The 55,431-nt window shown below is 44.9% G+C and carries 37 protein-coding genes and 2 pseudogenes; 20 read left to right on the top strand and 19 right to left on the bottom strand.

Annotated elements, in window-relative coordinates; all coding sequences use genetic code 11:
- Window positions 1-266: 266 nt before the first annotated feature.
- Together ACTQ16_RS13155 and ACTQ16_RS13150 are read left to right on the top strand one after the other, a co-directional pair.
- The gene (locus tag ACTQ16_RS13155; protein WP_441937804.1) at window positions 267-1,604 is read left to right on the top strand and encodes an ATP-binding protein; all 1,338 of its coding nucleotides are present in this window, start codon (window positions 267-269) and stop codon (window positions 1,602-1,604) included.
- A 392-nt stretch (window positions 1,605-1,996) separates the two neighbouring features.
- A pseudogene (locus ACTQ16_RS13150) lies at window positions 1,997-2,158 on the top strand (ATPase); the annotation flags it as partial.
- Between the two features lie 112 nt (window positions 2,159-2,270).
- Here ACTQ16_RS13150 and sprA read toward each other — a convergent pair.
- Window positions 2,271-9,884 carry a cell surface protein SprA gene (gene sprA, locus ACTQ16_RS13145; RefSeq protein ID WP_441937802.1) on the bottom strand — a complete coding sequence of 2,538 codons (7,614 nt, stop codon included), beginning with the start codon at window positions 9,882-9,884 and terminating at the stop codon, window positions 2,271-2,273.
- A 52-nt stretch (window positions 9,885-9,936) separates the two neighbouring features.
- Window positions 9,937-10,551 carry a Holliday junction branch migration protein RuvA gene (ruvA, locus tag ACTQ16_RS13140; RefSeq protein WP_294968874.1) on the bottom strand — a complete coding sequence of 205 codons (615 nt, stop codon included), beginning with the start codon at window positions 10,549-10,551 and terminating at the stop codon, window positions 9,937-9,939.
- A gap of 657 nt (window positions 10,552-11,208) precedes the next feature.
- On the opposite strand from ruvA, the gene ACTQ16_RS13135 reads away from it, so the two are divergent.
- Window positions 11,209-12,108, top strand: coding sequence for a diaminopimelate dehydrogenase (locus tag ACTQ16_RS13135; RefSeq protein WP_117728532.1), 900 nt, complete (start codon window positions 11,209-11,211; stop codon window positions 12,106-12,108).
- A gap of 100 nt (window positions 12,109-12,208) precedes the next feature.
- Here ACTQ16_RS13135 and ACTQ16_RS13130 read toward each other — a convergent pair whose 3' ends face one another.
- From ACTQ16_RS13130 to ACTQ16_RS13090, 9 genes are all read right to left on the bottom strand, one after another.
- Window positions 12,209-14,218 (bottom strand): RagB/SusD family nutrient uptake outer membrane protein, encoded by a 2,010-nt coding sequence (locus ACTQ16_RS13130; protein ID WP_441937800.1) that lies wholly within the window; start codon window positions 14,216-14,218, stop codon window positions 12,209-12,211.
- Between the two features lie 28 nt (window positions 14,219-14,246).
- Complete coding sequence (locus ACTQ16_RS13125; RefSeq protein WP_441937799.1) at window positions 14,247-17,420, bottom strand: SusC/RagA family TonB-linked outer membrane protein; 3,174 nt, start codon at window positions 17,418-17,420, stop codon at window positions 14,247-14,249.
- A 236-nt stretch (window positions 17,421-17,656) separates the two neighbouring features.
- Entirely contained in the window at window positions 17,657-18,940 is a 1,284-nt protein-coding gene (locus ACTQ16_RS13120) for an L-cysteine desulfidase family protein (RefSeq protein WP_441933614.1), read from the bottom strand.
- A gap of 151 nt (window positions 18,941-19,091) precedes the next feature.
- Complete coding sequence (locus tag ACTQ16_RS13115) at window positions 19,092-20,279, bottom strand: TlpA family protein disulfide reductase (protein ID WP_441937797.1); 1,188 nt, start codon at window positions 20,277-20,279, stop codon at window positions 19,092-19,094.
- Window positions 20,280-20,317: 38 nt separating this feature from the next.
- Complete coding sequence (locus ACTQ16_RS13110) at window positions 20,318-21,739, bottom strand: RagB/SusD family nutrient uptake outer membrane protein (protein WP_427865636.1); 1,422 nt, start codon at window positions 21,737-21,739, stop codon at window positions 20,318-20,320.
- A gap of 3 nt (window positions 21,740-21,742) precedes the next feature.
- Window positions 21,743-25,267 carry a SusC/RagA family TonB-linked outer membrane protein gene (locus ACTQ16_RS13105; protein ID WP_441937795.1) on the bottom strand — a complete coding sequence of 1,175 codons (3,525 nt, stop codon included), beginning with the start codon at window positions 25,265-25,267 and terminating at the stop codon, window positions 21,743-21,745.
- Window positions 25,268-25,455: 188 nt separating this feature from the next.
- Entirely contained in the window at window positions 25,456-26,424 is a 969-nt protein-coding gene (locus ACTQ16_RS13100) for a FecR family protein (protein WP_349226358.1), read from the bottom strand.
- An 80-nt stretch (window positions 26,425-26,504) separates the two neighbouring features.
- Window positions 26,505-26,999: an RNA polymerase sigma-70 factor gene (locus ACTQ16_RS13095; protein ID WP_441937794.1), complete on the bottom strand. Its 495-nt coding sequence runs from the start codon at window positions 26,997-26,999 to the stop codon at window positions 26,505-26,507.
- A gap of 87 nt (window positions 27,000-27,086) precedes the next feature.
- The gene (locus ACTQ16_RS13090) at window positions 27,087-28,490 is read right to left on the bottom strand and encodes a C1 family peptidase (RefSeq protein ID WP_297157215.1); all 1,404 of its coding nucleotides are present in this window, start codon (window positions 28,488-28,490) and stop codon (window positions 27,087-27,089) included.
- Window positions 28,491-28,667: 177 nt separating this feature from the next.
- On the opposite strand from ACTQ16_RS13090, the gene dxs reads away from it, so the two are divergent.
- The 4 genes from dxs (at window position 28,668) to ACTQ16_RS13070 (ending at window position 34,435) form a co-directional block, all read left to right on the top strand.
- A complete protein-coding gene (dxs, locus tag ACTQ16_RS13085; protein ID WP_294970935.1) occupies window positions 28,668-30,560 on the top strand; it encodes a 1-deoxy-D-xylulose-5-phosphate synthase in 1,893 nt (630 codons plus the stop codon).
- Complete coding sequence (gene trkA, locus ACTQ16_RS13080; protein ID WP_294970933.1) at window positions 30,557-31,900, top strand: Trk system potassium transporter TrkA; 1,344 nt, start codon at window positions 30,557-30,559, stop codon at window positions 31,898-31,900. Before dxs ends, trkA begins: the two co-directional genes overlap by 4 nt.
- A gap of 42 nt (window positions 31,901-31,942) precedes the next feature.
- The gene (locus ACTQ16_RS13075; protein ID WP_441937792.1) at window positions 31,943-33,400 is read left to right on the top strand and encodes a TrkH family potassium uptake protein; all 1,458 of its coding nucleotides are present in this window, start codon (window positions 31,943-31,945) and stop codon (window positions 33,398-33,400) included.
- A gap of 72 nt (window positions 33,401-33,472) precedes the next feature.
- Window positions 33,473-34,435 carry a type I phosphomannose isomerase catalytic subunit gene (locus tag ACTQ16_RS13070; RefSeq protein ID WP_153121921.1) on the top strand — a complete coding sequence of 321 codons (963 nt, stop codon included), beginning with the start codon at window positions 33,473-33,475 and terminating at the stop codon, window positions 34,433-34,435.
- Window positions 34,436-34,548: 113 nt separating this feature from the next.
- On the opposite strand, the gene ACTQ16_RS13065 is transcribed toward ACTQ16_RS13070, so the two are convergent.
- Window positions 34,549-35,547, bottom strand: coding sequence for a DUF4435 domain-containing protein (locus ACTQ16_RS13065; protein ID WP_295348364.1), 999 nt, complete (start codon window positions 35,545-35,547; stop codon window positions 34,549-34,551).
- Between the two features lie 103 nt (window positions 35,548-35,650).
- A complete protein-coding gene (locus ACTQ16_RS13060) occupies window positions 35,651-36,469 on the bottom strand; it encodes an AAA family ATPase (RefSeq protein ID WP_153121923.1) in 819 nt (272 codons plus the stop codon).
- 175 nt (window positions 36,470-36,644) lie between these two features.
- Here ACTQ16_RS13060 and ACTQ16_RS13055 point away from each other — a divergent pair, with 175 nt between their 5' ends.
- Window positions 36,645-37,589, top strand: a complete 945-nt coding sequence (locus tag ACTQ16_RS13055; RefSeq protein WP_441937790.1) for a DMT family transporter — start codon at window positions 36,645-36,647, stop codon at window positions 37,587-37,589.
- Window positions 37,590-37,923: 334 nt separating this feature from the next.
- On the opposite strand, the gene ACTQ16_RS13050 is transcribed toward ACTQ16_RS13055, so the two are convergent.
- A complete protein-coding gene (locus ACTQ16_RS13050) occupies window positions 37,924-39,504 on the bottom strand; it encodes an L-lactate permease (protein ID WP_441937789.1) in 1,581 nt (526 codons plus the stop codon).
- Between the two features lie 156 nt (window positions 39,505-39,660).
- Between ACTQ16_RS13050 and ACTQ16_RS13045 the strand changes: the two genes are divergently transcribed.
- Together ACTQ16_RS13045 and ACTQ16_RS13040 are read left to right on the top strand one after the other, a co-directional pair.
- On the top strand, window positions 39,661-40,176 hold the full coding sequence (locus ACTQ16_RS13045; protein WP_295348371.1) for an RNA polymerase sigma factor: 516 nt from the start codon (window positions 39,661-39,663) through the stop codon (window positions 40,174-40,176).
- Window positions 40,173-40,343 carry a hypothetical protein gene (locus ACTQ16_RS13040; RefSeq protein WP_441937787.1) on the top strand — a complete coding sequence of 57 codons (171 nt, stop codon included), beginning with the start codon at window positions 40,173-40,175 and terminating at the stop codon, window positions 40,341-40,343. The genes ACTQ16_RS13045 and ACTQ16_RS13040 overlap by 4 nt, the downstream gene beginning before the upstream one ends.
- Before the next feature lie 6 nt (window positions 40,344-40,349).
- On the opposite strand, the gene ACTQ16_RS13035 is transcribed toward ACTQ16_RS13040, so the two are convergent.
- The gene (locus ACTQ16_RS13035) at window positions 40,350-41,522 is read right to left on the bottom strand and encodes an IS4 family transposase (RefSeq protein WP_441937785.1); all 1,173 of its coding nucleotides are present in this window, start codon (window positions 41,520-41,522) and stop codon (window positions 40,350-40,352) included.
- A 151-nt stretch (window positions 41,523-41,673) separates the two neighbouring features.
- On the opposite strand from ACTQ16_RS13035, the gene ACTQ16_RS13030 reads away from it, so the two are divergent.
- The 5 genes from ACTQ16_RS13030 to cysK all read left to right on the top strand — a co-directional run bounded on the left by ACTQ16_RS13030 (window position 41,674) and on the right by cysK (window position 45,999).
- Window positions 41,674-42,006 carry a hypothetical protein gene (locus ACTQ16_RS13030; RefSeq protein WP_441937783.1) on the top strand — a complete coding sequence of 111 codons (333 nt, stop codon included), beginning with the start codon at window positions 41,674-41,676 and terminating at the stop codon, window positions 42,004-42,006.
- Between the two features lie 62 nt (window positions 42,007-42,068).
- Window positions 42,069-42,515 (top strand): DUF6108 family protein, encoded by a 447-nt coding sequence (locus ACTQ16_RS13025; protein ID WP_295023335.1) that lies wholly within the window; start codon window positions 42,069-42,071, stop codon window positions 42,513-42,515.
- 63 nt (window positions 42,516-42,578) lie between these two features.
- On the top strand, window positions 42,579-43,472 hold the full coding sequence (locus ACTQ16_RS13020) for a hypothetical protein (protein WP_441937781.1): 894 nt from the start codon (window positions 42,579-42,581) through the stop codon (window positions 43,470-43,472).
- A gap of 252 nt (window positions 43,473-43,724) precedes the next feature.
- The gene (locus tag ACTQ16_RS13015) at window positions 43,725-45,020 is read left to right on the top strand and encodes an O-acetylhomoserine aminocarboxypropyltransferase/cysteine synthase family protein (RefSeq protein ID WP_441203048.1); all 1,296 of its coding nucleotides are present in this window, start codon (window positions 43,725-43,727) and stop codon (window positions 45,018-45,020) included.
- 31 nt (window positions 45,021-45,051) lie between these two features.
- Entirely contained in the window at window positions 45,052-45,999 is a 948-nt protein-coding gene (gene cysK / locus ACTQ16_RS13010) for a cysteine synthase A (RefSeq protein WP_441937779.1), read from the top strand.
- On the opposite strand, the gene ACTQ16_RS13005 is transcribed toward cysK, so the two are convergent.
- From ACTQ16_RS13005 to ACTQ16_RS12995, 3 genes are all read right to left on the bottom strand, one after another.
- Window positions 45,972-46,109 carry a hypothetical protein gene (locus ACTQ16_RS13005; RefSeq protein ID WP_441937777.1) on the bottom strand — a complete coding sequence of 46 codons (138 nt, stop codon included), beginning with the start codon at window positions 46,107-46,109 and terminating at the stop codon, window positions 45,972-45,974. The genes cysK and ACTQ16_RS13005 overlap by 28 nt on opposite strands.
- A 122-nt stretch (window positions 46,110-46,231) precedes the next feature.
- Window positions 46,232-46,381: a hypothetical protein gene (locus ACTQ16_RS13000; protein WP_441937776.1), complete on the bottom strand. Its 150-nt coding sequence runs from the start codon at window positions 46,379-46,381 to the stop codon at window positions 46,232-46,234.
- Between the two features lie 44 nt (window positions 46,382-46,425).
- The gene (locus ACTQ16_RS12995) at window positions 46,426-46,581 is read right to left on the bottom strand and encodes a hypothetical protein (protein ID WP_006848196.1); all 156 of its coding nucleotides are present in this window, start codon (window positions 46,579-46,581) and stop codon (window positions 46,426-46,428) included.
- 605 nt (window positions 46,582-47,186) lie between these two features.
- On the opposite strand from ACTQ16_RS12995, the gene ACTQ16_RS12990 reads away from it, so the two are divergent.
- Both ACTQ16_RS12990 and ACTQ16_RS12985 read left to right on the top strand, forming a co-directional pair.
- Window positions 47,187-48,482, top strand: coding sequence for an ATP-binding protein (locus ACTQ16_RS12990; RefSeq protein ID WP_441937775.1), 1,296 nt, complete (start codon window positions 47,187-47,189; stop codon window positions 48,480-48,482).
- Between the two features lie 543 nt (window positions 48,483-49,025).
- Window positions 49,026-50,585 carry an ATP-binding protein gene (locus ACTQ16_RS12985; RefSeq protein WP_441937774.1) on the top strand — a complete coding sequence of 520 codons (1,560 nt, stop codon included), beginning with the start codon at window positions 49,026-49,028 and terminating at the stop codon, window positions 50,583-50,585.
- Between the two features lie 164 nt (window positions 50,586-50,749).
- Here ACTQ16_RS12985 and ACTQ16_RS12980 read toward each other — a convergent pair whose 3' ends face one another.
- The gene (locus ACTQ16_RS12980; RefSeq protein ID WP_441937772.1) at window positions 50,750-52,042 is read right to left on the bottom strand and encodes an ATP-binding protein; all 1,293 of its coding nucleotides are present in this window, start codon (window positions 52,040-52,042) and stop codon (window positions 50,750-50,752) included.
- 193 nt (window positions 52,043-52,235) lie between these two features.
- Between ACTQ16_RS12980 and ACTQ16_RS12975 the strand changes: the two genes are divergently transcribed.
- From ACTQ16_RS12975 to ACTQ16_RS12965, 3 genes and pseudogenes are all read left to right on the top strand, one after another.
- The gene (locus ACTQ16_RS12975) at window positions 52,236-53,261 is read left to right on the top strand and encodes a hypothetical protein (RefSeq protein ID WP_441937770.1); all 1,026 of its coding nucleotides are present in this window, start codon (window positions 52,236-52,238) and stop codon (window positions 53,259-53,261) included.
- Between the two features lie 11 nt (window positions 53,262-53,272).
- A complete protein-coding gene (locus ACTQ16_RS12970; RefSeq protein WP_441937769.1) occupies window positions 53,273-54,277 on the top strand; it encodes a hypothetical protein in 1,005 nt (334 codons plus the stop codon).
- Window positions 54,278-55,213: 936 nt separating this feature from the next.
- Window positions 55,214-55,431 (top strand): annotated as a pseudogene (locus tag ACTQ16_RS12965) (hypothetical protein); the annotation flags it as partial.

Genomic DNA, 55,431 nt, shown 5'->3' with positions numbered 1-55,431 from the left:
GATTGTCTACTTTTGCAAATGAAAAGGAACGAAATTTGATAGATATGTGTACTTTTAAAAATATAAATAATTAATAATCATTTTTTGTGTCCACTTTGGGGAACTGCTACATAAACATACATAGAAAGCCAAAAGATTTTGAGAATATCGGGGATTTTGACCAAAAAGATTTTGAGAATATCGGGGATTTGGGTCAAAAAGATTTTGAGGAAACATTTTTTTTGCGTATATTTGCACCCAAATTAAGACATTAACAAGAAAAGATTATGAGGATATTCAAAAGAAAACTATATGATAAGTTGCTCGATTGGAAGACCAATCGAAAAGGCAAAACTGCTGTCATGATAGAAGGTGCTAGACGTGTCGGCAAATCGACTCTTGCCAAGCAATTTGCCGAGAACGAATACGAATCGTATGTTCTCATAGACTTCTCCATCGCCTCAAAAGATATCATAAAACTCTTTGATTACATCAATGACCTAGAATATTTCTTCATGCAGTTGCAGTTCAGATTGGGCGTATCTCTCATTGAGCACAAATCACTAATCATCTTTGATGAAGTTCAGAAATGCCCCAAAGCTCGCCAGGCCATCAAACATTTAGTGGCAGATGGACGATATGACTACATCCAAACTGGCTCTTTGATATCCATCCACAAGAACGTGAAGGATATCGTGATTCCGAGCGAAGAAGAAAAGATGATTCTGAATCCGATGGATTATGAAGAATTCAAATGGGCACAAGACGATACCGTCTCCTATCCACAACTCAAAATACTCTTCGATAAGAAAATCGCGATAGGAGATGCCGTAACTCGCAAACTGATGCGAGATTTCCGTATCTATATGGTAGTAGGAGGAATGCCACAAGCTGTAAGCGAATATATAGATAGCCACAACCTCCAAGAAGTGGATAGAGTGAAAAGATCCATCATTCAACTATACGAAGATGATTTCTATAAGATTGACCCATCTGGAAGAATTTCCTCGCTTTTTGATGCCATCCCAGCTCAGCTCAACAGCAATGCCTCTCGCTATCAAACAGCAAGTGTCATAGGCGACAATGCAGGCACAGAAAAGGTGCTCCAGCTGATCTCTGAGCTTAGAGAATCTCGCACCATCAACATGGCTTACCACGCCAATGACCCAGGAGTCGGCATGTCACTATCCATGGATGTGTCTAAATACAAGATGTACGTAGCCGACACGGGCCTCTTCATCACCTTGGCATTCAAGGACAAAGATTTCACAGAGAACATTATCTATCAAAAGTTGATGAGTGACAAGCTGGATGCCAATCTTGGCTATGTATATGAGAACATGGTGGCGCAAATGCTAACAGCAGCTGGCAACAGGCTCTTCTATTATACTTTCCCTACAGAGACTGGCAAACACAACTATGAGATTGACTTCCTCCTCTCTCGTGGCAACAAGATTTGCCCGATAGAGGTAAAATCGTCTGGTTACAAGCGTCATGCCTCGCTAGATGCCTTCTGCCAAAAATTCTCCAACAGAGTGCTCCAGCGATACTTGATTTATACCAAGGATTTGCAGAAGGATGAGCAGACACTCTTCCTTCCGGTATATCTCACGCAGTTCTTGTAAAACAAGCACGAAATATCGGATGAAGCGAGAGATGGTTCATCAAATGAGTAGTGACATCCTGGTACTGATTGAAGCTTCATGCCATCAACATACCTGTTATCATTATGTCCTCACATATTCAGATGGATTAAATGATAAAAGCCGCTAGGATATTCTCACGCGATATCCTAGCGTTTTTTTCTTTACCTACAGGAAAGATTTTGGTAAAACGACATATTTTCGCTAAAAAGATTTTGGTAAAACGACATAAATTACGAAAATAAATTTTGGTAAAACGACATATTTTCGCAAAAAAGATTTTGGTAAAACATATTTTTCATGTAACTTATGCCCATAAAACATTGAAAATATGGAGAATATGGTATTCAAGAGAAAAATTATATAGCCAATCAATAGAGGTCAAGTCGTCTGGATACAAAACGCATGCCTCGCTTGATGCTTTCTGTCAAAAATTCTCCGACAGGATAGTAAATCCGTACTTGGTTTACACCAAAGATCTGCAGAAAGATGGGCAAACACTCCTGATTCCGATTTACATGACCCCATTCTTATAAAGCAAGAATGCGCTGGGAGCGCAGGTTTGTTACCTGCCATCCCAGCGACAACCTTGCAAAACACAATGTCTTTTTTATTGTACCTTTGCACCGCAGTTGGGCGATAAAAACATCATCTCGTCAGCGAGAACTTGATGCTCAAGCCGAAATCCTGTGTGGTGGTAGGATAACTGCTGCTCGACAGGAGCGGTGTGTTGGTCTGACGATCGTAATAGAAACTCATGGTAAGGAGCTTGCTGAACGTATAATCGGCAGAGAAGCTCAACTTCAAGGCATTATTTCCACTGCTGGCACTACTTGTCATGGTGGCAATATCACGAACAATAGCAGCCTGCTTGCGGAAACTGAAGTCAAGACGAAGGTTGAGATCATGATTGGCTCCACGCATCTGCTGACTGTTAGCAGTTGCATTTCTGTTGTCCTTCCTATTGCCAGCCCCCATCTTGGCTTTCAGCTTGCGGGCACCACCCTCAAACAAACTGAAGTTGTTGATGCGATAACCCATACCGATGACCCAGTCTTTACTGAGTGCCTCATTGAGCTGCACACTCGTCATACTGAGATTCAGCACACGCGTCTGGCGATACTCACCCTTGAGAGTCATGTTATTATTAAATGTAACGTCCATACCCAGCAATGGAGAGAAAGCCTCATTGATGCTCACCTGCGAAATGTTAAACATACTGCTAGGCGAAGGATTCTCCGTAGAAGCATCATTGATGAAGCCCAGACCGTTCATATACTCCTGATAGGTGCTGTAACTGTTATAACTGCCTACTGCAAAGATGCTCTTATAAGAATGGTTGATGTTAACACTCTTAAAGTGATCACGGAACCAAGGCAACTTACCCAAACCGCTATAACGAACCGTCCAGTTAGGCAACAGTCTGCTCAAAGCAGGGAACAGCGAGAGAGAATTGCCACCCATCGAAGTATAAGCATTGAGGAAAGCCGGAATCATCACGTCACCACTATACTGATTAACAGGAGTACGGGATGCGTCAAACTTACCTCCACCCAATGCAGAACCCGCCGGATAAACAGTTCCTGCATATTGAGCTTCTACCCTATCACGATAGCCCGCCAAGGAATTGACAAACTTCTCGAAAGTCTTGCTTCGATAACCGCTATTGGCATCACCCATTCCCTCAAAGGCAGTACTCAGCGAGATGGTACTCATCTGGAAAGAACCACTCTGCGTAGTAGGAGTTCCCTCATACATATACTGAATACTCTTCTGGGTAGTCTGGGTGCGGACAGCAGAAAGATCTATCTTCAAGTCCTTCACCGGCTCCAGCGTCATACGCAACTGCAAGTTGTCCGTCTTACTCGTAGTGGCAGGTGTTGCAACAGAGTCATTACGGAGCAGCCAGTCATTCTCCCTAGCCTTACCGATATAGTCATCATCCACCAAGCCAAAGGCAAAATCGAGACCAGGCGCCATAGAACCCACTTTTTTCTGTCCGAAGGCATCACCGACACTTGGGGTGAAGCCTGGCAGCGTGAGCTGATAGCTGCTGCGATAATTGAAGCTGACATTACGGACCATCATCGCCAACCGAGCCACCGTCTGCCAGGTCTTATACCAACTCTTTTCTTCCAGCGGTTCCTTAGCCAATACCGAGATCTTGATTTTCTGGGCACTATCCACCTTGGAGATGAGTTTAATCTGATTATTGTCCACCTTTTTATATTTAATAGGGAACAGCTTGCCATCAGCAGTCTTGGCAGACACGATAAGACGCTTGCTATTCTTGCCATGACGGATGTTGAAAGAGGTATCAGGCAAGAGCGTGATTTCCTTCTCGAATGCCTTCCTGTTCTTAGGCAATGCCTTCTTAGGATCGGCAGCCAGTTCTCTGGCATCTTTCTTTTTCTTCTCCTTCTCCTGCTTCTTGCGCTCATACTGGCTTCTGGACATCGTGCGATTGAACTTTTCATTTACCTTCTTGAGGAAAGGCACATGATTGTAGAGCTTGACCAGATTGAACGAACCGTTGAGGGTCACCTCGCGATGCGTATTAACGGTATTGCCATAGGAGTTGCCATTCTCATCTTCCATACCCCGCTCCCAAGAATAGTTGGAACTATAAGAAGCATCGGTGTTCACCCAGTCGAAAACAGGCAACAGGTTGAGCGGCACCTTATAGGAAGCCGTAAAACTCTGACTATAATCGAGCGGTGTACCCCAGGTTCTGACACTATTGAGCACGGCACTTCTATATACAGAATCCTTCCAGGCATGATACTGCTCAGCATAAAGATCCGTATCCACATCAGGATATGGCACATCTACCTGTGCATGGGTTGCACTCTGGAAGTTCATGTGAAGATTCCTGGTCAAGTCCCAACGCAGAGCAAATTCACGGTTCCAAAGGAACTGATCGCTGAAAGTGATAGGCAACTGCGACTTGGTAAGACTTTCCATATCACGCTCCTGCAATTCATAGGTTTCATGAGTCATCTCGGTATTGAAAGCGAGATTTTGCGGCAACCAGTTCAAACCGAAACGCTTCAGGATGTCGAGCCACTTACTCTTGTTCTTGATTTTCTTGAAAGGTTCCCACGACTTATATACCGGAGTCCATGAATAATCCAATGCACCCCGCCAATTGTCTCTCTGCTCACGAACCGTAGTTTCACCGGTAGTATGCTGATGAGCATGACTATAGGTAAAGGAGAAGTTGGCTGGGTCGTAAGGCATCGGATGGCGCTTGGTGGCAATACCCACACGGGCATTAGATACCGAGAAGTTGGTTTGTGTAACCTTGGTCACGGCAATATTCTCGATAGAATCGCGCTCCGCCTTCGAGCCTGCAGCATCGAGAGCATCCTTCAGTTCCATATCCGTATCCATCGGATTATACTTTGGCGAAGTCTTCTCCTTGGTGACACTATAATATAAAGGTATGCTCACCTTCGCCTTGTCCGGGAAGAACTTACCCATTTCCAGCGAGGTGGTCACACTATAGGTACCATAGTTGTCGGTACTGCGGCTAGCCACGCCGTCTTCCAGACCTCCAAATCCTTCGCTGACATATCTTCCCGTAGCATTGACACTACCGAAATCAGACAGCTGCACATTGAGATTGGCATTGGCAGCCCATCCACCCTTGTTGTTATGTTCCTTCAGGCGGAGTTCATTTACCCAGACTTCACCACTCTTGATATCGCCCGAGTGATTGCGCACACCAATCATCATGGTCTTCACCTCGCCAAGGCTAGGATTACCCACAATGGTCAACTTATTGTTAGGGTGCTCGCTATCGTATGCCGAGTAAGGTGCCATATAAGAAGCCATGCCTTGAGCCTTAGCCTTATTACGCTCCTTCTTGAGATTGGTAAAGATGCTGAGAGCCACATCCAGCATATTCTCCTCAGGCCAAACCAACCTGCGGTCGGCAGGCACATTACGGTTGTAATTGCTGCGTGGAGCCGTAAGGGTGAGCGGAATCTCATATTCATAATAGTTATTCTTATAGTCACTACCCAGACGGATGAAGACAGCAAGCTCCCTATCCTTCAGATTTGTGGTATTCTGCTCCAAGGCATTGGCATGGGTAAACATCTGGATACGCTTATACTGACGGAGGTCGAGAGTTGTATTCTTGTATACCGCCTTGGCTTCTCCACTGGTCAGATTCCTGACAACAAGACTCAAAGCCTGCTCGTTGGATTCTACCAGCTGTGGCTGACTAGGATCCTGCTCACGACTGATGCCTGGAGGCAAGACGTAATTGACCGGAGTCTTCTCGGCATTTTCCTCAAGATTCACGGCACTAGCCTCCAAGGTTCCACCAGAAGCTGCACTCAACTGCTGATCATAAGTACGCCATTCACCACGTACCAGGTCGAGCGTTCCAAAGCGCAGAACGATAGGCTTCTTGAAACCAGTAAGGAACATACGCATGAAACGGATGCTGGAGAAATCATTGATATTACCCTGCCGGCTCTCGAACTCATCTACAGGAATACGGAACTGATACCAGGTAACAGACGACTTGGTATTGTCTCGCCATGTCTGTGAATATTCTCGCTTGTCCACAATATGGTTGGTACCCACAACCAAATCTTCCGGACGAATACTTACCCTATACTGGAAGTACTTCTCATATTCATTCAGCGTATAATCCTGATTGATATCTTCCACGTCAGGGGTAGACTTATAAGATGTATCATAACTCTCAGAACGGCTATCACTGTCAGGCGAGTTGCCCTGAGGGTTGTTGATATACTTATAACGCTGCAAGATAGGAGCACGCATCTCATCCCAGTCACTGCCACGGAAATAGTGATAGTTATCACGTGCAGGGTCGGCAAAGATGCTGTCGAATACAGCCTGGTTCACCTTTCCCTGTATCTGGTCGAGATAAGCACTCTTATAGAATTCCTGTTCCTCGGCATCGGTCAGACCGTTGAAACCCACATCCTGCAAGGCCCGACTGCCACTGGTTGTTGCAAAGGCATAGGTTACCGTACTCTGAGTAGGAATCTTACCCCACTGAGTATAAGTAAAGCTCTTGCTGCCATCTACAGGCATTCCGCTCTCATAGAACTTCTTACCATCCCGCAAGATATCTTCACTAACCTCGCCCAGATTGATATAGAAATCTCCACCATATTCATTGGCATCCGGCTGTTCACGGGTATAGAGGAACGGATCCAGCAACCAGAACTCGATGTATTCAATGTTGGCTTGCTCGAAATCATTGGTATCGAGCTTACGCATCATACCACCCCAGTTGAGCTGTGGATTCTTCAATTTACCATCTGCTTGCAGGTCTTCCACATTAAAGTTATAAGGACCCGGCTCTGACGGATAGTAAGCCAGGTTGAGCACACTCAGGGTATTGGTAGCACCCTGATAACTGTTCTGCTGGCGCAATGGGAACAGCTCCTTCACATATACTTCGCGAACATAGTGATTACTGAGCTGCTTGAGGTCGCTCTTGATATGTCCAGGCGTCAAGGAACTGCCTCGACGGGTAAAGAGAGGGTCGATGCAATACCAAGCCAGACGGGAACGGTGGAAACCGCTCGTCAGTCCTGTCTTATCATTATAATCTTCCTTGAAATTGAGCGATGGCACGCTGGAGATAAACCAGGAAGTAGGTGTCATCACATCAATGCCGTTCTTGGTGTTTTCGAAGTCATCAATATAGGAAGCATTGTCCTGCGTACCACCAGCCTCTCCAGCCAACAACTGTGCAAACTCACTGGTAAAAGAGATTTGCGATGGTTGGGTAAGATGCAGGAAAGGAATCTTGTCAAGTACATTGGTAAGCCACTGGCTCTCCTTCTTCCAATTGAGATTAACACCCCAGAGAGTATTCTTCAATGGCTCAGAACCCATGGAAACCTTCGTGGTAAGGGCCTGTTCGGAAAGATGCTGCAGGGTACCACTCATCTGGAAGTTCTTGGAGAAATCATACTCCCAGTTCACACCAAACATGGTCTTGCGTGTCTGACCATAATCCGTATTACTTTCCAGGGAAACATTGACCGAAGTACCCGCATCGATGATGCTCTGGTTGAGGATGGTAACCTCACCCGCATTGTAATCTACCGAATAGTCAGTACCCTCTGTCAGGGTAACACCACCTGCGGTTACTACGACCGACCCCTGTGGAACGTTATAGGCATCCAGGGAAATGACATTAGCTGATGAACCTTTGAACTGACCCACCATCTGATACTTATTCTTTTCTGCAATCTGCCTGGCAACGGTCTTGGTACTGTCATACAGTTCGGTAAAGGCATATTTCTCAGCCGCATCCGCAGCCACTCCGTTCTTGACCAGATAATCACGCATATAACTTCCGAAAGGTTCTACTTTCGGAATAAACACGCGACCATTAGAAACGGTATAGCCTTCTACATAATCGTAGTATCCATTGCTATGTGCCTTGTTGTTGTTATCAAGTCGGTCGGCACCCAACACACGAATGATAGGCGTATTCTTGACTCTCTGTTCCGGAATATAAGACAGATAAACGCCCGTCGTATCGCTCTGGTATTTCACGTCAAGACGGAATTTCTCCTTCTCGATATTAGAGGCAAGATAATACACGTTCTTCATCATCAGGTCCCAGTTGCCCTGCTGAGGATTACAACTGGTATTCTTGAGCGACTTGACGAAAAGAGCCTGTTTGGTATCGGTGATATCAGAAGCAAACTCACCCACCTGATAAGTTACGCCACCCGATGTATATTCATAAGCCACAGCCAATACCTGGTCGGTCTGAATACCCGTCTTCAAGGAAACATAACCCAAGGCAGTATTGACGGTATACTCAGAAGAACTCAAAAGACGGGCACTCTCCAGTTTCTCAAAGTCTGCACCACCTACCAGACCAGCCCCCTCCAGAGTAGCAGCAGCCTGGTCGATATCCCTGGCAGCCACATACTGGGTAGTCATAGCCTGATACTCGGTATTGGCACGGTTGGAAGGCACCTGTCCGGTTGCCGTCCACATCGGGTTACTGATTTTAGAAGCTTCGCCAAGATCGGTCAGTGCCACGATATTTCGGGTATTGGCAGTAGTTCCCGACTTATTGGTTACCCAAATCTCCACACGGTTAATCGTAATGCCGGTAATGAGATTAGGCAACTTCTGCATCCATTCGTCATAATGATTTCTGAAATATCGGGAAAGGAAGAAGTGACGATTCTCCTCATAATCGGCAACATTGATTTCAAATGGAGTCAACTGTACGCCGCCCCTGCTGGAAACACTCTTGGATGCACTCTTCTTCTGCGAAGCCACCATCTGCAATTTCAACTTTCCAAACTGCATATCGGTTCTGACACCGAAAAGGCTGCTGGCTCCCTTGATAAGCGAAGAATTGCTGGGGAAAGACACATTACCTGCCTCCACAAGCTTGATAATCTCGTCTTCCTTACCATCATACTTCAGTTTCATGTTCTGGGCATCGTAGTCGAAGGTGGCATCGGTGTTGTAATTCAGGTTGAGGTTCATCTTATCGCCCACCTTTCCATTCACGTTGAGATTGATCTTCTCATCGAAGTTCATCATCGTGGTTTTCCGGTTGCGGATAGGCAAAGATGGATTATCGATACTCTTCTTGTTCATACCCAGTTTCAGCTCGGCAGAACCCTGTGTCCTGACACGGATACCGCCAGGACCGAATATCTTCTCGGCTGGTCCCAGGTCGAAATGCATATCAGAGAAGTCGAACTTCTCCTTACCCTTCGCCTGATAAATCTCATCGTTCTTCTTACGGAAGAAAGCACTTCTTTCATTCATCTCAGTCCAGGAGTTATACTCTTCTGGAGTGAGCATGATAGGGGCCGAGAGCCAGGTATTGCCCATACGATTGCCGATAACGAAACGGTTGAGCGTATCGTTATAGACCACATCATATTTCATGTTGTCCGGGCGCTGCAAGTCGAGCGGACTCTGATAGAGGTCGCTGAGTGAATAAGGCTGGGTAAGCTGAATCTTCCAGCGGGGATTCAGCAAAGAATCAGGAATGGTATCATCCTCCACCTTGAAGGGTTGGGCAGAAACAGAAATTTTGCTGCTCTTTCCTTTATCCTGTTCCCCATTCTTTGCTTGCTTATCCAGCTGTTTCTGCTGGGTATTAACCGGATTTTGAGTTCTTTTACGGGTACGGTTATCCTGCAAATAAGGCATGACGAGAGCATAGCTGAAAGTAGAAACCATCAGCCAGAACAGCAACAAATATATTTTTCCCTGCCTCATTTACAGATGCTAAATTCTTTTTCCTGACATTTAATTTTCTCTCTTACCGCAACTACTTGATTTGCTTCAGAGCCAACTTCACAACCTGCTCAACCGGCAAATCTGGCTGAGCCTTCAAGATGTCGACAACCACCTTGGCAGAAGGAGCCGGAGAGAAACCTAGCATGGTAAGGGCACTCACAGCCTCATCCTTCACATCATTGTTCACCATCACAACATTGCCTCCGTTGGCAGGGAGCTCATCCGCGATGCCCAGACTCACAATCTTATCCCGCAAATCGAGAATGATACGCTGGGCTGTCTTGAGTCCGATTCCCTTTACACCCTTCAACATCTTGTCATTGCCCGATGAAATCACGTTGCACAGTTCGCTTGGCGACATCGACGAGAGAATCATTCTCGCCGTATTGCCTCCCACACCCGATACGGTGATGAGCTGGCGATAGAGTTCGCGCTCCTGCTTGGAGGCAAAACCGAAAAGGGTGAAAGAGTCATCTCTTCCACCTGCCACCAAAACCTCATGCACGTAGAGTTTTACTTCCTGCTTGCCCTGAATGGCAGTATAGGTATTGAGCGAAATATTGAGTCCGTAACCCACTCCTGCAGTCTCTACTACTGCCATTGCCGGGGTCAGTTCGGTCAGATCGCCATGAATATATTCTATCATTTTAATTTTCTCCTTACTATTTAAACACTTGGTTATACCTCTTTCATAAATTAATTATAATAATATGAACGCACGAAATAGGAATTTATTGTATCTGGCATTGGATTATATTGCCGACACCCCTATAAGAAAAAGCCTTTATCCCCTATGGAAATTGTTTTTAGAACTAGAAGAAATCTCCGTTCATAAGTTTTGAACCGACATTCAATACTTATGAACGTACATTCAAAACTTTTGAACCTAGATTCAAAACTTATGAACGAAGAATTCTATTAGGTACAGGAACAATTTCCTTTAAGAGTAGAAACAATTTCCCTTAAGAGTAGGAACTAATTCCATAAAGGATAGAAGCTAATTTCATCAGGAGCGAAAAGAAATCACTCATTATCCATCGACAAACAGAATAGGAAGAACTAAGGCATTCTCTTAAATCCCTGAAATCACGAAACTGTAAGGAATCTGTTCTAGAACCCTTACAATTCCCCCGTCATTCTACCTAGAAACTATGATTTTATTACCTTTTGCAAGTTTTATGAGTTAAAAATCTATTAAAACGTCACGTATTTCAAGAAAAAGCTATACTTTTGCAACCGGAAATAGATATCTAGAAGGAATTATTCAAAATAAACAACAATATAAAAGAAATAAATACATCAAATGAAAAAGTTTAGAGCAGCCGTAGTAGGTTACGGCAATATCGGTAAGTTTACAGTAGAAGCTCTCGAAGCCGCTCCAGATTTCGAGATTGCAGGTATCGTTCGTCGCCAGGGTGCTAAGGACAAACCAGCTGAGTTGGCTAACTATGAGGTAGTAGATGACATCACCAAGTTGAAGGATGTAGATGTTGCTATCCTCGCTACTCCTACCCGCTCTTGCCCTGAGTATGCAGAGAAGATCGTTGCACTCGGCATCAACACCGTAGATAGTTTCGATATCCACACCAGCATCCTCGACTACCGCACCAAGCAGATGGAGAACTGCAAGAAGGCTGGCAAGGTGAGCGTTATCTCTGCCGGTTGGGACCCAGGTTCAGACTCTATCGTACGTGTATTGATGGAAAGTCTGGCTCCAAAGGGATTGACTTATACCAACTTCGGTCCTGGTATGAGCATGGGACACTCAGTTTGCGTTCGTAGCAAGAAGGGTGTAAAGGAAGCGCTCTCTGTAACCATCCCATTGGGCGAGGGTATCCACCGCCGTATGGTATATGTAGAACTTGAGGAAGGCGCCAAGCTTGAGGATGTGACTGCAGAGATCAAGGCTGACCCTTACTTCGCTCACGATGAGACTCACGTATTCGCCGTAGCATCAGTAGATGATGTAAAGGATATGGGTCACGGTGTGAACCTCGTTCGCAAGGGTGTATCTGGCAAGACCCAGAACCAGCGCTTCGAGTTCAACATGAGCATCAACAACCCTGCCCTCACTGCTCAGGTATTGGTTAACGTGGCTCGCGCTTCATTCCGTCTCCAGCCAGGTTGCTACACCATGCCAGAGATTCCTGTCATCGATATGTTGCCAGGTACCCGTGAGGAAATCGTTGCAACACTCGTATAAAGACATAATAAAGGCTCGCAAAAAACAAAAACTTCTTGCGAGCCTTTTTAGTATCTTATGTCTTGAGTTCAAGACATAAGCTAGAATACGTTTTCACGCTTTACTTAACGTCAGTTGCGCCCTGACCGGCAATCAATGGCCAACCTGGGTTCTGGTAAACAACAGATGTAGTAAGATCGGTCTGGTCACCCGCTGCTGTCTGACGGAATACGCTCTGTGCGATAGGAGACAGATAGTGAGCAGGAGTAAAGTGATAACCATCAAATACCTGATTGTTAATCTTAGAAATCTGGTATGGACGGATGTAGTCACCACTAACGTCCTTACTACTGATATTACCCTTACCACCTTCAACATCAACCTTAGCGAGGTCGGTATCACCATCGCGCCATGTGCCCTCGTAAACAGTACCCCAGTACTTCATACCTTCAATCTGGTAACCGTTTACCTGGTCGCAAGCACGCCAGCGGATTAAGTCCTCCCAACGGGAAGCCTCCCCGATGAACTCATCACGACGCTCACGACGGATGTTGTAAGTAGTAGCATCAACCAACTGACCATGAGAGTAAGCACCGAAGTCCCACTTAGCCTCCTCCTGCATGTTGGTAGCTGCGATAGTCTTGTTGTAATCAGGATCTACCTTGGCACGGGTGCGGAGAGCACGCCAGTACTTATCAGCTGTGGCGTCGATAGTATTGTTCTTCAACCAGGAAGCCTCCATGTAGTTGAGGAGAGCCTCTGTGCCACGGAATACAATGCTACCACTCTGACCATAGTCGTGGTTGAGCTGCTGCAGAACATCATAGTTCTTACCCTTCTTCACAGCATAACCGGTAACGATACGAGTCTCATTGTTACCCTTTACTGTCCAAGAGAGATCAACGGTATTAGCACCATCACTTGTATAGTTCTCTACAGAACCATCCATCTTGGTGAATATCTGGATACGAGAGTCACGATCCTGGAGAGTAGCCTTGATGCCCTGGTTCTCCCACTCAGGGTTGTAACCTGAACCTGCTGCATAGATAGGAAGGCCGTTGCGCATAAGGAATGAGTTAACCAATCCACGTGTCCAACCAGTACCACCACCATTACGCTGGAGCTGCATCTGGATGTTGTGAGTTACGTTAGCCTTGTCCTTATCGAAAGCACGGTACATCAAAACCTCGCTATAGCCACTCATATCCTTGTCACAGAACATGGTGTAGTAAGGATTGATACTTGCCAAACTAGCATTCTGTCCCTCTGGAGTATCCGTATTCTCTACAAGGTTATCAACGAGCTTATCACCCAATTCCTTAGAAGACTTCATAGCCTCATCGAGGAAGTGGTTGATGGAAGAATCGATGTCAAATCCCTGGATATCCTCAGCCTTGCCTGGCCAACCTGGACCACCTGGCACAAACGCTGTCCCCTTGTGATACTTCTCCCATGTAGCCTCGAAGAGAGCTGCACGAGAACGGAGCAGAAGGGCTGCATCGCGAGAGATGCGGTTCTTGCCACCAGGGGCAGACTCCATCAGCAGGCCGAGTGCCTTATCAAGGTCGTCGAGAATCTGCTGAGCTACCTTATAACGTGGCTGGCGCTTTGAAGCCTCAACAAGAGTCTCCTTGTCATCAGGAAGAGCTGTGAGCACGATAGGGAAATCGCCAAGAGACTGCAACTTGTCCAAATAAAGGTAAGCACGGAGGAAGTATGCCTCACCAATGTAGTGGCGTACATGACTCTCATTACCGCCAATCTGCTTAGCCTCGAACTTTGGCACTACCTGGTCTAAGAAATAGTTCACCGAACGGATGTTGCCGAAATCCCAGGCACCACCACTCTGACCTACTTTCCAGTTTCCAGGAACCCAACGGTTAGAATAACCGGTTCCCGCCTGGTTATCTGTATCATTATCGTAAGCAAAGGTACTCATACCATAGCTACCCGGATTGATACTTGTCAATACACCATAGAGATTCACGGTGTAGGCAGCCAGGTCGTCTGCGCTTGTGAAATAAGACGCAGGTGTCACGTTGCTTTCAGGCTCCTTGTCAAGATAGTCATCGCAACTTGTCAGACCGAGCGTCGCGCCCAATAAGAGCATTGAAATATATTTAATTTTCATAAATTGTTTCCTTTCTATAAATGATAAGTTAGAATGTTACACTAAGACCAAATGAGAATGTCTTTGACAATGGATATGTCTTACCAATCTCACCGCCATAACCTGCTCCAATCAGCTCTGGATCACCTGCCTCTGTGAAGTTAGTGATGGTGAAGAGGTTCTCTCCAGATACGAAGAAGCGAAGATTCTCAATATAAGCCTTGCTTGTGATTGACTTTGGCAAGGTATAACCGATGGTGAGGTTCTTCAAACGGCCATAAGCTGCATTCTGCAAATAGCGGGTCTGAGTCTTGATGTTGCGGCCACCACCCCAGTCAGCACGTGGGTAGTATGCACCCTTGTTGTCCTCACGCCAGTAATCCTCGTGGAACTTAAAGCCGGTAGCCTGCCACTTACCCTGACCGATAGCACCCCAGAATACGGCACCACCTGCTGCGTAGTCACGCTTGAGGGTTCCCTGGAAGAATACCTTAATATCAAAGCCCTTCCAAGCTGCATCGAGGTTCAAGCCGAAGTTATAGCGAGGAGTAGAGTTACCGATGATGCGTCTGTCACCTGGCTTATCAGCTGTATTCTCGCCAGTATTAACATAACCATCACCATCGAGGTCGGCATACATGATATCACCTGCAGTCCAGCCGCTTCCGAGTGCGCTCTGGTTAACCTTTGCGAGGTGTGCATCCATATCTTCCTGGCTCTGTGCGATACCGATTGTGGTATAACCCCAGATGTCACCGAGCTTAGCACCAGCATAGTATGAGCCGAGGTTCTTGGATGGATTAGGATACTTATCGATGACCACCTGGTTATCACTCAATACGAGAGATGCACCATAGCTTACCTCACCGATTACGTCACGCCAGCCAATCTGGAGATCCCAACCCTTAGATGTCATATCAAGGTTGTTCACCTTTGGAGGATTGGCACCGAGGATAACAGGCAACTCAGGAGCAGGACCTACCATGTCGAATGTCTTGCGCTGATAGTAGCCGAACGATCCCGTCAAGCGGTTATTGAAAGCACCCCAGTCGAGACCAACTTCCCATGTACGGCTCTTCTCCCATGTAAGAGTAGAAGACACGAGACCTGGCTGTGAAGCAGTATTTGGCTTAGCGCCATTAATCAACCAGTTGCCACCCTGAGAAGAGAAGCCGATGGTTGGATAGAAAGGATACCAGTTGTCTGTATTCTGGTTACCCAACTGACCCCAAGAAGCACGGAGCTTCAATGTGTTTACGTAATCAGTCAATGGCTCCCAGAACTTCTCACGGGCAATGTTCCAACCTGCAGAGAATGATGGGAAGAAGTTCCAACGGTTCTCGCGGAGGAAACGTGAAGATCCATCATAACGGAGGTTAGCCTCGAAGAGGTAACGGCCTGCATAATCGTAGTTGATACGACCGAAGAAACCGGCTGTAGTCCATGAGTTATATGCACCACCTACACTTGGCTTGGTGGTTGTTGTATCGAGAGTAGGAAGACCAGACATGATACCGTTCTGACGCGCTGTGATATTGCGCTGACGGAACCACTCACTCTGGAAACCACCCATTACCTTCATATTGTGATCGCCAAACGAATGGCTGTACTCTGCAAAGAGGTTAGGGTTGAAATAGTTTGACTTAAATGAATACTCATACACGCTTGATGTGGCGTTGCTATCTACGTATGGATTATTATCGCAGTCGTAGCCGTATGTGGTCTGCCAGTCACGGTGATTGAACTGTGTAACAATACGATAGTTTAACTCAGCATTGAGAGTCAGGCCCTTTACAGGTGTTGCAACAAAAGAAAGCTGCTGTGCGAGACGGTCTGCCTGGTTCTTGGCACGGCCACCATTCTGAAGACGTCCGATATAAGACTCTGGCAACCAGTTACCATTAGGATCGGTAGTTGGCAAAATAGGCCAATAACGGCACATATTGTGGAAGAACACATCTGTACCATTGATCAAATCACCAGGAGAATCGAAGTCCTGACGTGAGAAACGGGTATTGTAGGTCATGCGCAACCATTTGGTTATCTGTGCATTGATCTTACCTGTCATAGTATAGCGCTGCATACTATCATCACCATGACGGAGGAGACCACCACGGTTGAGATAGTTGCCAGATACATAGTACTGCAAACGATCATCACCACCATTGATACTCAAGGTATGCTCCTGAGAGAAGCTGGTACCAAACTGCTCCTTGAGCCAGTCGGTATTACCAATAGGCAAGAGTGGCGTATTGTCCCAAACCTCCCAACGGTTGTTGCTGTTCTTGAACATCTTCTGCATGGTAGGATCGCTCTGAGCCTTCTTGATTTGCTCGAGTTTTTCATCTGTAAACCAGATACCTGCACCACTAGCAACAGAAGCATCATTCATGTACTTAGCCCATGTGTAAGAGTCCATCATCTCCGGCATGTTGAGTGGAGAATCAAAACGGAAAGAGTTGTTGTAGTTAATAGAAGCCTTACCCTTCTTACCACTCTTGGTAGTAATAAGGATTACACCACCGGCAGCACGTGAACCGTAGATTGAAGAAGCAGAAGCATCCTTCAATACAGAAATGTTCTCGATGTCCTGTGGGTTGAGTGCGTTCATATCGCCCTCCATGCCGTCGATGAGCACGAGTGGAGATACAGAAGAACCGGCACCGATAGTACCTGTACCACGGATATTAAAAGACTTGGTTGAATTAAGAGTACCACCGCTGCTTGGTGTAGAGAAGTTCATACCGGCTACTGCACCCTGAAGAGCATCAACAACAGAGTTGACTGGGCGAGCGCCGAGAGTCTTGGAATCAACGGTAGAAACGGCACCAGTGAGGTTTACCTTCTTCTGAGTACCGAAACCGACAACAACGACCTCATTCAGAGTCTTGCTGTCTTCCTTCATGGTCAAATTGATTTCACCACCCTTCCATACCATCTCCACTGGTTCGAAGCCAATGTAGCTGATACAGATAGTTGCACCACGATTTACATCAGAAAGAGCAAACTTACCATCAAAATCGGTAATGGTTCCACCTTGCTTTCCCTTAACTGTGACTGTAGCACCAATTACAGGCTCCCCTGTAGGGTCGATAATGGTACCAGTGCATTGTCCATCTTTGGACTGATTAGTTTCCTGGATACGAGTTCCCCCATAAGCCTGGGCTGGAGCCATTCCAAGAGCCATAATCATAGTACTTACTGTGAATAGTTGTCTTATCATAAGATAGAGTTTAAAAATTTGTTATTTGGTTTCTTATTTATTACGTTATATTTTTATATTTCAGTTAGCTGTTGCAAAGATACGTTATTTTTCAATACGGTTAAGATTTTAAGGCAACAAATGTCAGTTTTTTAAATCTTTTTAAGTAAAATAGCCCCAAAAAACAATCAAAAAAGGCTCGCAAGAGGTGTTTCTTGCGAGCCTTTTGATAAAGTATGTAAAAAAGACACTCTTCATTATTTATGTGTCATGATATCAAGCACCATATCGTCGGTTGCTCTCATCGCATCGGCACCGATACTTGTAAGATTGTGAATACATTTATCCACATCATCATCTACGATGCCCTCTGCCGATGTCACGCATTTGCCTTCCATCGAAAGAAGAGCGGAAAGCAGGGCGGTACTGACACCCGAAGAAATCTTCAAGGCACAGCTAGGTTTGGCACCATCGCAGATCATACCTGTAAGGTTTGCCACCATATTCTTGACAGAATTGCAGATGCGGGTATAATCACCACCCATCAGATAGGTGATACCGCAACTGCTGCCCGTACTGGCTACCACGCAACCACATAGAGCTGAGAGTTTTCCCAAGCTCTGCTTGATATAGATAGCCGTCAAGTGACTGAGCATCAAGGCACGGATCATTTCTTCCTCAGTATTCTCATTCTCCAGAGCATATACCACAACAGGGTTGGTAGCACAGATTCCCTGATTGCCGCTACCGCTATTACTCATCACCGGAATCATGGCTCCACCCATACGGGCATCGCAAGCAGAAGCGGTACTGGAGATGATGTGAGAGAATATATTATTACCGAAGATGCCATGACTCAAAGGACGATCCATTGTCTTACCGAGACAATGTCCATAATTACCCTTGATACTCAATTCAGCAGCCTTCATATTATATTCCTTGGTCTTGAGGATGAAAGAGATTTCATCAAGCGGAGCTGTTGTTGCAAACTCGTAAACCATCGGGAAATTGAGTTGGATGTCGTCATCAGCCTCATCGCCCACAGCACCGCCACGCTTGTCGAAAACCACCTCACCATTACGCTCAACATACACAAAATGGGTATGAGAACCGGAGATAATTGCCGTAGCCTGGTCTTCACCGGCATGACAGATGATTTCGATATAGAGTTTATCCACATCACCCTGCTTCAGTTTGATGTTGATATCCGCATCCTTGATATATTGTTTGCCCTGCTCCAGACTGTCGGGAGTGAGGTCTTTCAACACTTCCAGCTGATATTCAGGCTTTCCGATGAGCGCACCCAGCGATACGGCGATAGGCAAACCGATCATACCCGTGCCAGGAATGCCGACACCCATCGCATTCTTGAGCATATTAGGACTCAGAAGAACTTCAATACGTTCAGGGCGCTTGCCCAATGTAGTAGCAGCCTTGGCTGTACATAGTGCCACAGCCATCGGTTCGGTACAGCCGATGGCAGGAACCACCTCTTTATTAACGAGCGCAATGATGCGCTCACGCTTACTTTTCTCTAACATAATCTATATAGCTTTTATATAAATAACGTTCTTACCATTATTTCGGGTACAAAAATACAAAAAATAAACCGTATTTCACGATATTATCGAAAAAATACGGTTTATCTTTATATAAATGGAGCACTTTAGCCAAACTTTTCGTCTAAATATCTTATTTCGAGAATAGTTCAGCCAACTTTGCAGCCAATTCCGTACCACGGATATTCTCAGCAATACACTCACCTGTAGTTCCATCTACCAGGAAGATGGCAGGAATGAACTTTACCTTATAAGAATCAGCTATACCGGCACGGTCAAGTCCGTTAGGCCAAGAAAGTTTCTCCTCAGCAAGCGCTTTCTTCCAAGCAGTTTCATTCTTATCGATAGAAACACTTACTATTTCCAGTCCCTTTCCTTTATACAGTTCATAAAGTTTTTTGAGGTTAGGAATTTCCTTGCGGCAAGGTCCACACCATGAAGCCCAGAAATCAACCAGATAATACTTCTTTCCCTTTACACAAGAAGCCATGCTCACCTTAGAACCATCAACTTGCTGGAGTTCGAACTGAGGCAAAGTCTCACCTGTAAGTCCCTTTGGATTAATCTGCTCGTTGAGAAACTTTCCATAGAAGCTATTCTTAGCTGTTTCTGAGAACGAATTCCATTCCTTGGAGTTTTCCTTGGTGAAATAGTTCAAGGTACAAAGCATGGCGAAAGGTCCCCACCAGGAATCCTTGTTGTCTGAATACAACTTTCCATAAGAAGACTCTACCGTATCAAAGAAATTCTTCTGTTCGGTAGCCATCTCTTTTCTCTCGTCACTATCTTCCAAAACTTTCATCTTAGCTTTATCCTTTGCCTGGTAAGCCTTGCTCTGTTCTGCAATCAATTTTTTATGCTTATCGTTTATATCCTTATACATCTTATCAAGCATATCCCTCACTGAACCGATTTTTGTCTGATATTCATCGTTCATAGCACTGCCAGAAATCTTTACATTGCTGGTATAAAAACCTGTGTTCACCCCATCATTGATGGGTTTGGCATCGAGAGACACCTGCACTTTTTCGCCACCTTTGGTCATCAGACTAAAAGTGAAAACACCGTTTCTTGGACCGACACCGATAAAACGAGCCTCTGTAACAGGGATGGTTAAAGTAAGTTTTCCACCCTTTACCACACCTTTAGCGAGAGGTTTCTCATTACGATGGGTAGCAGCCAGGACGGCTTCCATTTCCGTACCATCAGGCACACCATTCAAGATTGCATCAATGATACACTCGTCTGCATTCTGAGCATGAGCACTCATCACAGAGATGAGCGCCAATGCCAATGAGAAAATTGTTTTTTTAAAAATCATATTTGTACAATTACTAGAAAGATTTATTTTAACGTTCATTACTTCTCCACATTCTGTACGAAACTTCCGTTGCCAGGATTATCAATGGCTCCCTTAGGGAATGGGAAGGTCCAGAGATGAGAGGATGGAGCAAGACTTATCTGCTTGCCATCTATCTCTTTTGTCAGCGTGCGGGCATAGGTACCTTCAGCATTTAAGCGACGAGCATCGCCAAACGGCACAATAGAGAAGATAAGTTGATTATCCTTAGCTTGACGTATATACCGGATAGCTTCTGCCACAGAGGACGCCGATAGTGGCTGATATTTCTCTGGAAGGATATATGTCTTACGCACCTCATTGAGCACATCCATAGCATCTGTCAACTGTTTCTTACGAGCCAAGCATTCAGCCTTGATAAGATACTGCTCCACGGTTCTCATACCAGCAAGATTGATATAGCCATTGGTCAACCCCTGATAATAAGTTTCTGCACCCATCGTTCTTAGTTTCCAATTGCTCAAGAAATAAGCATCTCCCTCTTCGAATCCGGCAGCACGATTTACCGGTATCTTGAATATCGCAGATGCATAGTTGGAACTATTATCGGCATAATTGAAATTATAACAGTCCTGGCTATCAAATCCCAATGGCGTTTTCAAAGAAGGATAAACACCCTCTTGGCCTATCACACCCTTATTATCATTATAGAATCCAACCCAATCAACCAACTTATCATTAATGGCAAGAGCCTTATCAGCAAACTCCAACGCCTTTTCATAGTTCATCATCTGAAGATAGGTACGTGCCAACATAGCATAGGCAGCTCCCTTGCCCGGATGGAGGAGCGTGGTACCCATATCTGGAAGATCAGCTACCGACGTGTTCAAATCATTCAAAATGAATTCATAGATTTCCTGAATGGTGGCCTGATGATAAGGAGCATTCTGAAGACTGCTTGTAATCAGAGGCACACTCAACTTACTGGCAGCATTTGAAGGCTCGTAGGTATCAGCATAATAATTAGCGAGATTGAAATAGTTCATCGCACGCAACACTCTGGCATATGCCATCACCTCAGCCTTTTCTTTCTCAGTACCTTCTGTTGTATTAGGCACATCTTCCAATATCAGATTGCAGGTATTGATAGTGCCATAAGCCACATAATAAGTACTCTCATCTGCAGAGTTCCAATAGGCACGATCGGTTTCCTCCTCCCAATTGTAGTTAGCCTTATACATCGGATAATAACTGGCATACGAATTGGTGAGATATTCATCATTAAGCAAATAGCACGTTTGCAAAACCGGCATGCGATGAGTACCATACTCGTAACGGAGAAAAGCCTCATAGTCGGCGAGCGACTTAGGGATGCGTTTGCCCTTTGGTTCTATATTGAGATAGTTATCGCAAGAGGCAAGTCCCATAACCATGCCCAGCAACAACACCATATATACTAATTTCTGTTTCATTTTCTTCATTATTTAAAAGTTGAGATAAATGCCTAACACATAGTTGGTGGCATTATAACCACCCAGCTGGTACTTAGCCTGTTTGGTCTTTGCCCAGAAGAACGGATTCTCCACATTAGCCTGAACACGGGCACTCTGCATATAGAGCGAACGGCACAGCGACTTTGGCAAATGATAAGCCAGAGAAATGTTGTTCAGACGAATATAACTGGCATCAAGGATATTGATATCAGAATAAAAATAAGTACTATACAAAGAAGATGCTGACAAACCACTTTCGGCAAAAACAGCCTTTGGCACATTGGTATAAGCCTCATCACCTGGTTTCTGCCAACGATTAGCAAGTCCGGCACTAGCTCCCGCAATATTGGAGATATATCCTACGCTGGAATAACTGCAAGTGAGGAAAGCAGGATTGGCATTGCGCATCTTATGACCACCCGCAAAAAGGAACTGCATACTGAAATCGAAATCCTTGTAGCTGATACTGGTTCCGAAAGATCCACTATACTTAGGAGTGGTAGTACCCATGTAAGAGATGGCATCCAATGTCGTTGGCTGATTAGTTACCTTCTCACCATTCTCATTATACACCTGTGGCAATCCTTCTTCACTCAATCCAGCCCACTTATAGCCATAGATTGCATTATATTCGTTGCCGATAATAGGATAAGCCGAAGGGTAATCCAACTGAAGAATATAAACCGGCGCCTTTACATTTACATAAGTCACCTCATTCTTATTATAAGCATAAGTCATATTGGCTCTCCATGAGAAATCCCTGGTACGCAGAACCTCACCACTCAGGGAAATTTCTACACCACGATTGTACATCTCGCCATTGTTGATGGTATAGGTGCTGTAGCCCCAACCTTCAGTAGGTACACCCATGGAAGAAGCCAGGAGGTCGGTACCCTTCTTGTCGTAATACTCTACAGTACCATTGAGTCGGTTCTTAAAGAGCGAGAAATCGATACCTATATTAAAGGTATTGGTTTTCTCCCAGCTCAGCATCGGATTGGCACGCGACTGCACATATCCCTGTGTACCTCCCACATGCCCGTTATTATTATAGCTTGCCACCATATAAGGGGCAGAATTCTTAGATACGTTACCGGCAATACCATCAGAAACACGGAGTTTCAGATAATTGACCCAATCTGCGTGGAAGAACTTCTCCTTACTGATAATCCAACTGGCACCTACCGACCAGATAGGCTTGTTCTGAAACTTCGAACTGGTTCCCCAGAGATTAGAGCGGTCCCATCGTAAACTACCAGTCAAGCTATAACGGTCATCGTAAGTATAAGCAGCATTACCATATACCGAAACATAACGGTTTACATTCTCATAAGAAGCAGACAAATCAGTCGCAGTCATAGATTTATATCCCAGCACACCCGCTATACCTTTCAACAAATCAGCATTATTCACCATATTGGATGTTAACATCTGAGAATCATAGTTAAACAGTTTGTCTCGATGCAATTCCTGCTTGTTCTGGATGGTTTCCGTGCCCAGAATAGCAGTTACGCTGTGAACATCCTTGAAAGTCTGATCAAAACTCAACTGCTGACGGAAATTATAAGCAGAGGTATATTGGTCTGAACGAACCAGGATATCCCCATAAGGAATCACATAATTGACAGAGCCATCACCATTATCGGTTGCATACCCGTTTACCACACCCCGAACCTGCACAGAAGCTTTATCAGCCCAGTTTTCACCACGATATGAAGCTCGTTCGTACTGGAAGGAAGCAGCATACTTCAAACAGGGCAGAATCTGTACATTCAGACGGGCAAAAGTTCGTAAAGCCAACTCCTTGTTGGTGGTAATCTGACGATCCAGCTCTTCCAAAGGAGTGATATCCATATTATAAAGACCATACTTCTGATAGATAGCCAAAGTACTTGCATCATATCTCTCACTCATCGGCTTGGTATAACAAGAGCCATCAGCATTCACTAAATTATCGTATGGCAAAACAGAATATCCAGGAGAAAGGACATTGTAGTTCTGTGTCTGATCCTCACCCACCTTTAGGTAAGCACCTAAATCCAAAGAAAGCCATTTTGTGAAATGAGAAGTATTGGTAAGGTTGATACCTAAACTCTGATTATTGGAATACTTATCTTCAAGGGTATTATACTTATAAGTGACCGAAGCCTTGAAGAGATTATTCACCGAGTTGTTTACAATATTCATATTATACTGCTGATACAACGGATCGCGCTTAGCATACTTCTTCATCTGGTCATAGTAGTTATAACCTTTTCCAGCCAAATCAGTCAGTTTAGCATTCATTTCTGACTCAGAGATATTGCCTGCATAATAATTCAAGATATTGCAGATACCCGCGCTCGTATAGATTTTCTGATCCAACATATTCTGAGCGTATACCTTAGCTCCATTGCCTGCAAGATTCGGATTCTGCGCAGCCCACTCCTTCTCCAAATCAATAACAAGAGAAGAATTGGCGAGATAATCTGTATAATAAGAATAAGGATGCCAGGTAAGAGAAGCATTGAAAGAGACATTGGTCTTACCCTTAGCTGCCGATTTCTTGGTAGTGATGACAATGACACCATTGGCAGCACGAGCACCATAGATGGAAGCAGCAGCAGCATCTTTAAGAACAGTAATACTCTCAATATCATCCATATTCAAATCAGGGATTTCCTCGGTAATATCACCAGTTCCATTGCCGGTCAACTTAGTTTTCTCTACTGGAAAGCCATCTATGACATAGAGAGGAGAAGCAGAGGCATTCATCGTGGTTACGCCACGAATCATGCCGTCATTATATCCGGCAACCTCGCCAGCCAGCACAGTAGAGAGATTACCCAACCTCTTGTCTTTCAGTTCATCAGCTGTTACCTTGGTAAAAGCACCGGTTGCACGCTCCTTAGAGATTGTCTGATAACCCGTTACAACCACTTCACCAAGTATGGTCTTATTTTCAGACATCACAATCTTCACATGATCCCTACCAGCCACCTTTACCTTCTGGTCATTCATACCGACAAACGAAACCGTAACCTCATGACATCCTTTAGGAATATAAAACTCAAAATTACCATCCGTATTAGTCACGGTTCCAAAAGGACTGCCAGGCACTACAACAGAAGCGCCAATCATAGGTTCTCCATCCTCATCGGTAATTGTTCCTGAGAGGGGGCGGATGGCAGCTCCATTATCTGTAGCTTCAGCTGCAGTTTTATGTTGCAAAACCTTCTTGACGGTAATAAACTTACCACTTACTGAGTAAGTGAAAGGTTTACCATGTAAAATCTGCTTTACGGCAGTTGAGGCAGAAGCATTCTTCAGATGAACCGTTGTGGTATAGGGATTTACGTCCTCTATCACAAAACTCACCTTATAATCCGACTCCTGCTGTACTTTTCTCAATGCAGAAGCCAAAGACTCATTAACGAGCGACATCGTGATGCCTCTCTTTGCATTCTGTCCTCCTACAGGCAATGCCATCCATAAAGTCAGGACAGCAAACATGAATACACATCTTATTTCTTTCATATTTCTCTCTTTTTCGTTAATACTATAATAAAAATACGTTTCTGACAGCGAATCGGTAACATCTACTTTCAAAAAATAATGAAAAAAGTTTGTTTTCTTACAAATAAAACTAAAACATCGGCATTTTCAGGAATTATAATTTCCCAAAAATGCCGATGTGACGATACATCAAGATTTACTTAAATACCTTATTCTATATATATAGTATTTCCCTTAAAACTAACCTTTGCAACTCCCAGATTATTCAAGAGTCCTATAGCATCCTCTATACTGCCACTCTTATCTGCGGAGAAATCGAGATGCTTGGTTTTGACTGCAGGATTTCTAAATACCACCTTACTCTGATAATATGCTGCAAGATTATCCAAGATGTATTCCAAAGTCTGGTCGTGATAATAGAGCACACCATCTGCCCATGCGGTAGTTTCATCCGTATTTACATTAATTATCTGCCCAGAAACAGTCTCCTTTGCACTTAAGGAATATTGCTGTCCCGGATTCAATGTCACAGGTTTATGCTGACTGTTCTTTGCCAGGACTTCCACCTTTCCCTCAACCAAAGTCACTTTACAGTCACTACCCTGATAAGCCTTGATATTAAAAGAAGTACCCAAGTCCTTGGTCAAGACACCACCTGCATCCACCACAAAAGGACGCTTACTGTCGTGCCTTACCTTGAAGAATGCTTCTCCTTCAAGATGCACCATACGCTCTGCTCCCTTAAAGCAGTGGGGATAAGTAATCTTACTATTACTATTGAGCTTTACTTCAGTGCCATCAGCCAGTGTCAGAGTAATCATCTCACCATCTGCAGTCTGAAGCATTGTCATACCTTGTTCAGAAGATACATTTTGCGTTATCCGATTTCCGGTAGCTTCATCAATAGTCTGCCTGGAGCTCACCCACTGCCATACAAAAACTATCGCCAACATAGCAGCAGCGCCCATCAGAGCACTCATCAGCATTCTCATCATCGGATATTGATGTTTCACAGGCTCTTCGGCATCCGAATTTTCTTTGCCTACTATCTTCTCCAACTCCTTGTCAAGGTTTGGCAGAGGATATGTTTTTCGTATCATAGCCTGTTCTATGGCAACCAAGTCTTGGATGTCATTCTGTAAACTCTCATCATTAAAAATATCTGTTTGCTTCATCATATTTCTATTTCTTTACTAAAAATAATACGTTTTACCTACCAAAATAGTAACATCCCCAATTGAGATTCTTTTGATTATTTTCAAGTTTTTATTTGATGATAATGTTCTCTTAACAGTTTCAAGGCCTTTATGATATGGCGCTTGACCGTTTCCTGACAGACATTCATCTCATCTGCTACTTCCCGATATTTCTTATGGTTAAGATAACATTCTTCCAAAACATGACGAGTAGTATCCGGTAACAAATCCAACATTTCTTCTACTTGCCGCTGACGTTCTTTCTGGATATCATTATCTTCATAGTATTGATCTACTGCATGAAGATAGTAATCGGCATATTGTGCATGAACAGCTGTATGCCGAAGATAGTCTAAACACTTATTTTTCACGGTTTTAAGCAAGAAGGCTGGTAAGGTTTGCATGTCATAGGAGTCGAAATTCTCCCATACGTGAGCAAAAACGCCACTCACGATATCTCGGCTTGCCTCCTCATCTTTCAGAAGTTGCAGCGCATAATAATATAATCGACCATAATATGATTTGAAAAAATGCCCAAAAACTTCCCGCTTATTCATCTATACCTAATTCTATGTTGATTACTAGAAACAATATGCCATATATGGCGCATGATACACCATATATGGCTTTGAATATTCTTATTATTAGTCTTCCAACTGGAACAGAGGATCATCTGGAGTCAGCATGGTTGGCTTCTGGTCGAATTCCTTCAAGAGCTGCTCAGAAGCATACTTCTTGTTTACTACCAGGCGGAACATGTACTCATTGAACCAATCGTTGGTCATGATGAAGCATCCACCAAAACCATTGTCAGCACCCCAGCTGTTCTCAACCTTCCACTTCACAGGCTTGCCTGCTGCATCCAGATCAACGGCAGTCAGAGTCATGGCATGAGTAGAACCGCTATCGAAAGTAGCGATGCGGTCAGCCTTGTTCATTGGGAATGTTGTATTGAAGAGGCTGCCATAGTCGAAGTTATCGAGAGCCAGATAGCCACGCTTTCTGTCGAGCTGCTTGCCCACATCATAGCTTGAATACATCTTATGACCATCCTTCAGGGAAGCGATAGCGAGCTGGGCTATCTCCTCCATAGGCAGGTTCAGGTATTTCCAGTTATGACCATCATAGGTATGACGGTCGTATTCTACCTCGTATGTCTTGTGATAAGGACGGCGTGGGTCGTTCATCACCATGATGAAGGTGCCGTTGAGATCCTTACCAACCGTCTCCTCATAGAAACTCTTAGGAGTATACTTCTTAGCCTCACCAATCTGCTTGCCATCCTTATCACGGAAAGCATAAGTGAATTCCTTTACAGGCTCGCCCAAAGTAAGGCTGAGCATGCGATAAACCTGAGCCAGCATTTCTGTCTTACGAGCCTGGATAGCAGCAGGTTTCTTTCCCTGAGCTACCATCTTGCGGAGTTCCAGACCATATTCACGGAGCTTGCTGCTGATAAGGCGGCTCATCTTGGAAGTATTGTTGCTGGAGAAAGTCTCAGGCTGAGCGCTCATAGGCACGAGACCATATTTGTTAGCCAGGTCGGCAACGCCACAGAAAGTACCACCGTCGTTGAGAGGGTTCTTGAAGAAGAACTGCACCTGAGGATCCTCGATGCTCTTCTTACCGAGGTCGATGACACCCTGAAGCATGAGGTTAGCCTTCTCCAACTGGTCGTAGAAGAAGAGATAATCCTGAGAATACTCCACCACTCTACCCTGCTTGTCGTTGACAGCAAAGTTGGAACGGAGCACATTGAAGCCGCTGAACATCCAGCAACGGCCCGAACTCTTCTGATTATGAATGCTCTGAGAAGGAGTCTCGATGCTGAAATGGGTATCAACAGGAGCCTCATTGGCATGATTCTTTACCAGGTCATCGATATTGTTGTTAGCAACAGCATTAAAGAGAGCCTTGTGTGCAGCACATGCATGGTTCTTCTCCATCTGCTGAAGAGCAGACTGACTGATGCCGCCCCCCTTGGTCTGCGCCATCATAGACATGGAAGCCATCAGCATGGCTCCAATCAGTAATACGTTTTTTCTCATTCCTATAAGGTATTTAATTGCTTGTTATTAATTTATTATTCAGACTTTTCATTCTATTCCTCCAAAATTCCTTTGCAAAAATACAAAGAATTATCGGAAAAATCGAAAATATTGCCTCAAAAGTGCTTTATATAGGAAAAAAGCATTATCTTTGCAGAAGATTTTCACAAAGAAAACATGGACAAGAACAAGTTTAGTCTATTAAGTAAAATAAAATACCCAGAAGATTTGCGCAAGTTGAGTATTGACCAGCTGCCGCAAGTTTGTAAAGAGTTAAGAGAAGACATTATCGACGAGGTTGCCGTAAATCCTGGTCATTTTGCCTCCTCTCTTGGTGTGGTTGAAATAACCGTAGCCCTTCATTATATCTTCAACACCCCTTACGACCGTATCGTATGGGATGTAGGACATCAGGCTTACGGGCATAAAATCCTGACAGGTCGCCGCGACAACTTCTGTACCAACCGCAAGTTGCACGGCATCCGTCCATTCCCTACTCCTTTGGAAAGCGAATACGATACCTTCGCCTGCGGACATGCGAGCAATTCCATTTCCGCAGCACTCGGTATGGCTGTTGCTGCAAGAGAAACTGGAGAAACCAACCGTAATATCGTTGCTGTCATCGGCGACGGTGCGATGAGTGGCGGACTGGCTTTCGAGGGCTTGAACAATGTTTCGAGCACCCCGAACGATATGCTCATCATCCTCAACGACAACGATATGAGTATCGACAGGGCCGTAGGTGGTATGGAAAAATACCTTCTCAATCTGGATACCAATGAAACTTACAACAGGCTCCGCTTCAAGGCTTCACAGTGGCTACACTCCAAAGGGTATCTGAACGAAGACCGTAAAAAGGGAATCCTACGTCTTAACAATGCGCTGAAGTCTGCATTGAGCCATCAGCAGAACATCTTCGAAGGAATGAACATCCGATATTTCGGTCCGTTCGACGGTCACGATGTCAAGGAAGTGGCGAGAGTGCTGAAACAGCTCAAGCAGATGAAGGGTCCTAAGCTGCTGCATCTGCATACTACCAAAGGCAAGGGTTATAAACCGGCAGAGAAGAGTGCCACCATCTGGCACGCACCGGGTAAGTTCGACCCAGAAACAGGTGAGCGACTGATTAAGGATACCAGCAACCAGCCGCCAAAATTCCAGGATGTCTTTGGCGAAACCTTGCTGGAACTGGCTCAAAAGAACCAAAAGATAGTAGGTGTGACTCCAGCCATGCCTACAGGATGCTCCATGAACATCATGATGAAGGCGATGCCTAACCGCACTTTCGATGTGGGTATTGCAGAGGGACATGCCGTCACCTTCTCTGGAGGTATGGCGAAAGATGGACTGATTCCTTTCTGCAACATCTACAGTTCGTTTGCACAGCGTGCCTACGACAATATCATCCATGATATGGCATTGCTCAATCTGCCGGTAGTCATCTGCCTGGACAGAGCGGGACTGGTAGGCGAAGATGGTCCAACCCATCACGGAGTCTTCGATATGGCAGCCCTCCGTCCGATACCGCATCTTACCATCGCTTCTCCTATGAACGAACATGAGTTGCGCAACCTGATGTATTCAGCACAATTGCCAAACCAGGGCAGCTACGTAATCCGCTATCCAAGAGGAAACGGTGTGCTGGTAGACTGGCGCAACCCGATGGAAGAAATCAAGACCGGTACCGGCAGAAAACTAAAGGATGGAAAGGACGTGGCTGTGCTCACCATCGGTCCTATCGGAAATGATGCAGCCAAGGCCATCGCCGAAGTAGAAACAGAAACAGGCATGAGCGTAGCCCACTACGATATGCGCTTCCTGAAACCTCTCGATGAAGACATATTAAAAGAGGTGGGAGAAAAGTTCAGCCGCATCATTACCATCGAAGATGGAGTAAGGATGGGCGGAATGGGTTCTGCCATACTCGAATGGATGAACGATCACGACTATCAGCCTCACATCACACGAATGGGAATACCAGATACCTTCGTGGAACATGGTACTGTGGCAGAACTGAGAGAAATCGTGCATCTGGATAAAGATTCAATCAAAGAAGCAATAAAGAAATGAAGATTATCATAGCTGGCGCATACGCCATAGGTACACACTTGGCGAGACTGCTGTCTCGCAGCAATGAAGAAATTACACTCATCGACGAAAGCGAAGAGCGACTGGCAAGCATCGGCTCAGACTGTGACCTGCTCACGATGGTAGGAAAGCCTACCAGTCTGAAGATTCTGCGTGATGCAGGAGCCGACTGTGCAGATCTTTTCATTGCTGTCACCCCCATAGAGAGTACCAATATCACAGCTAGCATCCTTGCCAAGAACCTGGGTGCAAAGCGTACAGTAGCCCGTGTTGACAATCCGGAATACATGGAGCCACAAGCACAGGAATTCTTCAAGAATCTGGGCATCAGCAAGCTCATCTATCCTGAGATGCTGGCTGCAGTAGATATCAATAACGGTCTGAAAATGAGTTGGGTTCGCCAGCGTTGGGATGTGCACGACGGAGCACTCGTCATGCTCGGCATCAAGCTGCGCGAAGGATGCGAAATCCTCAACGAACCGCTCAAGAACATCAGCGGTCCTAACGACCCATACCACGTGGTAGCCATCAAGCGAGGCAGCGATACCATCATCCCTGGTGGTAACGATGAACTGAAGCTCTACGACCTTGCCTACTTCATGACTACCCGCAACTATATTCCATATATCCGCAAGATTGTGGGCAAGGAACATTATGTAGACGTGAAGAACGTGATGATCATGGGTGGCGGACGCACTGCCGTAAGAGCCGTCAAGAAGATGCCTGAATACATGGAGTGCAAAATCATCGAGAAGGATGAGAACCGCTGCGAATATCTCAACGACATTCTGGACGAGAACAAGACCCTGATTATTCATGGTGATGGACGAGACATTCCATTGCTCACCGAAGAAGGAATCAGAAGCACCCAGGCATTCGTTGCCCTGACCGGCAATGCAGAAACCAATATCCTGGCTTGTCTTACAGCCAAGAGAATGGGTGTGCGAAAGACGGTAGCTGCCGTTGAGAATGTAGACTATGTGAGCATGGCAGAAAGTCTGGATATCGGTACCATCATCAACAAAAAGATGATTGCCGCCAGCTACATCTATCAGATGATGCTGGATGCTGACGTGATGAACGTCCGCTTCCTGATGAATGCCAATGCCGATGTGGCTGAGTTCATCGCCAAAGAAGGTTCCAAGGTTACCAAGAAACCGGTGAAAGACCTCGGTATGCCTATCGGTGTAACCATTGGTGGACTGGTACGCAAGAGCGAAGGTATGCTCGTTTCGGGTAATACCCAGATAGAACCAGGCGATTCGGTGATGGTATTCTGCCATAACATCAATATGAAGAAAATAGAGAAGTACTTTGTGTAATCAGCACACAAAGAACGATGATACAAAGGAAAATCAGATAAAATGATAAACAGTAAACTGATATACAAGGTCTTGGGGCAGCTGCTTTTCATCGAGGCATTCCTGCTCTTCATCAGTCTGCTGGTAGCCTATTACTATCAGCAGGATGATATCTTCGCCTTCATTGTGGCAACACTCATCACCATCGGAGGCGGACTTATCCTGAAATGGAAGGGCCATGGAGCCGACAACTCGATGTCGCGCCGTGATGCTTACCTCGTGGTTTCGCTCTCATGGATTATCTTCAGTCTCTTCGGTACGCTGCCCTTCATGGTAAGCGGCTACATCAACAACTTTACGGATGCCTACTTCGAGACGATGTCGGGATTCACCACCACGGGTGCCACCATTCTTGATGATGTAGAATGCTTCCCTCACGGTTTGCTCTTCTGGCGATCGCTCACACAGTGGATAGGCGGTCTGGGAATCGTGTTCTTCACCATCGCCCTGTTGCCATCGCTTGTAGGAGGACAGACCAAGGTGTTTGCTGCCGAGGCTACGGGTCCTATCAAGACCAAACTTCATCCCCGTCTTTCCACTTCGGCAAAATGGATATGGAGTATCTATCTTGTGCTCACCATTGCCTGCATCGTATCTTACTATGTGGCGGGAATGAACCTCTTCGACAGTTTCAACTATGCGATGACCACGACGGCAACGGGTGGTTTCTCTACCCACAACAGCAGTACCGAGTTCTTCCATTCACCAGCGCTAGAATACATCTGTACGTTCTTCTGCTTCCTATCGGGTGTGAACTTCACCCTACTTTATGCAGCAGTCATTAAGTTCAAGATCAAGGATCTGTTCAAGAACTCGGAATTCAAGTTTTATGCATTCCTGGTTGCGGCATTCACGGCTTTCATCATGGTAGAGCTGATGGCGATACGCAACTACGATATGGAGCATGCCTTCCGCAGCGCCGTCTTCCAGGTGGTTTCATTCATCACCACCACAGGCTTGTTTAATGATGATGCTGCCCTCTGGCCTCATGTCACCTGGGTGGTATTGGCAACCTGCATGTTCTTCGGAGCCTGCTCGGGCAGTACGAGTGGAGGTTTGAAATGTATCCGCGCCGTGATGCTGGTAAGAATGGTGAAGAATGAATTCCGCCAGATTCTGCATCCTAACGCCGTACTTCCATTGAAGATTGATGGCGTGAACGTACCGATGCAGAAACGAGTCACCTTGCTCGCCTTCCTCACCACCTATCTCATCATCTGTCTGGTTATCTCCTTCACGATGATAGCCATGGGCATCGACAACACCAATGCCATCACCATCACCCTGAGCTGTGTGGGCAACGTAGGTCCTACGCTGGGCACGGAGATTGGTCCGACGATGTCGTGGAGCGAACTGCCGGATGTGGCAAAATGGTTCTGTTCGCTGATGATGCTCATCGGACGTCTGGAGATATTCAGCGTACTGGTAATCTTTACTCCTGCCTTCTGGAGAGAGAACTAGAGTTCAAGTGAAGAGTAAAGAACGAAGAGTTCTATTACAATAGAACATTTTATCAACTAATTCCATAAAATTATGAAACCATTAAAATTTGAACCACTATTGAAGTCCACCATCTGGGGTGGAAACAAGATTATCGCCTTCAAGCATCTTGACATCAAACAGGAGAAAGTTGGCGAGAGTTGGGAAATCTCAGGTGTTCCTGGCAACGAGAGCATCGTAGCTGACGGCGAGATGAAGGGCAAGAAACTCAATGAGGTAGTTGCTGAGTTGAAGGAGAACTTCCTCGGTGCAGAGAACTACAAGCGTTTTGGCAACGAGTTTCCATTGCTTATCAAGTTTATCGATGCCAATACCGACCTTTCTATCCAGGTACATCCTAATGACGAAATTGCCAAGAAGCAGGGTAAGGAGCGCGGCAAGACCGAGATGTGGTATGCGCTGCCAAGCGAGCCAGATGCCAAGCTCTACAACGGCTTGAAGATGCAGATTACTCCTGAGCAGTACAAGGAGATGGTGGAGAATGATACCATCACCGATGCCCTGGCTCAGTATAACGTGAAGGAGGACGACTGCTTCTTTATCCCTGCCGGCAGAATCCATGCCATCGGAACAGGCTGTTTCGTTGCAGAGATTCAGCAGACCAGCGATGTAACCTATCGCATCTACGACTTCAAGCGCAAGGACAAGGATGGCAACTATCGCCAGCTCCACACCAAGGAGGCTGCCGAGTGCATCGACTACACCGTATTGCCAGACTATCGCCAGAACTACACTCCTGCCAAGAACCAGGGTGTTAGCATGGTACAGTGCCCTTACTTCACCACAGCCGTTTATGATCTCGATGAACCTATGACTTTGGATTATTCAGAGCTGGACAGCTTCGTGATTCTGATTGGCTTGAAGGGTGAGGCTAAGATTACCGACAACGAGGGTAACGAGATTACGCTCCAGGGTGGCGAGAGCATCGTAGTTCCTGCCTCTACCCAGACATTGAAGGTAGAAGGAACCTTGAAGTTCCTGGAGACATACGTATAAATTTAAAAGTAGAAAGGTAAAAGGGTAAAAAGGTAAAAAGAGCCTGGCGGAATGTCATCTGCCTGCTTTCTTTTTACCTTTTTACCCTTTTACCTTTTTACCTTTTTACTTTTTTACCTTTCTAAAAATCTTTCCACATCCGCCTGAATCTTCTGGAATTCCGGAGAGAACTGGTAGAAGGTGTTCTTCTTCATCATCATTTTCACCTTGCCCAGACTGTTCTCATAGCATGCCATCTCTGTCCGTGCCTGCTCGGTATGGACAGCCCTGGCACGGATTTCATTCTCCCTGACATTGCGCAGCGTATCGCAGACGCTCTGCACCAAAGGGAAAACCACCAGGTCGAAAAGATGATGACCCTGTATATATAAATAGGTATTATGCTCGTTTACCCCCAGATTATTCAGATACTGGATCATATCCGGCAGCTCATCCTTGAACGTCTTGAAGCGGCGCTCCAGCTGGAAAAGCTTCGCCCTCACCTTCTTGGCAAGATAATTGATAGCCTGCTGCGGGTCCTGGATTCTGACTGATGGCAATACGATGACCTTGTCAAACTCTGCCATATCAAAATGCATCGACATCTTGCAATGACGGATATAAAAGAGAAGATGCCATACGAAGAGCGGCCATATCGTACGGGAATACGCCTCCATGAATCTTTCGAAATCGAAGATATGGGCATCGTTCAACGTCACCATCACGCAGGTTTCATGCAAACCCTTGGAATAACACTGGAAATTCTCGATGGCATAAGCGTAGGTATGGAAGATATAGGGATTCTCCAGCATCTGCTGCGAGGCTTCGGTAGAACCCTGCCTCAGGAAATCATAGTCGGCATCCACGCAGGCTATCATATCCCTTCCCACTCCCTTGAGCATATTCACGATAGCCGCCTTCTTGCCACGGTCCAGATGGTTGTTGCGGGTAGGAAGCAGGATTTCGAAATAGCGCGTCTCATCCTCATACTTTCCCAATACCGAACGCCAGAAGAAGACATCATCGTAGCTTTCGACATAAGCCACTATCTTGCGCCGAGCCTTCTTCGAGGTCATCTTGTTGGCGGCCTCGAAGTAGAGGGAATTGATATTATCGGTTAAACGTTTAGCCATAATACTTTTAATTAATAATTTATAATGTATAATGTACAATGCCCCATTCTACCATTATACATTGTACATTATTAATTGTACATTATTAATTGTACATTATTAATTACGAAATCGTGATATCGTTCACATCCGTCACCCTGTCTGTCCATCCGTCCATCACCACAGCAGGACTATGGGTGGTCATGATGATCTGGATATTCGGATTCAGTTTCAATACCAGACCGATGAGCTGCTTCTGCCATTCGAAGTGAAGGCTGATTTCTGGCTCATCCATAAAGAGGACGTATGATTGGTTGTCCTCCACCAGCACGGTAAGGAGGATGGCGAGAATCTGCTTCTCACCAGCCGAAAGCTGATAAGGCGAGAGCTGCTCACCTATCTGGTTGAAGCGGATTTCGTTGGCTGTACGGATGATAGTCTTGCCGGTATCCTTGAAAAGACCATCTACTATATCCTGGAACATTCTCTTCGGTTCACTCAGTTGCTGAGCCTTGAAGGCAGCATCCGGTTCGCCACTCTGAAGCACGGCGATGATGCGGTTGCCGATGTTCACCTGATAATCCAGATACTTGCGCTGCAGCTGGAAGAGCTGCCAGTCGAGTTCGGTAACCAGAGTAAGGTCTATCTTGTTGATCATCTCGGCATTCATCAATGGTCTATCTACCGATCGGATTACATCATATCTAATCCACTTCGCCTCCTCCGGCTCCACCTTCAGATGCACGCCCTTGATCATGTGACTAGGAAATTCACCGCCAGCCGCCAAGCCCTTTACCACCTTATTTAATATAGTACTCTTGCCCACGCCGTTTACACCACTCAGGATATTGACACGGCGGTCAAGGTTCCAAAGAATATGTTTGGTACCGCTCCAAAGAGATTCTATCTCTATCTGTTTGATATAATCAGCATATTTCTGCATAAGAATAATCTCCTATCTTTAATAGTCAAGAACGGAAAAAGACTATTGTCTTAACTTCTTAACTCCTTTAACTTCCAAAAAATATACCGCAAATATAGCAAAATTCCTCGAAATTTTGTACCTTTGCACTCGATTTTATTCAAAATAAAGAAGATTTAAATAGAAATAAGGAAAAATGGATAACAAACGACCTCTTATCGCCCACCTGTGTCTCTTCTGTTCCGGCGCATTCTGGGGACTGATGGCTCCCGTAGGCAAGGATGCCATGCTTCACGGCATCAACGGCATCGACCTGGTGAGCTTCCGTGTTTTGGGTGGTGCTCTCCTCTTTTGGCTCACCTCATTATTCACCAAGAAAGAGCATGTTCCAGTAAAAGACATCTTCAAGTTTGCTGCTGCCGGACTCTTCGCCCTCGTGTTCAACCAGTGTTCTTACACCATCGGTCTGAACATGACCTCGCCTAGCAATTCCAGCATCATGACCACCTCGATGCCTATCTTCGCCATGGTTCTCTCCTTCCTGATATTGAAGGAGCCTATCACCTGGAAGAAGGCACTCGGTGTATTGATGGGATGCGCAGGTGCCGTCATCATCATCATGACGAGTGCTACGGCTGGCAATGCCAAGGTGGGAAACATCTGGGGCGACCTGCTCTGTATGTCGGCTCAGCTTTCCTTCGCCCTCTACCTGTCGCTCTTCAAGAACCTGCTGTCTAAGTATTCGCTCTTCACCATCAACAAGTGGATGTTCCTCTGGGCAACCATCATTATATGGCCTTTCACCATCAGCCACGTCATGAGCATCGACTTTGCCCATGTTCCGATGAGCACCTGGTGGGAAACGGGCTACGTAGTTCTATTCGGCACGTATCTGGGCTACATCTGCATGATGATTGGTCAGAAGACTCTGCGCCCTACCGTGGTGAGTGTATATAACTATGTGCAGCCGCTGGTATCGGTCACAGTGAGTGTCATCGTAGGTCTCGCCGTATTCAAGGGTATGCAGGCGATTGCCGCCATCCTTGTATTCTCTGGCGTATGGCTCGTAGTAAAGAGTAAGTCGAAGCATGATATCGACCAGCACGACCACAGTCTGGCTTACGAGAAAAGACATGCTTAAAAGAAGTTGGTGTGTCATAAGTCCGCTAGGCGTCCCGGCGGATTTGCAATCCGCCGCAAAAAAGGGTTCGACCTATTAAAACCGGGGGATTTATAATCCCCCAACAAAAGGAAAAAGCACACTTCTTTGCTGCGGATTGCAAATCCGCAGAGCCCAAATAGGTTAGGACTTTTTTTGACGCCGGATTGCAAATCCGGCGGGACGCCTAGCGGATTTGCGTTCTTGAAAAAAAAAGAGAAGAAGCTTTGCAGATATCTTAATGTCGATTTATAAAACTGAAACTGTCCCCATCTGAGATAACAGATGAGGACAGTTTTTTATATAAGAAAAAATATCAGCAACCGAAGTAAACCATCAATCCGCCCAATACGATATACAGCAGGGCGTATGGGATAGCCGAACGGAGAATCTCTCCATCCTTTCCCTCCATATCGCAGGCTGCAGTCGCGATGGCGATGCTCTGCGGACTGATCATCTTGCCACCCGTGGCTCCCGTGGTATTGGCAGCTACCAGCCAGTTCTCCTGACCGCCCTCCATACCAAAGAATGTGCTCTGTCCCGTCATGCCCAACTGGTTAGCTACATGAGCCTGGAGCTTGGCAAAAAGGATATTCGAAGAGGTATCAGACCCCGTAACGAAGGTTCCGATGGCACCAATCATCGGTGCAACCAGAGGATAGAAATCACCCGTTACTGCCACCAGTCCTGAGGCGATGGAAGTAATCATTCCCGAATAGTTCATCACACTTGCCAGGGCTATCAGCGAACAGATGGTCACTACCGTCTTGCGCAGATTCACCGTGGTACGGGCAAGAATCACCATCAGTCTCTTGAGACTTAATCCCTGTATCAGTCCACCAATCGTAGCACCCAGGAAGAGCATCAGTCCTGCATTGGAAATCCAGCCAAACTTAAAGGTGCTTTCGAGCACAGGCAGATGAACCGCACTCACCAGATGACTCTTGAGGAAAGCATTGACCGGAGGACAGAGTGCGCCGGAAACCAGGATGAATATCAATATAAAGAGGTAAACGCTCCATGCCTTCAGGCTCTCGGCAAGCGTAAAGGTTTCCTTATCCTGCACCTTGCTCTTTCTGGCAAACACCTTGGCGTATGCAATGATGGCGATAATGGCTGCCAGCGAGCCGATGATGGCTGGTGTCTCCGAACCCAGATAATAGCCGCATACAAACTGCACTGCCACGGAAATCACTCCCACCCAAAGGGCGATGATGAGATTCTTGATAAGATTATGCTTATCGGTAAGCGTCAGGATGATGAAAGGCAGGATGATAAAGAGAGGTGACAGCTGGATGATGGCGAAGGCCGAAGTCTCGCAAATCTGTGCCGCCGAAGCCGATCCGCTTTCAGCCACCTCATTACAGAGCGTAGTAACCGGCACGCCCACGGCACCAAATCCCGTAGCCACGGTATTACCGATCAAGGATACCAGAGCCGAGAACATCGGTTTGAAGCCGAGTCCGATGAGGATGGCAGCAGGTATCGCCACCGCTGTTCCGAAGCCCGCCATACCTTCGAGCAGTCCGCCGAATCCCCATACGAGGAGTAGCACGAGCAGTCCCTTATCATCGGTAATCGATGTAAACTGCCTCTTGATTACCTCTATCTGCTTGCTTTCCACGAGGATATTATAGCTGTAGATAGCCATCAGGATGATGATGAGAATCGGGAATACCGCCTTCAAGATGCCTTCCACCACCGCCCATCCCGTCAGGGCGATCACGCTGTCCTCCGCATGTTCCGGGGCTATCATGCCTAGCGGCGAAGCTGCGAAGAGAGCGAGCAACACGGTAACTACCAGCGTCAGCAAGGCGCTCTTATGACCTGCCATCTTGAAGCCGAGCATCAGGATGAACAGCAACACGATGGGAATAATAGAAACTATTGATGCCATAAGCCATTCAGTTTTTAAATATTTTCGATTGCAAAATTTTATGTTTATGACTGCAAAAATAACATTTTTCTTTGAAAAAAGAAAGCATTTTTTGAAAAAAATCTCTTCTTAGATGTCCGATTTTTCAATTTCATACGTCTATAGAATGTAAAGGTTATGAGAACAGAAGAATTCAAACATATCATCCTACCGATGCGCAGCAACTTGAAAGCGTATGCGCTAAGGTTGACTGAGAATGACGACAATGCCGAAGACCTCGTGCAGGAAGTCATGCTCAGGCTGTGGGACATGCGCCAGAATATCCAGGCAGAAGATAACCTCAAGGCTCTAGCCATCACCATCATGCGCAACAAGTTTTATGACCAGTGCCGACATGAGGAGCGGAACTTCACCACCGACAAGGTGATGGAAGTGCCCATAGAAGACCGGCGGGCAGAGCAACGGGACGAGGTAAACCTCATCAAGCAGATAGTGGCACAGCTTCCGCCCTTGCAGCAGCAGATATTCCGCATGAAGGAGATAGAAGGCTATACTGCCGATGAAATCATGCAGATAACGGGATGCACAGCTGATAATCTCCGAAAGAATCTCTCCAGAGCCCGACTCAAAATCAGAGAGACTTATATGAACATCGTGAAACAGAACAAAATAAAGAAGGAGGAAAAGTTATGAATGATGAAATAAAAAGAATACAGAACTTGCTCGACAAGTATATGGATGGTGCCACATCCAATGAGGAAGAGGCAACGCTCAGAAAGTATTTCGAAGAACATGCCAATGATATTCCGGAAGAATGGGAATCCTACCGCGCCCTCTTCAGCTATATCGGATTCCACTAGTGTCCACTAAATAAATTTAAGACTTAATTCTCTTACAGTTTGTAACTTCTCGGCAGGTTTGCTTTTGCCGAGCAAATCTACGAGAGGGGTTCTGTCCAACAATGAGACAGATAAAATTCTTAACAAATCATACATTTCCATATTCAATTTCATTTTTCGTTCAACAATCGCAACCAAGCAATATGCAATGATTGCACTATACAATTGTATCTTTACAGCACTTTCGGTTGTGCCATAGAATTCCTTGACATGAAGATGTTGCTTCATCCATTTGAAGAACAACTCTACCCTCCAACGATATTTGTAAGCCAATGCAATATCCTCTGCAGAGAGGATGGAGTTATTGGTATAAAACACAAAGGTTCTGTTTCCCTCCTTATCATAAAAGGTGATTCTTCTCATTGGGGAAGGGTATTGCTTTCGTGTTTTATATCCACTAAACTGTATCGTTTGATCAGCCATCACTCCCGTTATAGGGTTGTTATATTGTTTGTCTTCAATCACTGTATATGACATACGACGTTTCTCACGAACAACAAAGAACGCCTTTATCGTATTGATGATGGTGAGTTGCTCCGTGTCCATATATGCTCTATCAAATATGTATAAAGCATCAGGCTCATAAGGTATCTCGTTCATTACCTTGGAATCATGTAAATCCGCATTGGTTATAAGAAAGAATGATGGTATGTCTGTCTTTACATCATATAAGGTATGCATCTTTACACCACCTTTGTCATGATGAAGTTTACTCCACCAAAACACATTTAGGCAAAGTGAGATGGTTGTTGAGTCAAAAGCATAGACATTACCTTCATAGAAGAAGTCTTTGTCAACTAATCCTATGCGTAAGTCTCTTGCGGTCTTGACCATATGATACGCCATGTCTTCAAATATTTTAGCCTCTCTTTGCTCATTAGCTTTGGAAAGATTACTTCTGGTAACAGATGTGCCAAATCCAAGCCTGTTGAACTTAGTCTTATGCGCATTGAGCGTAGCTATCAAGTCTCGAAGACTCTCTCGATGGGTCAACTGAGCGAATATCATCACTAGCAAATGATTCCAGCAAGTGAACTTCTTAACATATTTGTTTCCTTGATATTTTTTTACGAACCAATCGAACTGGTTTTTGGGAAGGAAATCACATATTTGACTGAATATATACTTACCTTGATTCATGAGTCTAAACTAACTTACAGATTGTAATTTTCTGCAAAGATAGTCATTTCTAACCCATAGAGTCATTTCTTGCTCGTATTTTGTCGTATATCAACCACTTACAACGATTGTTAATCGTTTTTAGTGGACACTAGTGATCGGATTCGAACAGATGAATCTTTCTCAAATTCTAAAAGGAGAAGAAGAGAAGGAGGAGGATTTCGAAAAGAAAGATATCGAGAAGGAAGAAATCCCCCAAAAGGAAGCTTCTCGCAGCAGATGGCTCAAATATTTCGGCACTTCTGTGGCAGCAGCCGCTACCATCGCATTCCTGATTGTGGGCATCCAGAAGATAGCCCAGCCTCAGCCTGAATGTTATGCGGTTATCGATGGAAAGGTTTATACCGACCAGGAGTTCGTTCATAACGAAGCCCTGGATGCCCTGGAAGATGTTTCGGCAGATTCCGAAGATCCATTCAGTGCCCTGGATATGATGAATCAATAAATTCATCTTTTAGATGAATCAATCAAACTATAAAGTATAATATATATAATAAGGTATAGAATATGAAACGATGCAACTTGATAAAACGCTTCTTCATCGGACTGCTTCTTATCGTGGTAGCCTCGATTTCGGCTAATGCCCAGGAGGGGCTGTACGTAAAAAGTATATTCCAACGATTCGGGCACGCCAAGGGATGCAAGATGGTTACGATGCAGAATACGCAACTCAAAGGTTACAAGCTCAAGATATACAAGAGCCTGGTATATAAGAACCACTCCACGGAAATAGCCCACTATCTGAAGTCCGACCGCAAGGCTGCGAAAAAGATCAGAGAGGTGGTGGAGAATGGCAAGATGGTGAGCGGCTATTACATGATGGCGCCCTTGAGCAATGGCAACAACCGCTTTATCCTCTTCAGTAATCCGAATGAAAGCAAGGGAACCGTGATTTATATCGAAGGCGACCTGTCGCCCGAAGATATCATGCAACTCTGCTATTCCAGAAGATAGAAGCAACATCTTCCTACAGGAATCCTCTCAATAAGAATAAGAAACAACATAAAATATAGTATTATGAATATCAAAAACGTAATGATGATGGCTGCCATGATGCCAGCCTTCGCCCTTGCTGAAACCAACAGCAACTGTGCACCAGCCTCGGTAGAGGCTAACGACACCACAATCAGAGTGAACGACCAGAACATCGTCATCAAGCAGGATGGTGAACAGACTTCTGTGAAGATATATAAGATGAACGGCAACGAGATGACCAAGATTTCCGAAACCCAATTCGTAGATGGTCAGGAAGTAGAAAAGGTATTTGTCACCTCGCCTTTCATCCCTCAGACCTTGAGAAAGCGCAAGCGCAGTCTGGAGAGTCATTATCCAACCTTCTTCTTCGGCTGCAGCCAGTTGCCAGGCAGCAGGGGAAGCATGGGAGGCAACAACGAGATGCACAGTCGCGACTCCAAGTCGTGGGAATGGGGCATCACCCTCACCAGTCTCTGCTTCCGCCTTTCCAACGAAATGGCACTTACCTCCTCTCTCTCCATCGGACAGGTACACCACCATTTCAAGGACAATTATGTATTAAGCACCCAAAACGGGGTATCGGCAATGACTCCGATAGAAAGCGAGACGCTGAAGAAAAGCTATATCAGCTACAATGTGCTCCGCCTGCCTGTCATGCTGGAGTGGCAGAAGCGCATAGGATGCCATGATGCATTCCTGGCGTTAGGTCCATCGGTAGAATACCGCTGGCACGAGCATTCCCGCTACTTCATAGGCAAGCACAAGCATACCGAAACGGGCTATATCAACCTCAACCCTATCGGCTTGAACCTCGAGGCCCGTGCCGGCTACTCAGGAGTGATGCTCTACGCCCGTGCCGGAGTAACCCCGCTGCTCAACAAGACCAAAGCTCCCGAGTGCTACCCGATGACCATCGGCTTAGGATTTAGACTGTAATTTCTCTCAAAAAATCGAAAAAAATGCCCGAATACCACAAACGTGGTAGCAGGAATACTACTCATATGCTATTTCAGAATCCAAAAAATCGCCGTACCTTTGCAGCGTCAATCAGAACAAACAGCATGATGACTTTCAGAAGGACATCAGAATGTCTTTCAGAGAGAGAACATCAATCTGATTTCTGGGCGACAGATTTATATAAATGAATAGATTGAATATTAACGTAAAATTAAAGAAAGGACATAGATTATGAGTACAGAAAAGAAACTTCGCTTTGAGACACTTCAGTTGCATGTAGGTCAGGAAAATCCAGATCCAGCTACCGATGCTCGTGCGGTGCCTATCTACCAGACCACAAGTTACGTGTTCCGCAACTCTCAGCACGCTGCCGATCGCTTCGGACTCCGTGACGCTGGTAATATCTATGGTCGCTTGACCAACTCTACTCAGGGTGTATTCGAAGACCGTGTAGCTGCCCTCGAGGGTGGTGTAGCAGGTTTGGCTGTCGCTTCTGGTGCTGCCGCCGTTACCTACGCTCTGCAGAACATCCTTCAGAATGGCGACCACATCGTAGCTGCCGACAACATCTACGGTGGTACTTATAACCTCATCACACATACATTATCCACACAGGGTGTAAGCTACACCATCGTGGATCCTCGCAACTTCGAGCAGGTAGAGGCTGCCATCCTGGACAATACCAAGGCACTCTATGCAGAGACCTTTGGAAATCCTAACTCTGATGTAACCGATATCGATAAGTTGGCAGAGATTGCTCATCGCCACAACATACCTTTGATTATCGATAACACCTTCGGCACCCCATACCTCATCCGCCCTATCGAGCACGGAGCAGATATCGTGGTTCACTCAGCAACCAAGTTCATCGGTGGTCACGGTTCATCTCTCGGTGGTGTCATCGTAGATGGCGGTAAGTTCGACTGGAAGGCAAATGCCGACAAGTTCCCTACTCTCGCTAAGCCAGACCCATCTTATCATGGTGCCGTATTCGCAGATGTTGCCGGAGCAGCAGCCTTCGTAACCCGAATCCGTGCGGTCATCCTTCGTGATACCGGTGCAACCATCTCTCCATTCAACGCCTGGATTCTTCTTCAGGGCTTGGAGACATTGAGCCTCCGTGTAGAGCGTCACGTTCAGAATGCATTGAAGGTGGTAGAGTATCTGGAGAATAATCCTAAGGTGGCTAAGGTTAATCACCCAGCCGTTCCTTCTCATCCAGACCACGAGCTTTACAAGAAGCTCTTCCCTAACGGCGGTGGTTCAATCTTCACCTTCGATATCAAGGGCGGCGAGAAAGAGGCATGGGAGTTCATCGACCACCTGCGCATCTTCTCTTTGCTGGCTAACGTAGCCGACGTGAAGTCACTGGTTATCCACCCAGCAACAACCACTCACTCTCAGTTGAGCCCAGAGGAGTTGGAGGAGCAGCACATCTATCCTTCTACCGTTCGATTGAGCATCGGTATCGAGAACATCGACGACCTGATTGAGGCACTCGATGAGGCATTTACCTACGTAAAGTAAAAGTATTAATGATTTAAATTAGAGTACAGTTATGGCAAAGATATATAAGCAGATTACTGATTTAATCGGTAAGACCCCATTGGTAGAATTGGGTAAGTATTCAGCATCCAAGGGTTTGGAGACCCCTGTGATTGCTAAGGTAGAATTCTTCAATCCTGGCGGAAGCGTAAAGGATCGTATCGCACTTGCAATGATTGAAGACGCTGAGCAGAAGGGCATCCTGAAACCAGGTGCCACCATCATCGAACCAACCAGCGGTAATACGGGTGTAGGTTTGGCTCTGGTATCAGCCGTAAAGGGCTATCACCTCATCCTCACCATGCCAGAAACCATGAGTGTGGAGCGCAGAAACCTGGTGAAGGCTTACGGCGCAGAAGTGAGATTGACCAGCGGTAAGGACGGAATGCCTGGCGCCATCAAGGCTGCCGAGGAGCTCCGTGATTCCATCCCAGGCTCTGTGATTCTGGGACAGTTTACCAACCCATCCAATCCTGCCAAGCACTATGCCACAACCGGTCCTGAAATCTGGGCTGATACCGATGGCAAGATTGATATCTTCGTAGCCGGTGTAGGAACAGGTGGAACCATTTCGGGTATCGCCAAGTACCTGAAGGAGCAGAATCCAAACGTGAAGGTGATTGCCGTAGAACCTGCCACATCGCCTGTATTGAACGGCGGACAGAGCGGTCCTCACAAGATTCAGGGCATCGGTGCCGGCTTCGTTCCAGAGACTTACTCTTCAGAATATATCGATGAGGTATTGGATATTCAGAACGATGATGCCATCAAGGCTGGTCGTGATTTGGCTCAGACCGAGGGCCTCTTGGTAGGAATCTCATCAGGTGCCGCCGCCTTTGCAGCCACCGAGATTGCGAAGCGTCCTGAGAACAAGGGCAAGAAGATTGTAGCCCTCTTGCCAGATACTGGCGAGCGTTATTTAAGCACTGTACTCTACGCTTTCGAGGAGTATCCTTTGTAATTCACAATCGGATATTTTCTGATGAAAGCAAAATCTATCATAATGGTCAGCACGTTGATGATATCCTCCAGCATCTTCTGCTGGTAGTCATAAAGCTTGATTTTCTTCATCAAAAGAAATTATATGAGAAGACAATAGCCGACAAGATGAGCCGAGCTTTTATTCAAAGCTCAGCCCATCTTATCGTATATAATTAAAATTTAAAATCTAATCCCTTTGTGTTTCTCTGATATTATTTATATAACTTTCCAAAAGTACGACTTTTTTCATCACCACCAAGAAAATATGATTTTTCCTGCTCTTCTGTGCAGAACATAAAATCAAAACCATTCTTCTTATAAAAAGCCACAGGCACATCTTCATTATAGGCATCAACTACCAAATAACGACATCGTTTTGTCTGCTAAAAATCCCAAAATACTAACTTTAAAATTTTGCTTTTGCCAGAATAGCCTTCATCTCAGCACGTTGCTTTGAGAAATCTATGCTACCACGCTTCTTCAATGTTTCTTCAGCTTTTTCTCTGAAAGCTAAAGCCTCATCACCTGTCAGCATTGGGATACCACTAATTGCTAATGCCATAATCTATCCTCCAATTATTAAAACGTTTAACTTCTGCCACAAAAGTACGCTTTTTTCCCGAAACCACCAAGAAAATCAAAAGAAATCTGTGTAAATCCGTGAAATCTGTGGGACTAATAAACAGTAAAGAAGAAAATCTGAGTCATCAGCGAAATCTGCGTGACCAAACTCCAGCCCAAATAGGACTTCAAGAAAAGAAGATTCCGAAAGATTATCTCCGTGTTTAAGTCTCCAGAAGAAATGCATATTTCTCCTCATTTCCAAGACAATACTTCAGAAAATCGAAAAAAGCAGTTATATCATTTATTCAACTATTAATCTTTATTAAATAATTAATACTACCGCGTAACTACTCAGCACCCCTATGGGCATGAGTAGTTACCTCTTATGTAAAGATTCTGAAAAATTATTTAAAATGATAGGGACACCTTCATCTCTACCAAAGAAACAAAGATGCCCCTATATATAGTAAGGTATCAGAATCAAGTACCGCAAAAACACAAAATAAATACCGCAAAAACACAAAATAAAATACCACAAAAATACAAAATTATTTGTAGATTCCGCTATTTATTACTATCTTTGCAAACAAAAACATATTGAATATGAAGTATTTAGATAGAATAGTAGACAGAATGCTCCGACTTCGTCTGGAAGCCTTTGGAGCAGTACAGATTGTTGGACCAAAATGGTGCGGAAAAACCACTACGGCCATGCAGCAGTCAAAGAGCGTAATCAAGATGCAAGATCCAGATAAGCGTGAAGGATATCTGGCGACGGCACGCACCAAACCATCCTTGCTGCTCAAAGGCGAAACACCACGACTGATAGACGAGTGGCAGGTAGCACCAGTTTTATGGGATGCTGTTCGGAATACCGTAGATGAGCGAAACCAGAAAGGTCAGTTTATCTTAACCGGTTCTACAGTCGTCGAAGACAAAAACGGAGAAATCATGCATACGGGTACTGGCCGCATCTCCAAGATGCCCATGTATCCTATGAGCCTTTATGAGTCAAAGGAATCAACAGGCTCCATATCTTTACGTTTATTGTTTGATGACCCAGCTTACGATATTGACGGATTGCAGTCAGACATGACCGTGGAGAAACTGATTTTCGCTGCTTGCCGAGGCGGTTGGCCAGCATCACTGGACGTCACTTCGCAGGAGGCACAATTACTGATAGCAAAGGATTATGTAAATGTGATTTGCGATGAAGATATATCGAGGGTAGATGGCGTAAGAAGACAGCCAGCTTTGGCTCGACTCATCATGCGTTCTTATGCCCGGAACATCTGCACCCTCGTCAAGAAATCCAAGATGTTGGCAGACATCACGGTAGAAATGGAGAAAACGTCGATGCCAACATTTGACGATTATGTTTCTGCCCTGCAACGATTGTTTGTCATAGAAGATGTGGAAGCATGGTGTCCGGCAATCCGCTCAGCCGCTGCAATCCGTTCGGGAGCCAAGCGTTGCTTTGTAGATCCGTCCATAGCTGTTGCTGCTTTGGGTATGTCACCAAGAAGTCTGGAATTAGACCTTCGAACCTTTGGTTTCATATTTGAGTGTATGTGCATTCGCGACCTGAAGGTATATTCGCAAGCCTTGGGAGGTAGAGTCTCTTACTATCACGACCGCTATGACCTGGATGCAGACATAGTGCTTCATCTTGCAGATGGCCGCTATGCCTTGATAGAATGCAAGTTGGGTAGTCGGGAGATAGAAGATGGTGCCAAGCATCTCCTGCAACTACGGGATCTGATTCGTGAGAAGAACAAGACAGAGCATCAGATGCCACTCAGAGAGCCAGACCTGCTGATTGTCATGACAGGAGGCGAAATGGCTTATACCAGAGAAGATGGAGTAAAGGTTATACCTTTGGCTACATTAAAAGACTAAGAAAAAGCTAATTTTTCGATAGAAAACTAAGAAAAAGTTTGTTTTCTATCGAAAATTTGACTCTTTATCCGAAAAGTTCATTCATGCGAATTCAATAATCAAGCGCCAATACTTTTTTCAAAATATTGGCGCTTTTTTTTGAAATTTTCCCTTCATAATTATAAAGGTATTCAAGTTTCGCAAGTTCAGAAGTTAATGAAGTTAAAGGAGTTATCGCTCCCTACGGTCGCTGAGGAGTTAAGACAATAGTCTTTTTGTCGTAGTTTTTAAACAGCAAGACATACGTCTTAACTCCTTAACTTCCTTAACTCCTTTAACTTCCTGATATGCGAAAGTTCAGTAAAGGTATAACCAAAAAGAAAGAATAAAATGTCAAATAAAATGTCTTTATGTATTATCAAATACACCTATACTCGATATGTAGGGTGAACACCTATTGTCCGCAAGCCTTCACCACGAAAAGAATAGAACTTTTCCCTCATAAAAGTTTGGTGGTATCATTTTTTTGTTGTAGCTTTGCAAATGAATTAATTCGATGACGCAATGGCAAGAAAATTATATCCTATAGGAATTCAGACATTTGAGGAAATCCGCAAGTTGGACAACCTCTATATCGACAAGACGGAATACATCTATCGTATGACACATACCGATGGAAAGTATTTCTTCTTGAGTCGCCCACGCCGTTTCGGCAAGTCGCTGCTGGTTTCCACCTTCCAAAGTTATTTCGAAGGAAAGAAGGAACTCTTTGAGGGGCTTGCCATCGAGAAGCTGGAGAAGGAGTGGAATACTTATCCGGTTCTGCACTTCGACTTGAGCAAGGGTAAGCATATGGAGAAGGCGCAGCTAGAAGAGCATCTGGGCTACCTTTTGGAAGATTATGAACAAAAGTATGGTATAGAAAATCACCGTAACGGAAACAATAATCGGTTCAATGACTTGATAGAAGTGGTTTTCCAAAAGACTGGCAAGCAGGTGGTGGTGCTCATTGATGAATATGATGCTCCGCTGCTGGATGTGGCGCATGAGAAGGAAAAACTCGATGAGCTCCGTAACACAATGCGCAACTTCTATAGTCCTCTGAAGGGAAACGAGTCTATGCTTCGATTTGTCTTTATGACGGGCATCACGAAGTTTTCGCAGCTCAGCATCTTCAGCGAGCTGAACAACATCAAGAATGTGAGCATGGACGAGCCTTATGCCGGCATCTGTGGCATCACCAAGGAGGAACTGTTGATCCAGATGAGTGATGACATCGATGCTCTTGCCGAGCATCTGGAACTGAGCAGGGAGGAGACTATCCAGGAACTCAAAGACCATTATGATGGTTATCACTTCACTTGGCCATCGCCTGATGTCTTCAATCCTTACAGCTTGCTCAATTGCTTTGCTGATGGCAAGCTGAAGGCTTATTGGTTTGGATCCGGTACGCCTACTTATCTGATTGAAAAAATGAGGGAGTTTCATGTGTTGCCATCGCAGTTGGGGCGAGTGAGGGCTAAGGCTTCCTCCTTTGACGCTGCAACGGAAAGAATGACTTCGCTCACTCCTCTGCTGTATCAGAGTGGCTATCTCACCATCAAGGACTACGAAAAGAAGATAGATGTTTATACGCTCGACTTTCCTAACAAGGAAATTGAGGTGGGACTGTTCGACAGTTTGTTGCCGGGCTACCTTGGATCGGGAATAGATACGGGTAGGGTTGTGATAGCTGATATTTCCACCTATCTGGAAGACAAGGATATGGAAGGGGCGTTACAACTCTTGGCAGACTTCTTGGCGACGGTGCCTTATTGTGCCAATACGGATTACGAGGGACATTACCAGCAGATGTTTTATATCATCTTTGCCTTGCTTACTGACTACAATATTATTGTGGAGCAGCACACGGCTAAAGGGAGAATCGACATCACGATGGAGACTGCCGACACCATCTATGTGATGGAACTGAAATTCAATAAGAGTGCGCAAGAGGCATTAGACCAAATCAATGCCAAGCATTATGCCCAAGTCTTTGCCTTGAAGAATAAGGAAATTGTAAAGGTGGGCTTGAACTTCTCTGTCAAAGACGAGGTGAATACTCTGGAATGGGTGATTGCCTGACACTGGGGGGAGATAGCCGATGGATTACGATTGACTTTCACAAATTCTTAAACCGACCTTCCCCCTATCTCATGGGGGCAGTATCAGTTTTGAAAACGGACATTAAAAAGTGCGATAGCACCGCCCTAACTACCTATTTTTATATAGTTAGGGCGGTGCTATTGCTAAAATTCGAGACCATTTACCGCATAGAGCGGTACATTCGTAACCCAATCTTCTTGCTGATAATCATTCATGGAGATGCGATAGGCCTTCTTTGACCGGTTGTCTGCAACAAACTGGCGCAGGCTCTTTGCCTTGACATTCGTCTCGGCTTTCACCTCCAGCGGAACAATCTCATCCTCCTCATCCTGGAGCAGAAAATCAATCTCCTGAGTACTGTTGGTCTTGGCATAATAATACGGTTCATACCTGAGAACGAGCTGCTGCAAAACATACTGTTCCGTCAACGCCCCTTTAAACTCGGTAAAAATACTGTTGCCAGCCACTATTGTCGCTGCCTTGAGATTAGACATCGCACCTAGAAGCCCGACATCCAGGACGAAAATCTTGAAGGCTGCCCGGTCTTCATAACTGGCAAGTGGCAGTCGGGGAGCTTTCACATTATATACCTTATATATCAGTCCGGCATCCAACAGCCACTGCAAGGCCAACTCATACTCCCGGGCTCTTGCCCCCTCGCGCACCACTCCATAGATAAACTTCCGGTTCTCTTTACTCAACTGGGCTGGCAAGGATTTCCACAAATCAGTAATACGGGGAATAACCTCTGATGGAGCATGCTTCGACATATCTCTCTGATAACAGCTCAGAATATCCTTCTGTATGGTTCTCACCTCTTTCCAGTCACGATTCTGGCTAAAGCTCAATACGGCTTCAGGCATGCCTCCCACGTAGTAATAATACTTCAAGAGTTCCTGAAACTTGGGAGCAAACATCGTTATCATATTCCAATCCTTCGTCAGTAGCAGCTGCGCCAGATTCTTCTCCCCCATAGCCATCACGAACTCGATAAAGTTCATTGGATAGAGAGAGAGAAATTCCACCTTACCCACAGGAAAAGACTCCCCCTGATGCAGTTCGATACCCAGAAGAGAACCAGCCGCTATGACATGATAACCCGGTGCATTCTCTGCAAAATATTTCAGGGAAGTAACAGCATGAGGAGCAGCCTGAATCTCATCCAGGAATATCAGCGTTTCGCCCTCTGTACAGGTTACATTCGTTGCAGCCCCAATAGCTGTAAGAATTCTAGGAATACTGAAGTCCTGTTCAAAGAGATTCTGCAGGATCTTCATCTCTTCAAAGTTCACATACGCCAGCTGCTTGTAATTCTGGCGGGCAAACTCCTTCACCAGCCAAGTCTTTCCCACCTGTCTGGCACCCTCAATAATAAGAGGTTTCCGATATTGTTTATTCTTCCATTTCAGAAGTTCATTGATAGCTAATCTTTCCATAATCCGTATCTTAAAATCACATTTTATGAGGGAATATTCTACCTATCTATCACATTTTATGAGGGAATAATTACTCTTCCGTCCACATTTTATGAGGGAATAACGCTGCAAATATACACATTTTATGAGGGAATCCTGCAACTTTCCCACAAATTTTATAAAGGAGCGCCCACTTTTTAACTGATTTTAAAGGATGATATCCCTATCACATCCTGAGCAGTTTGTCCCACAAATAAAGAAAGAGTTAACCCCCTACCTGAATGGTCCTGGATCGCGCAAAACCATCAAAGAAGCATTCCAATACTTTCTAGGCAAGAACGACAAGATTGCTACTTGTATCGGATATCTTCTTTGCCAAAGTGGCAGAGACCCGAAAGAATGGTATGAAATCATCAAACAACTTCCAGCTCCGAAAAAGTTTTATTATCAAGACGAAGATTGTCAGGATGACGAAGAAACCATCTATCGAGGATGCTTACATGATGTCATTCTTTTTTCCGATGGCAGAGTAGCCATTCTCAACATACCGGAAGCTGATATTGACAATTATGATAACTTGGCCTCGCTAACTTCAAGAATGCCAGAATTTGTCAATGATTTCTATAATAATAACAAGCAAGCATTCCTTTACGACCCTTCAGGAAAATGTATGTTTGGTTACTTCAAAGAAAAAGGAACAGAAATCTATGCCAATATGAGACCAGACTGTTCAGTTTTTGAGCGTCCTGCAAGAGACAACAGATTATATCAGTATAAAGACCACTTACAATACGAATTGGTTGCTGGTATAAACCTCGACTTCAACACAGGTGTTTTCAAGCCTACATATTATGGATATGATACCCCAGATGAAGCCATTAAAGCCAAGGGACAAAAGAAAGCGGAAGCTATCAAGAAATATAATGATACACTAACAAAAATATTACAAGCACAAAAGACTGCATTAATCAAGAAATATGGAGAAAAAGCTTACAATTATATCAAACAAGGTAAGATATATGTAGGAATGCCAGCAGGTATCCTTACGGAATACAAAGAAATTCAAACCGATGGAACTGCTGTTCAGTTGTTCTCTTTCAAGGGAACATTCCGTAACAATGCAGGAGTTTACAGTTTGTATGAGCCAAGTGGAATTTTCCAACTATTTAGAGAACTTGGAGTGAAACTTGATTACAATAAGATTTATGTGAGAAACAGAAAAGTTACAGGATGGAGATAATACATTTTTCTATGAAAGCAAAAAGTATCATAACTATAGCATTGATGGCAGTCCTAGGACTGTCATCATGCGACTCTAACAAGAGTACGGTCGAAGATCTGACCAACCAGTTTATCGCAGCCGTCAAAGACGGTGACAAAGCGACAGCATATGACATTTATCCAGCAGCAAAGTTGTATGGTGACTTATCATTGCCTGATAGCATCGAGAAAGGTGATCTCGACATTCAGAAGAATGAGAAGGACAGCAGCTATATAGTCAGCATCAAGAACACAAGAATGTCAAAGATAATTTTCAAGCCAACAGACAACAAGACTTTTAAGATTATCAATACATTCTCTGTCCTCAAACTCGACTCTGTAAGTAACGAACTTGCTCTGAAAACTGGAGTACCAATCAAGAAGATGCCCGACTTGGAACTTGGCAAACTGATGCTTGAAAGTAGCGACTTTATAAGCTATCTTATCAATAAGTACTCCAACAACATGTCGCTCTCACTTATTAAAGAAACAGGAAGCTATGGTTGGAGACGTGATGCCACTGGACTTCATTGCCAAATCGATCAACCTATCCGAAATACAGGATCAGAAATGGTAAAGGGTTCAGATTACTCAGTTGAAATCACTATCATGCAATCTTCAACTGGTGTTATAAAAGCAAAGAAAGTACATCAAGGAGTAGATTTGGCCTCTGGAGAAAGTACTATTTTTTCAGATGACATACCTGAGCTATACAACTATGCATATAATAAAGATATAAGTTGTAATACTAATATTATCGTCAAAGATCAGGATACAGTCAAAGAGAGTTTACTCAAAAAGATTGACTATAATGGTCAGGAATACGAGGAGTTTCTGAAAGCCAAGAAGGAAGGAAAGTTCAATGCAGCAGATATCACTGACGATGATGGTTCTCCACAAGATGAGCCAGATCCAAATTACAAAGAACCATCTGAAGACATTCCTACAGAGATTCCTAGCGATGTTGTAGTCGATACAGTACCAAGAAATAGATAAAAAGGTAACTTTAAAATTCAAAAACAACCCTCATCTGATACACTTTCAGATGGGGGTGTTTTTTAAAAGTACAATCACTCAACAACCCGCCATCCGAAATCACAGATTACCTCCCTAATGAGCCGCCTACAGCCGAATGTCCCTTCTGCCATACCGACTCCGTAATAGGTGATGCCTTCAGCTTCCCTATCACCAAGGATTTCTTGAAGAAAATGAAGAAGAGATGGTTCTAGGCAAAATAAGGAAAATCACCCTAATCCCTAAATTTATACCTATTTTGGGGATTACAATCCAAAAAACATAGTGAATTTTGGGATTAGGCGATTTTTCAACGTTTTCATCTATCTTCCTCCCCTATCTCATGGGGGCAGTTTCTTCTCGAGTATCTGAGCAGTTCTGAATTAGTTGAAGAAGGTTATGCCACTTGGCTGTTCCAAAGTAGTGCGCTAGAAGGACCTAGTAAAAAACATGGTATCATCAGCATTAAGCCTCTCGGTAATTCCTGGTACAAATATTCATGTTATGACATGGGAACAAAGGCTGAAAACAAAGTAAAGGTCATCATAGATGGAACAACCATCAAATTCGACAAGGTGGAACAACTTACCAAATTCTAATGGATGACATCATTTAAATAATCAAGCGAGGGTGTGTCATAAGTTTATGATTCACCCTATTCTTGTTGTTGGAAAAGATAGGATATGTTGTTGGAAAAGATAGGATATGTTGTTGAGATAGTTAGTATCTTCGGTCGCACAACAGCTGTTGTGCGCTTGCATAACAGCTGATATGCGCATGCACAACACCTGTTGTGCATGCGGTGGTCAACTGTTATGCACCAACTATTATTCAGACTTATGACACACCCTCGTTTTTTTGAAATTTTCCCTTCATATTACTATATTATAAAAGGTATAACCAAAAAGAAAGAATAAAATGGCAAATAAAATGTCTTTATGTATTATCAAATACACCTATACTCGATATGTAGGGGTGGATATCGAAAAATATACTCGGGGACTATTCGAGTATGTGAAGGAAGAGTTTGGGGAGTTTCGACCACAAATGTCAGAACCTGGAACTATACCTGATATGCCAGACTATCTGGACATCGTGCTCTGCAAAAAGGACGGAAGTATCTTCTACGAGATGGA

This window comes from Prevotella sp. LCP21S3_D2 (assembly GCF_052118345.1).
Lineage (GTDB): Bacteria > Bacteroidota > Bacteroidia > Bacteroidales > Bacteroidaceae > Prevotella.
This window is presented reverse-complemented; position numbering and strand designations above follow the sequence as displayed.

Bases quoted from the DNA above. Each gene is read 5' to 3' on its own strand.
- ACTQ16_RS13155 (WP_441937804.1), top strand. From the start codon at position 267: ATGAGGATATTCAAAAGAAAACTATATGATAAGTTGCTCGATTGGAAG.
- sprA (WP_441937802.1), bottom strand. From the start codon at position 9,884: ATGAGGCAGGGAAAAATATATTTGTTGCTGTTCTGGCTGATGGTTTCT.
- ruvA (WP_294968874.1), bottom strand. From the start codon at position 10,551: ATGATAGAATATATTCATGGCGATCTGACCGAACTGACCCCGGCAATG.
- ACTQ16_RS13135 (WP_117728532.1), top strand. From the start codon at position 11,209: ATGAAAAAGTTTAGAGCAGCCGTAGTAGGTTACGGCAATATCGGTAAG.
- ACTQ16_RS13130 (WP_441937800.1), bottom strand. From the start codon at position 14,218: ATGAAAATTAAATATATTTCAATGCTCTTATTGGGCGCGACGCTCGGT.
- ACTQ16_RS13125 (WP_441937799.1), bottom strand. From the start codon at position 17,420: ATGATAAGACAACTATTCACAGTAAGTACTATGATTATGGCTCTTGGA.
- ACTQ16_RS13120 (WP_441933614.1), bottom strand. From the start codon at position 18,940: ATGTTAGAGAAAAGTAAGCGTGAGCGCATCATTGCGCTCGTTAATAAA.
- ACTQ16_RS13115 (WP_441937797.1), bottom strand. From the start codon at position 20,279: ATGATTTTTAAAAAAACAATTTTCTCATTGGCATTGGCGCTCATCTCT.
- ACTQ16_RS13110 (WP_427865636.1), bottom strand. From the start codon at position 21,739: ATGAAGAAAATGAAACAGAAATTAGTATATATGGTGTTGTTGCTGGGC.
- ACTQ16_RS13105 (WP_441937795.1), bottom strand. From the start codon at position 25,267: ATGAAAGAAATAAGATGTGTATTCATGTTTGCTGTCCTGACTTTATGG.
- ACTQ16_RS13100 (WP_349226358.1), bottom strand. From the start codon at position 26,424: ATGATGAAGCAAACAGATATTTTTAATGATGAGAGTTTACAGAATGAC.
- ACTQ16_RS13095 (WP_441937794.1), bottom strand. From the start codon at position 26,999: ATGAATAAGCGGGAAGTTTTTGGGCATTTTTTCAAATCATATTATGGT.
- ACTQ16_RS13090 (WP_297157215.1), bottom strand. From the start codon at position 28,490: ATGAGAAAAAACGTATTACTGATTGGAGCCATGCTGATGGCTTCCATG.
- dxs (WP_294970935.1), top strand. From the start codon at position 28,668: ATGGACAAGAACAAGTTTAGTCTATTAAGTAAAATAAAATACCCAGAA.
- trkA (WP_294970933.1), top strand. From the start codon at position 30,557: ATGAAGATTATCATAGCTGGCGCATACGCCATAGGTACACACTTGGCG.
- ACTQ16_RS13075 (WP_441937792.1), top strand. From the start codon at position 31,943: ATGATAAACAGTAAACTGATATACAAGGTCTTGGGGCAGCTGCTTTTC.
- ACTQ16_RS13070 (WP_153121921.1), top strand. From the start codon at position 33,473: ATGAAACCATTAAAATTTGAACCACTATTGAAGTCCACCATCTGGGGT.
- ACTQ16_RS13065 (WP_295348364.1), bottom strand. From the start codon at position 35,547: ATGGCTAAACGTTTAACCGATAATATCAATTCCCTCTACTTCGAGGCC.
- ACTQ16_RS13060 (WP_153121923.1), bottom strand. From the start codon at position 36,469: ATGCAGAAATATGCTGATTATATCAAACAGATAGAGATAGAATCTCTT.
- ACTQ16_RS13055 (WP_441937790.1), top strand. From the start codon at position 36,645: ATGGATAACAAACGACCTCTTATCGCCCACCTGTGTCTCTTCTGTTCC.
- ACTQ16_RS13050 (WP_441937789.1), bottom strand. From the start codon at position 39,504: ATGGCATCAATAGTTTCTATTATTCCCATCGTGTTGCTGTTCATCCTG.
- ACTQ16_RS13045 (WP_295348371.1), top strand. From the start codon at position 39,661: ATGAGAACAGAAGAATTCAAACATATCATCCTACCGATGCGCAGCAAC.
- ACTQ16_RS13040 (WP_441937787.1), top strand. From the start codon at position 40,173: ATGAATGATGAAATAAAAAGAATACAGAACTTGCTCGACAAGTATATG.
- ACTQ16_RS13035 (WP_441937785.1), bottom strand. From the start codon at position 41,522: ATGAATCAAGGTAAGTATATATTCAGTCAAATATGTGATTTCCTTCCC.
- ACTQ16_RS13030 (WP_441937783.1), top strand. From the start codon at position 41,674: ATGAATCTTTCTCAAATTCTAAAAGGAGAAGAAGAGAAGGAGGAGGAT.
- ACTQ16_RS13025 (WP_295023335.1), top strand. From the start codon at position 42,069: ATGAAACGATGCAACTTGATAAAACGCTTCTTCATCGGACTGCTTCTT.
- ACTQ16_RS13020 (WP_441937781.1), top strand. From the start codon at position 42,579: ATGAATATCAAAAACGTAATGATGATGGCTGCCATGATGCCAGCCTTC.
- ACTQ16_RS13015 (WP_441203048.1), top strand. From the start codon at position 43,725: ATGAGTACAGAAAAGAAACTTCGCTTTGAGACACTTCAGTTGCATGTA.
- cysK (WP_441937779.1), top strand. From the start codon at position 45,052: ATGGCAAAGATATATAAGCAGATTACTGATTTAATCGGTAAGACCCCA.
- ACTQ16_RS13005 (WP_441937777.1), bottom strand. From the start codon at position 46,109: ATGAAGAAAATCAAGCTTTATGACTACCAGCAGAAGATGCTGGAGGAT.
- ACTQ16_RS12995 (WP_006848196.1), bottom strand. From the start codon at position 46,581: ATGGCATTAGCAATTAGTGGTATCCCAATGCTGACAGGTGATGAGGCT.
- ACTQ16_RS12990 (WP_441937775.1), top strand. From the start codon at position 47,187: ATGAAGTATTTAGATAGAATAGTAGACAGAATGCTCCGACTTCGTCTG.
- ACTQ16_RS12985 (WP_441937774.1), top strand. From the start codon at position 49,026: ATGGCAAGAAAATTATATCCTATAGGAATTCAGACATTTGAGGAAATC.
- ACTQ16_RS12980 (WP_441937772.1), bottom strand. From the start codon at position 52,042: ATGGAAAGATTAGCTATCAATGAACTTCTGAAATGGAAGAATAAACAA.
- ACTQ16_RS12975 (WP_441937770.1), top strand. From the start codon at position 52,236: ATGATATCCCTATCACATCCTGAGCAGTTTGTCCCACAAATAAAGAAA.
- ACTQ16_RS12970 (WP_441937769.1), top strand. From the start codon at position 53,273: ATGAAAGCAAAAAGTATCATAACTATAGCATTGATGGCAGTCCTAGGA.